The organism is Kribbella sp. NPDC056345 (assembly GCF_042262745.1).
In the GTDB taxonomy this organism is placed as follows: domain Bacteria; phylum Actinomycetota; class Actinomycetes; order Propionibacteriales; family Kribbellaceae; genus Kribbella.
In genome coordinates this window covers 1-57,671 of sequence record NZ_JBHJQQ010000023.1, presented here as the reverse complement: position 1 = coordinate 57,671, position 57,671 = coordinate 1, and the positions used below count along the sequence as shown (strand labels likewise).

General features: G+C 68.1%; 46 protein-coding genes (1 of these 46 running past the window's edge). 24 read left to right on the top strand and 22 right to left on the bottom strand.

Annotated features, from left to right (window positions below; all coding sequences use genetic code 11):
* The 6 genes from ACFCV3_RS40775 to ACFCV3_RS40750 all read left to right on the top strand — a co-directional run.
* A protein-coding gene (locus tag ACFCV3_RS40775; protein WP_376040371.1) for a M14 family zinc carboxypeptidase crosses the window boundary here: on the top strand, window positions 1-733 show its final stretch. Its footprint begins 854 nt before the window's first position; 733 of the gene's 1,587 nt are visible here — the last part of the coding sequence; its start codon lies beyond the left edge, outside the window; its stop codon occupies window positions 731-733.
* A gap of 210 nt (window positions 734-943) precedes the next feature.
* The gene (locus ACFCV3_RS40770) at window positions 944-5,461 is read left to right on the top strand and encodes a DUF6603 domain-containing protein (RefSeq protein WP_376040369.1); all 4,518 of its coding nucleotides are present in this window, start codon (window positions 944-946) and stop codon (window positions 5,459-5,461) included.
* 34 nt (window positions 5,462-5,495) lie between these two features.
* The gene (locus ACFCV3_RS40765) at window positions 5,496-6,659 is read left to right on the top strand and encodes a Kelch repeat-containing protein (RefSeq protein WP_376040366.1); all 1,164 of its coding nucleotides are present in this window, start codon (window positions 5,496-5,498) and stop codon (window positions 6,657-6,659) included.
* Window positions 6,656-9,889 carry a hypothetical protein gene (locus ACFCV3_RS40760; RefSeq protein ID WP_376040363.1) on the top strand — a complete coding sequence of 1,078 codons (3,234 nt, stop codon included), beginning with the start codon at window positions 6,656-6,658 and terminating at the stop codon, window positions 9,887-9,889. Before ACFCV3_RS40765 ends, ACFCV3_RS40760 begins: the two co-directional genes overlap by 4 nt.
* Window positions 9,882-15,029, top strand: a complete 5,148-nt coding sequence (locus ACFCV3_RS40755) for a hypothetical protein (protein ID WP_376040362.1) — start codon at window positions 9,882-9,884, stop codon at window positions 15,027-15,029. Before ACFCV3_RS40760 ends, ACFCV3_RS40755 begins: the two co-directional genes overlap by 8 nt.
* Window positions 15,022-16,869 carry a hypothetical protein gene (locus tag ACFCV3_RS40750; protein WP_376040359.1) on the top strand — a complete coding sequence of 616 codons (1,848 nt, stop codon included), beginning with the start codon at window positions 15,022-15,024 and terminating at the stop codon, window positions 16,867-16,869. Before ACFCV3_RS40755 ends, ACFCV3_RS40750 begins: the two co-directional genes overlap by 8 nt.
* Here ACFCV3_RS40750 and ACFCV3_RS40745 read toward each other — a convergent pair.
* The 3 genes from ACFCV3_RS40745 to ACFCV3_RS40735 are packed head-to-tail and all read right to left on the bottom strand — an operon-like array spanning window position 16,866 to window position 20,332.
* Complete coding sequence (locus ACFCV3_RS40745) at window positions 16,866-18,014, bottom strand: N-acetylglucosamine-6-phosphate deacetylase (RefSeq protein ID WP_376040356.1); 1,149 nt, start codon at window positions 18,012-18,014, stop codon at window positions 16,866-16,868. The genes ACFCV3_RS40750 and ACFCV3_RS40745 overlap by 4 nt on opposite strands.
* Window positions 18,011-18,760: a 6-phosphogluconolactonase gene (locus ACFCV3_RS40740; RefSeq protein WP_376040353.1), complete on the bottom strand. Its 750-nt coding sequence runs from the start codon at window positions 18,758-18,760 to the stop codon at window positions 18,011-18,013. The genes ACFCV3_RS40745 and ACFCV3_RS40740 overlap by 4 nt, the downstream gene beginning before the upstream one ends.
* 27 nt (window positions 18,761-18,787) lie before the next feature.
* The gene (locus tag ACFCV3_RS40735; protein ID WP_376040351.1) at window positions 18,788-20,332 is read right to left on the bottom strand and encodes a glycoside hydrolase family 3 N-terminal domain-containing protein; all 1,545 of its coding nucleotides are present in this window, start codon (window positions 20,330-20,332) and stop codon (window positions 18,788-18,790) included.
* 152 nt (window positions 20,333-20,484) lie between these two features.
* Here ACFCV3_RS40735 and ACFCV3_RS40730 point away from each other — a divergent pair, with 152 nt between their 5' ends.
* From ACFCV3_RS40730 to ACFCV3_RS40690, 9 genes are read left to right on the top strand one after another with little or no spacing between them, the layout of a single operon-like run.
* Complete coding sequence (locus ACFCV3_RS40730; RefSeq protein WP_376040349.1) at window positions 20,485-21,771, top strand: ABC transporter substrate-binding protein; 1,287 nt, start codon at window positions 20,485-20,487, stop codon at window positions 21,769-21,771.
* Complete coding sequence (locus tag ACFCV3_RS40725; RefSeq protein WP_376040346.1) at window positions 21,768-22,643, top strand: carbohydrate ABC transporter permease; 876 nt, start codon at window positions 21,768-21,770, stop codon at window positions 22,641-22,643. The genes ACFCV3_RS40730 and ACFCV3_RS40725 overlap by 4 nt, the downstream gene beginning before the upstream one ends.
* Entirely contained in the window at window positions 22,640-23,455 is an 816-nt protein-coding gene (locus ACFCV3_RS40720) for a carbohydrate ABC transporter permease (RefSeq protein ID WP_376040343.1), read from the top strand. Before ACFCV3_RS40725 ends, ACFCV3_RS40720 begins: the two co-directional genes overlap by 4 nt.
* Window positions 23,452-24,498: a Gfo/Idh/MocA family protein gene (locus tag ACFCV3_RS40715; protein ID WP_376040340.1), complete on the top strand. Its 1,047-nt coding sequence runs from the start codon at window positions 23,452-23,454 to the stop codon at window positions 24,496-24,498. Before ACFCV3_RS40720 ends, ACFCV3_RS40715 begins: the two co-directional genes overlap by 4 nt.
* Window positions 24,495-25,520: a LacI family DNA-binding transcriptional regulator gene (locus ACFCV3_RS40710; RefSeq protein WP_376040337.1), complete on the top strand. Its 1,026-nt coding sequence runs from the start codon at window positions 24,495-24,497 to the stop codon at window positions 25,518-25,520. Before ACFCV3_RS40715 ends, ACFCV3_RS40710 begins: the two co-directional genes overlap by 4 nt.
* A gap of 22 nt (window positions 25,521-25,542) precedes the next feature.
* Window positions 25,543-26,364 (top strand): LamG-like jellyroll fold domain-containing protein, encoded by an 822-nt coding sequence (locus ACFCV3_RS40705; protein ID WP_376040334.1) that lies wholly within the window; start codon window positions 25,543-25,545, stop codon window positions 26,362-26,364.
* Between the two features lie 39 nt (window positions 26,365-26,403).
* Window positions 26,404-27,054 carry a DedA family protein gene (locus tag ACFCV3_RS40700; RefSeq protein ID WP_376040331.1) on the top strand — a complete coding sequence of 217 codons (651 nt, stop codon included), beginning with the start codon at window positions 26,404-26,406 and terminating at the stop codon, window positions 27,052-27,054.
* Window positions 27,055-27,112: 58 nt separating this feature from the next.
* Window positions 27,113-27,727 (top strand): NADPH-dependent FMN reductase, encoded by a 615-nt coding sequence (locus tag ACFCV3_RS40695; RefSeq protein WP_132410364.1) that lies wholly within the window; start codon window positions 27,113-27,115, stop codon window positions 27,725-27,727.
* Window positions 27,728-27,766: 39 nt separating this feature from the next.
* Complete coding sequence (locus ACFCV3_RS40690; protein ID WP_376040328.1) at window positions 27,767-28,552, top strand: class I SAM-dependent methyltransferase; 786 nt, start codon at window positions 27,767-27,769, stop codon at window positions 28,550-28,552.
* Between the two features lie 16 nt (window positions 28,553-28,568).
* Here ACFCV3_RS40690 and ACFCV3_RS40685 read toward each other — a convergent pair whose 3' ends face one another.
* From ACFCV3_RS40685 to ACFCV3_RS40630, 12 genes are all read right to left on the bottom strand, one after another.
* Window positions 28,569-29,429 carry a hypothetical protein gene (locus ACFCV3_RS40685; protein ID WP_376040325.1) on the bottom strand — a complete coding sequence of 287 codons (861 nt, stop codon included), beginning with the start codon at window positions 29,427-29,429 and terminating at the stop codon, window positions 28,569-28,571.
* A gap of 129 nt (window positions 29,430-29,558) precedes the next feature.
* Window positions 29,559-32,042: an FtsX-like permease family protein gene (locus ACFCV3_RS40680; protein WP_376040322.1), complete on the bottom strand. Its 2,484-nt coding sequence runs from the start codon at window positions 32,040-32,042 to the stop codon at window positions 29,559-29,561.
* Window positions 32,039-32,821: an ABC transporter ATP-binding protein gene (locus ACFCV3_RS40675; RefSeq protein ID WP_376040319.1), complete on the bottom strand. Its 783-nt coding sequence runs from the start codon at window positions 32,819-32,821 to the stop codon at window positions 32,039-32,041. Before ACFCV3_RS40675 ends, ACFCV3_RS40680 begins: the two co-directional genes overlap by 4 nt.
* A 74-nt stretch (window positions 32,822-32,895) precedes the next feature.
* On the bottom strand, window positions 32,896-34,026 hold the full coding sequence (locus ACFCV3_RS40670; RefSeq protein WP_376040316.1) for a condensation domain-containing protein: 1,131 nt from the start codon (window positions 34,024-34,026) through the stop codon (window positions 32,896-32,898).
* The gene (locus ACFCV3_RS40665; RefSeq protein WP_376040314.1) at window positions 34,023-35,048 is read right to left on the bottom strand and encodes a hypothetical protein; all 1,026 of its coding nucleotides are present in this window, start codon (window positions 35,046-35,048) and stop codon (window positions 34,023-34,025) included. The genes ACFCV3_RS40670 and ACFCV3_RS40665 overlap by 4 nt, the downstream gene beginning before the upstream one ends.
* Complete coding sequence (locus ACFCV3_RS40660) at window positions 35,045-35,956, bottom strand: phosphotransferase family protein (RefSeq protein ID WP_376040311.1); 912 nt, start codon at window positions 35,954-35,956, stop codon at window positions 35,045-35,047. Before ACFCV3_RS40660 ends, ACFCV3_RS40665 begins: the two co-directional genes overlap by 4 nt.
* Window positions 35,953-36,924 carry a Gfo/Idh/MocA family protein gene (locus tag ACFCV3_RS40655; protein ID WP_376040309.1) on the bottom strand — a complete coding sequence of 324 codons (972 nt, stop codon included), beginning with the start codon at window positions 36,922-36,924 and terminating at the stop codon, window positions 35,953-35,955. The genes ACFCV3_RS40660 and ACFCV3_RS40655 overlap by 4 nt, the downstream gene beginning before the upstream one ends.
* A complete protein-coding gene (locus ACFCV3_RS40650) occupies window positions 36,914-38,098 on the bottom strand; it encodes a hypothetical protein (protein WP_376040307.1) in 1,185 nt (394 codons plus the stop codon). Before ACFCV3_RS40650 ends, ACFCV3_RS40655 begins: the two co-directional genes overlap by 11 nt.
* Window positions 38,095-38,349: an acyl carrier protein gene (locus ACFCV3_RS40645; protein ID WP_376040305.1), complete on the bottom strand. Its 255-nt coding sequence runs from the start codon at window positions 38,347-38,349 to the stop codon at window positions 38,095-38,097. Before ACFCV3_RS40645 ends, ACFCV3_RS40650 begins: the two co-directional genes overlap by 4 nt.
* A gap of 1 nt (window position 38,350) precedes the next feature.
* Window positions 38,351-39,526 (bottom strand): radical SAM protein, encoded by a 1,176-nt coding sequence (locus ACFCV3_RS40640; RefSeq protein ID WP_376040303.1) that lies wholly within the window; start codon window positions 39,524-39,526, stop codon window positions 38,351-38,353.
* Window positions 39,499-40,755 (bottom strand): MFS transporter, encoded by a 1,257-nt coding sequence (locus tag ACFCV3_RS40635; protein WP_376040300.1) that lies wholly within the window; start codon window positions 40,753-40,755, stop codon window positions 39,499-39,501. Before ACFCV3_RS40635 ends, ACFCV3_RS40640 begins: the two co-directional genes overlap by 28 nt.
* 175 nt (window positions 40,756-40,930) lie before the next feature.
* Window positions 40,931-41,527, bottom strand: coding sequence for a TetR/AcrR family transcriptional regulator (locus ACFCV3_RS40630; protein WP_376040299.1), 597 nt, complete (start codon window positions 41,525-41,527; stop codon window positions 40,931-40,933).
* Between the two features lie 109 nt (window positions 41,528-41,636).
* Here ACFCV3_RS40630 and ACFCV3_RS40625 point away from each other — a divergent pair, with 109 nt between their 5' ends.
* The 6 genes from ACFCV3_RS40625 to rfbB all read left to right on the top strand — a co-directional run bounded on the left by ACFCV3_RS40625 (window position 41,637) and on the right by rfbB (window position 48,062).
* A complete protein-coding gene (locus ACFCV3_RS40625) occupies window positions 41,637-42,632 on the top strand; it encodes a hypothetical protein (RefSeq protein WP_376040296.1) in 996 nt (331 codons plus the stop codon).
* Between the two features lie 182 nt (window positions 42,633-42,814).
* On the top strand, window positions 42,815-44,206 hold the full coding sequence (locus tag ACFCV3_RS40620) for an extracellular solute-binding protein (RefSeq protein ID WP_376040293.1): 1,392 nt from the start codon (window positions 42,815-42,817) through the stop codon (window positions 44,204-44,206).
* A 24-nt stretch (window positions 44,207-44,230) separates the two neighbouring features.
* The gene (locus tag ACFCV3_RS40615) at window positions 44,231-45,157 is read left to right on the top strand and encodes a carbohydrate ABC transporter permease (RefSeq protein WP_376040290.1); all 927 of its coding nucleotides are present in this window, start codon (window positions 44,231-44,233) and stop codon (window positions 45,155-45,157) included.
* On the top strand, window positions 45,154-45,981 hold the full coding sequence (locus tag ACFCV3_RS40610) for a carbohydrate ABC transporter permease (protein ID WP_376040287.1): 828 nt from the start codon (window positions 45,154-45,156) through the stop codon (window positions 45,979-45,981). Before ACFCV3_RS40615 ends, ACFCV3_RS40610 begins: the two co-directional genes overlap by 4 nt.
* Window positions 45,982-46,187: 206 nt before the next feature.
* Window positions 46,188-47,072 (top strand): glucose-1-phosphate thymidylyltransferase RfbA, encoded by an 885-nt coding sequence (gene rfbA / locus ACFCV3_RS40605; protein ID WP_376040284.1) that lies wholly within the window; start codon window positions 46,188-46,190, stop codon window positions 47,070-47,072.
* Entirely contained in the window at window positions 47,073-48,062 is a 990-nt protein-coding gene (gene rfbB / locus ACFCV3_RS40600; RefSeq protein WP_376040281.1) for a dTDP-glucose 4,6-dehydratase, read from the top strand.
* Window positions 48,063-48,203: 141 nt separating this feature from the next.
* Here the strand turns inward: rfbB and ACFCV3_RS40595 are convergent, their stop codons facing one another.
* The 4 genes from ACFCV3_RS40595 to ACFCV3_RS40580 form a co-directional block, all read right to left on the bottom strand.
* The gene (locus tag ACFCV3_RS40595; protein WP_376040279.1) at window positions 48,204-48,896 is read right to left on the bottom strand and encodes a hypothetical protein; all 693 of its coding nucleotides are present in this window, start codon (window positions 48,894-48,896) and stop codon (window positions 48,204-48,206) included.
* A 4-nt stretch (window positions 48,897-48,900) separates the two neighbouring features.
* On the bottom strand, window positions 48,901-50,124 hold the full coding sequence (locus ACFCV3_RS40590) for an MFS transporter (protein ID WP_376040276.1): 1,224 nt from the start codon (window positions 50,122-50,124) through the stop codon (window positions 48,901-48,903).
* Window positions 50,125-50,203: 79 nt separating this feature from the next.
* Window positions 50,204-50,848 (bottom strand): LuxR C-terminal-related transcriptional regulator, encoded by a 645-nt coding sequence (locus ACFCV3_RS40585; protein ID WP_376040273.1) that lies wholly within the window; start codon window positions 50,846-50,848, stop codon window positions 50,204-50,206.
* Window positions 50,836-52,668: a sensor histidine kinase gene (locus ACFCV3_RS40580; RefSeq protein ID WP_376040270.1), complete on the bottom strand. Its 1,833-nt coding sequence runs from the start codon at window positions 52,666-52,668 to the stop codon at window positions 50,836-50,838. Before ACFCV3_RS40580 ends, ACFCV3_RS40585 begins: the two co-directional genes overlap by 13 nt.
* A 132-nt stretch (window positions 52,669-52,800) precedes the next feature.
* On the opposite strand from ACFCV3_RS40580, the gene ACFCV3_RS40575 reads away from it, so the two are divergent.
* From ACFCV3_RS40575 to ACFCV3_RS40565, 3 genes are all read left to right on the top strand, one after another.
* Window positions 52,801-53,433: a DUF4386 family protein gene (locus ACFCV3_RS40575; RefSeq protein ID WP_376040267.1), complete on the top strand. Its 633-nt coding sequence runs from the start codon at window positions 52,801-52,803 to the stop codon at window positions 53,431-53,433.
* Window positions 53,434-53,554: 121 nt separating this feature from the next.
* The gene (locus ACFCV3_RS40570; protein WP_376040265.1) at window positions 53,555-53,980 is read left to right on the top strand and encodes a CBS domain-containing protein; all 426 of its coding nucleotides are present in this window, start codon (window positions 53,555-53,557) and stop codon (window positions 53,978-53,980) included.
* A 55-nt stretch (window positions 53,981-54,035) separates the two neighbouring features.
* Window positions 54,036-54,788, top strand: coding sequence for a DUF4190 domain-containing protein (locus tag ACFCV3_RS40565; RefSeq protein WP_376040263.1), 753 nt, complete (start codon window positions 54,036-54,038; stop codon window positions 54,786-54,788).
* Window position 54,789: 1 nt separating this feature from the next.
* On the opposite strand, the gene ACFCV3_RS40560 is transcribed toward ACFCV3_RS40565, so the two are convergent.
* The 3 genes from ACFCV3_RS40560 to ACFCV3_RS40550 form a co-directional block, all read right to left on the bottom strand.
* Window positions 54,790-55,128, bottom strand: coding sequence for a hypothetical protein (locus ACFCV3_RS40560; RefSeq protein ID WP_376040261.1), 339 nt, complete (start codon window positions 55,126-55,128; stop codon window positions 54,790-54,792).
* A 9-nt stretch (window positions 55,129-55,137) separates the two neighbouring features.
* The gene (locus tag ACFCV3_RS40555) at window positions 55,138-56,484 is read right to left on the bottom strand and encodes a M16 family metallopeptidase (protein ID WP_376040259.1); all 1,347 of its coding nucleotides are present in this window, start codon (window positions 56,482-56,484) and stop codon (window positions 55,138-55,140) included.
* Window positions 56,481-57,671, bottom strand: a 1,191-nt coding sequence (locus ACFCV3_RS40550) for a M16 family metallopeptidase (RefSeq protein WP_376040257.1), incomplete at its 5' end; no start/stop codon positions are given. The genes ACFCV3_RS40550 and ACFCV3_RS40555, both read right to left, overlap by 4 nt.

Here is a 57,671-nt window from a genome sequence, read left to right as displayed (position 1 = left end):
CAGGTACTACCAGATGGACCTGTACCTGGCGCGCTACGAAGAACCACCGTCCGACAAGACGCCCGGGGACGGTGCCGTGGGGGAGTTGTACCGCGGTTCCGCGCCGCTGTCCGAGATCGAGACCAGGAACGTCGCGACGCTGATGGAGAACTATCCGATCAGCTACTTCGTCGATGTCCACACCGCCGGCCGCGCCATCATGTGGTCCTGGGGGATGGAGGAGAACGGGACCGTCCCGGCGATGAACTACCGGAACCCGCAGTACGACGGGACCCGCGACGGCCTGATGGCCGACGACCCCAGCTTCCCGGTCGGCCGGGTGGACTACAAGGAGTACCTGCCGCCGCGGATCGCCGAGCGGAACGAGTTCATCAGCCGGCTGATGGGCGCGGCGATCCTGCGCTCGGCCAATCGCGGTGAGCTGCCGCCCTCGGGTGGCTTCGCCGAGTACCACACCCTGCACCTCATCAAGCAGGATGCCCGGCCGGCGGGGAAGTACAAGCGGCCACTGACCTCGACCAGCCAGAACTATGCGACCGCGCTGCAGTTCATCAGGCCTGACCGGCCGCCCACCTACGCGTGCGTGTTCGAGGCCGGGGACGACGAGGAAGGACTCTTCCATCCCGTCTACGCCGCCCACAATCCCCAGTTCCAGAAGCAGAACCGGGAGATTCAGGCCGCCCTGATCGCGCTCCTGCAGAGCGCGGCCAAGTTCGGTGTGCAGCCGGGATGAGTGCACTGCGCTCGCCTGATCGGGTGCGGGGCGTGCCTGAACGGGCACGGTTCGTCACGTCGTGTTGATGCCGGGCACGGGGACTACCAGGCTGGTCGGCGAGGACGCGGGTGAGCTGGGACTGGGGGCGATGGTGAGTCTGCTGCGCGTGGTGGCAAGTACTGAGGTTCGGAAACCCGGCCGCCCGGCGTTTGCGGTGGTGATGTCCTGATGGCCGGGTCGGTGGAGAAGCTGGCGATCGAGGTCGGGCGGTTCCTGGAACCGATCACCGGCTATCTCAAGGACAACCAGATCGCTGCCCTGTACGGCGAACTGGGACTGCCGGTAACGCCCGCTGTCGCGAACGACCCCGGGGTCGTCGCGTCGGCGAAGGCGGCGCTGAGCGCGCTGACCGCCGTACCACCGAAGGTCGAGGCTCTGCAGAAGACCGGTAGTGCCGAGGCGCTGGCTGATCTGCTCAGGGTGATCCCGCCGGCCTTCTGGGCCTGCAAGGTGATGTCCGAGACGGTGAAGTTCACGGTGAACGCGTCCGGGCCGTTGAGCGACCCGGTCAAGGCTGTGCTGGTCGATCTGCCCGATGCGCTGATCAACTACACCGCGACCACCTATCTGCTGTCCGAGCATCCCGGGTTCGCGAACACCGCGGTGCTGTTCGGGTTGATCGACAACGACGACATCGCCCGCGATGGCGACCGGCCGCCGTTCCTGCGCCGGCGACTGCGGTTCGACCGGCTCGGCACCTTCCTGCGCAGCCCGGCCGACGCGCTCAAGGAGCAGTACGGCTGGGGACGCGACGATCTCGACACCGAGAAGTTCCTCGAGGCGATCACCGAAGCCCTGCTGGGCTGGGACCTTCCGGCCGTGTTCATCAAGGACGACGACGGTGCCGAACTCGCGTCCTTCCTCTTCCGGGTCCGCCCGGTCCCCGATTCGGCACCTGACGCGTTGCGGATCCTGCTCGACGTCTTCGACTTCAGTGGGTTCGACCTCGCTCTGGATCTGTTCCCTGGCTGGAACACGAAGCTCAAGGGCACCGGCTCCCTCAACGTCGGCCCGACCCTCCGCCTCGAGCCACCCGCCGAGCTGGTGCCGGAGGCTCCCGGTGCCGGTCTGAACGGCAAGCTCGCGCTGGAGCTGGGCAAAGGGCCGATCCAGCTGCTCGGTACGCCGGAAGGCTCCGGCCTGAGCGTCCAGGAGATCAAGTTCTCCCTCGGTACGGCGTTCGGCGGCGAGGCGGCGGGTGTCGTCGCCGAGGCGGATCTCGTCGGCGGCAAACTGCTCGTCGACCTCTCGAAGGCCGACGGCTTTCTCTCTACCGTCCTCAAAGGCGCCGGCGCGAAACTCGAAGCCGATTTCGACCTCGGCATCACCATCGACAGCAACGGCCTGAGCTTCCGGGGCAACGGCGGCCTGGAGATCCAGATCCCGCTGCACCTCAAGGCCGGCCCGGTCGAGCTCACCACCCTGTACGTCGGCGTCGGCGTCCAGGGCGGCTCGATCCCGCTGGAGCTGTCCGCCGGTTTCAAGGCCGCCCTCGGCCCCATCCAGGCGAGCGTCGACCGGATGGGCCTGACCGCCGAGCTCTCCTTCCCGGCCGGCGGCGGCAACCTCGGCCCGGCCGAGCTGACCTTCGGCTTCAAGCCACCGACGGGGGTCGGGCTCAAGGTCGACATCGGCGTGATCACCGGCGGCGGCTACCTGTCCGCCGATCCGGACAAGGGCGAGTACGCCGGTGCCCTGGAACTGAAGTTCGCCGGCTTCCTGGAGCTCAAGGCGATCGGCCTGATCAGCACCCGGATGCCCGACGGCACCGACGGCTTCTCGCTGCTGATCATCATCACCGCCGAGTTCCCCGGCGGGCTGCAGCTCGGCTTCGGGTTCACCCTGCTCGCCGTCGGCGGTCTGGTCGGCATCAACCGCCGGATGAACCTCGACGCGCTGGCCAAGGGCGTGCGCTCGAACGCGATCGAGTCGGTGATGTTCCCCAAGGACGTGGTCGCCAACGCGCCCCGGATCATCAGCGACCTGCGCAGCTTCTTCCCCGCCGAGAAGGGCAAGTTCCTGATCGGCCCGATGGCGAAGATCGGCTGGGGGACGCCGACCCTGCTCAGCATCTCGATCGGCGTGATCATCGAGATCCCCGGCAACATCGCGATCGTCGGTGTGCTGCGCTGCATCCTGCCGGCCAAGGAACTGCCGCTGCTGGTGATCCAGGTCAACTTCATCGGTGCGATCGAGTTCGACAAACAGCGGCTCTGGTTCAACGCGGTGCTGTTCGAGTCGCGGATCCTGATGATGACCATCGAAGGCGGCATGGGGCTGCTGGTCGGCTGGGGTGACGACGCGGACCTGGTCGTCTCGGTCGGTGGTTTCCATCCGTCGTACAAGCCGCCGAACCTGCCGTTCGAGGTACCGCCGCGGCTGGCCGTCGACATCCTGAACCAGCCCGGCCGGCGGATCCGGGTCGAGGGCTACTTCGCGCTCACCAGCAACACCGTGCAGTTCGGCGCCAGGGCCGAGCTGGTGCTGGGCTTCGACGACTTCGGCATCCACGGGCACCTGGCCTTCGACGCGCTGTTCCGGTTCTCGCCGTTCTCGTTCGTGATCGCCATCTCGGCCTCGGTGTCGCTGAAGGCGTTCGGGGTCGGGCTGTTCGGGATCGACCTGTACTTCGAGCTGTCCGGCCCGTCGCCGTGGCGGGCACACGGGCGGGGCTCGATCTCGCTGCTCTTCTTCGAGATCTCCGCGGATTTCGACATCAGCTGGGGCGAGAGCAACGACACCACGTTGCCGCCGGTCGCGGTGCTGCCGATCCTGGCGGCCGAGTTCGCCAAGCTCGAAGGCTGGGAGACCCGGCTGCCGACCGGCGGTGTCGTCCCGCTGGTGACGTTGCGGAACCTGCCGGACAGCGATGAGCTGGTCCTGCATCCGCTCGGCACGTTGTTCGTCCGGCAGCGGGCGATTCCGCTGGACATCCGGATGGACCGGCTGGGGGCGCAGGAGCCCAGCGACGGCCGCCGGTTCAGCATCGAGCCGGCCCGAGGCAGCGGCCTGCAGCGCGTGACGTCGACCGGCGAGAAGTTCGCGATGGCCCAGTTCCAGACCATGGATGATGCGGCCAAGCTCTCGCGTCCGGCGTACGAGCAGCAGAACGCCGGAATCGAGCTCGCGGCCTCGACGGGCGCGCTGGCCACGACTCACGTCGTCCGGCGAAGCGCCCGGTACGAGCTGATCATCACCGACAACACTCCGCTGGAGGGTGGTACGACGGCGATGCGGGCCGCGACCGTGACCTCGCGGCCCGGGACGCGGAAGCGGTTCCACACCGTGAACCCGGTGCTGTTCGGCCAGTTCACCAACGGCAGTAGTGCCGCCCGGTCGCCCTTGTCGCAGCAGACCGCGCGGAACCAGCAGCCGTTCGCCGCCGCCGAGACCGTGCAGGTGACCGGCAAGCGATTCGTGGTCGCCTACGTCCGGAACAATCTGCAGGCCTTCCCACCGATCGACCCGGACGCCGACGGAACGTTCCGCAGCCAGTCGGCCGCGACCGAGGCCCTCGACCGCTGGATCGAGGTCGAGCCGAGCCTCGCCGGCACCCTGCACGTCATCGGCGAGGACGAGGCTGCGGGACCGCTCGCCGTACCGCAAAGCTGGGCTCAGGCCGGTACGACGCCCGCGGTGTCCGGTACGACGGCGGTGCGGCTGACCGGTGGCCGCGTGATGATTGCCGGCGGCACCGATGCCGAGGGCAAGGCTGTCAAGGACACCGCGATCTACGACCCGGTCGCCAACAACTGGCTGCCGGGCCCGGCGTTGGCGAAGGCGCGCTGCCGGCACACGGTCACCGGACTGACCGGCGGCAAGGTCCTCGTCGTCGGCGGTCTGTCGGACACCGGCGAACTCGTCGGGACCAGCGAACTGTTCGATCCGGTGAGCGGCAAGTGGACCGAGATCCCCACCGCCGCGCGGTTCGGTCACTCCGCGACAGTGCTTGCCGGAGGCAATGTCCTCGTGGCCGGCGGCAACGACGGCAGGACCACGGCGACCGCCGCGATCTTCGACGTCGCGAGCAACGAGTGGGTGGCGATCGCCTCGATGAACGAGGCTCGGGAGGACCACCAGGCAGTTGCACTGGCGGGTGACCTGGTCCTTGTCACCGGCGGCGCGACCGCGACCGGCCCCGGCGCTCGGGCGGCGATCAGCTACTGCGAGCTGTACGACGTCGCCCAGAAGAAGTGGACGCCGGTTGCCGGAATGAACGTGCCAAGGGTCGGCCACCAGGCAACAGCCATCAAGGACGGCACCGCAGTCCTGGTGACCGGTGGCGACGCTCCGGCATTCCTCATCAACGGCGAGTTCGATCCGCGGAGCCGGACCAGCGCGGAGGTCTTCCAGCTCGGCGACAAGTCATGGGAGACGGCTGCAGACCTTCCGGTCGGCCGCAGCCGCCACCAAGCGGTCGCGCTCCGGACAGGCGGCGTGCTGGTCGTCGGCGGAGCCTCCGGTCCGAGCTTCGACACCGGCTTCGACGGGGCGCTGCGCTACGACCCGGCTGCGGACACCTGGACCACAACAGGTGCCCTGGTCACCGGTCGCTGGGGACATACGGCGATCACGCTGGCCGACGGTCGTGTCCTCGTTGCCGGCGGCACAGCCCTGGCCGGTACGGCGACACCCGAGCCGGGCACCGACGTACAGAGCACGACGGCGGAGACGTACCTGCCATGACCAGACGAGTAACGAACGACGGAGGTCCGGACGCATGACGAGCTCGACTCTGGCGGCCACTGGCAAGTGGACTGCAACCGCCGCGACCTTGCCCGCCCCGCGCGCTTGGCTCGGCCAGTACGACGGTCCGGTCAAGGTCACCAAGGACGGCAAGGAACTGGTCCTGATCGTCGGCGGCTCGGATGCGAACGGGGCCGCCGTGGACGAGGTGCTTCTGGTCGATCCGGCAGCAACGACGTGGACGCCGGCTACCGAGAAGCTGGCGACCGCCAGGCGGCTGCACACCGTGACGGTCGTCGACGGAGGCAAGAAGGTGCTCGTGATCGGCGGCGCGACCGGTGCGTTCAGCCCGGATGCACCCGGCCTGGCGACCGCCGAGCTGTACGAGGTAGCCACTGGCAAGTGGACGCCGGTCGCCAGCAACATGAAGGACGGCCGTTGGGGGCATGCCGCAACTCTGCTGACCGGTGACAAGGTGCTGGTTACCGGCGGCAGCACCGGACGTTCCGGCCAGGGCGTGCGAACGTTGGCCACTGCCGAGATCCTCGACGTGGCCACCGGCAAGTGGACCGACGCACCGCCGATGTTGTCCGCGCGAACCGGGCACGGCGCGGTCGAGGTCGGCGGCAAGGTCCTGGTCGTCGGTGGCGCCACCTCGGTCGGCCCGGATCGCGAAGCCGGTCTGGCGTACTGCGAGTTGTACAACGGCACCACGTGGGAGCCGACCGGGAGCCTCGCGGCGGGCCGTCGCCTGCACTCGGTCGTCAAGCTTGCCGATGGCGGCGTCCTCGCGATCGGCGGCGCCGCACCGGGGAGTCCGACCGGTGCGACCTTCGATCCGTTCAGCCAGGCCACGGTCGAGCGATACTCCGGTGGCAGCTGGTCAGCGGCCAAGTCTCTCCCGTACGGGCGGGCCGCGCATCGCGCCATCGAGGTCAAGGCCAATCAGGTCCTGACGATCGGCGGCACGGGTGGTGACGCCGGCTATCAGAACTCGTTCCTGCTGACCAGCGACTGGGCCGCCACACCCGCGCCACTCGAGGGCCGCTGGGGATTCGGTGCTGTCGCGTTGCCGAACGATCGCGTACTGGTCGTGGGCGGCGTGGTGAAGTCCGGTGCGGCCACCGCGCAGCCAGGAGTCAACGTGCTCACCAAGAACGCCGAGATCTACAGCCTGAACGCCGCGGTGGCGCCGTGACGAACGAGATCATCACCGACCCCGACGCCACCTACGACGCGGTCAAGGACTCGGTCTACACGTTCCTGCCCTGGCTGCGGACGGGGATCGCGACCAAGATCAAGGCGGACCCGCCGCCCGGCCCCGGCGTACCGATCCAGCCGCGGGCCAAGATCCCGATCGAGCTCGAGATCGTCGGCGAGGGCCTGAACGGCGAACGGATCACCAAGCCGGTCACCGAGAACGTCGAGATCTACGGACCCGGCGACGTGGTGGGGGTGGACCCGCGCGCGATCGTCCGGACCGAACCGCGGCCGTGGATCACCAACGTCGAGCCGAACTACCTGGCCCACATCGAGTTCTACGACGAGGACTTCTGCTGGCGGTACAGCCCGGCGTCGTCCGACGCCGAGTCCGGTCGGCTGGCACCCTGGCTGGCCCTGGTGGTGCTTGCCGGAGGCAAGGATCCGCAGTCGGTCGACGACCACGGCCCGGCGACCGGTGAGTTCAAGGAAGGCGTCCGGCCGGATCGCCCGCTGCCGTTCATCGACGTGGTCGACCCCAAGCTGTTGCCGAACCCGGCGGAGCTCGGCGCGTGGGCGCACGTCCATGTCAACGGCGCGCTCGACACCGCGGTCCGGGCCGACGACCCTGGGAACGGGCTGGCCGCCCTGCAGCGGGTGCTCGCGGCGAATGCGGACAATGCCAGCTCTCGGCTGATCTGCCCACGGCACCTGCAGCCGAACACGTCGTACCACGCGTTCCTGGTGCCGGCCTTCGAGGCGGGCCGGTTGGCCGGGCTCGGGGGCAACCCGGCGGAGGCGCGCACGACGTACGCCTGGGGTGCCGACATCGTCTATCCCGAGGGCACTCGGCTGCCGTACTACCACCGCTGGTACTTCAGCACCGGCAACACCGGCGACTTCGAGGCACTGGTGCGGCTGCTCAAGCCGGTTCGGCTCGGTCCCGACGTCGGCCGGCGCGACCTGGACGTACAGGATCCGAAGCACCCGCTGGTTCCTGGGATCACCACGCCGACCGGGCTGAACGGCGTACTGAAGCTGGGCGGGGCGCTCAAGTCGCCGGCGCAGCCCGACGACGATGTCTACGAGAGGTGGGACGAGTGGCCCGGCGAGCCGGTGCCGCATCCGTTTCAGGTGGCGCTCGCGAAGTTCGTCAACCTGGCCGACGACTACGTGCCGCCACCCGGTACGCCGACCGGCCTGGCCGCCGGCGAGGACCCGGTCATCACCCCGCCGCTGTACGGGCGCTGGCCGGCGTTGACCAGCCGGCTCAGCACCGAGCGACCGGCAGACCGGCCGTGGAACTGGATCCACAAGCTGAACCTCGATCCGCGCTACCGGGTGGCGGCGAACTTCGGCACCCAGGTGATCCAGGAGCAGCAGGAAGAACTGATGGCGAAGGCCTGGGAACAGGTCGGCGACGTCGTCGCCGCGAACGAGCGGATCCGGGCCGCCCAACTCGCCGTACGGGTCGGGCTCGCCTTGCAGGAGAAGCATCTCGAGCCCAAGCCGGTCACGCCTGGGCTGCGGGCGGCGCCGCTGCGGACCGGGCGGACGCTGGCGCTGACGGCGCCTGCCAACTCTCGCGTGACGACCGGGTCGCCTGCTCTCGATGCATCGGGTGAGCGGCTCGCGGTCGGTTTCCGGGTGGCCGAGAGCGTGGTCGCGACCGCGCCGCTGTCGGCCGAGATGCGCCGGATCATGCGGCCGGGTGCACGGCTGGTCCGGAGTCTGAAGTTCTCCGACGAGGCACCGCCGACGGCGTTGGTGCCGTTGATGGACAAGGCCGAGCCGGACAGCCCGGTGGCGGCCGAGCCGAAGGCGACACCGGCCGCGGTCGTCACCCCGAAGAAGCTCGAGGACGCCCTGCCGGCCTGGCCGAGCCTCGCCGGCGGTGGATTCGACGGCGAGCTGCCGTTCAGCCAGTTCTTCGAGATCTCCGAACCCGGTGCGGGCAAGGTCTTCGACCGCGGCGACGAGCTGACCGACAGCACTCAGGCCGAACGGTTCAAGCTCGCAATCGGCCAGTTCAAGGCGAACCGGGACGTCGCTCGGGTGGCGGGTGAAGTAAAGGCCCGCGAGCCGCTCGGCGCCGACGCGACCGGTACGGCGCTGCTCGCGGAACTGAGCCCCGAAAGGACGATCCCGAAGGCCCTCGGCAAGGTGGTCGACCGGCCGGACCGGTTCCGCACCGAGGCCGGTGAGCTGGTGGAGGCGATGGCCTATCCGACCTTCGACACCCCGATGTACGAAGCGCTGCTCCAGCAGGGCGACGAACACTTCGTCCCGGGGATCAACAAGGTGCCGCCGAACAGCGTGACCCTGCTCAAAGTCAACCAGCCTTTCATCGAGTCCTACCTGGTCGGTCTGAATCACGAACTGGCCCGCGAGTTGCTCTGGCGGGAGTTCCCGACCGACCAGCGCGGTACGCCGTTCCGTCAGTTCTGGGACGTGAAGTCGCAGCTACCGCTGCCAGGTGAGACCGCGGCCCAGCGGCGGGAGCGGCTCTACGACATCGAACCGCTGCACCACTGGACGCCGGACAGTGAACTCGGCATGCACGACAACCGCGATCGCAACACCAAGCAGGAGGACGAGGTCGTCCTGGTGATCCGGGGCGAACTGCTCCGGAAGTACCCGAACGCGGTCGTCTACGCCCACAAAGCCGCGTGGTACCGCGATCCGAAGACGAACCAGGAGATGCCGCAGCAGGAACGGGACCTGGTCGACTTCGTGGACCCGGCGCGGCCTGGGCCTCAGGAGGTCCAGATGCCGATCTACGAGGCGCTGGTGGCACCAGACGTCTACCTGCTCGGGTTCGACCTGACCGAGGAGGACGTGAAGGGCGCGAAGTATCTCGGCGATGCCGGCTGGTTCTTCGTGATCAAGGAGCGTCCGGGTGATCCGCGCTTCGGGATCGACGACGACCCGGTGGACGGGCCGGTCGAGGTCGAGGTGTGGAACGACCTGACCTGGAACTCCGTCGACCCCGGCCGCACGGGCTTCGTCCCGGCCGGTGAGCAGACGCCGACGATCCCGCTCGACCCGCTGGAGGTCGACCCGACCGGCGTCGGCCCGGACCAGGAGAAGCTGGACCAACGGGCCGAGGACCAGCAGCTGGGCAGCTGGGGACCGAAGCTGAGTTCGGCCGAGATCGCGTACATGTTGTTCCAGGCGCCGGTCCTGATGGCCGTGCACGCACAGGAGATGTTGCCGAAAGATGACTGACGCGCCGATCTATCCCGTGCTGCTCGGACCGATCCGGATCGAGACCAGGTGGACCAAGGACCACCTGCTGGTCCGGTTCTTCCCGGACGAGTGGTCGATCGACAAGTTCGAGGACAAGCCGGCCGCGGCGGAGCTGTCCGCGGTCGACGCCTACTGGACCGCGATCTGGCGGGCCGCCGGCAACGCGGCCGCCGAGCAGGCGGCGTGGCACGAGCTGACCAGCCGGATCGCGATCGGCCGGGCCGGCTGGCTGGTCTCGGACTACCCACCGGCCAACCCGGGCGATCGGCCGACCGCGCCGGCCGGTACCGCGGTGCTGGTGGTGACGAGTGCGACCGCGCTCCCGGCCGCCGACCGGCAGCCGACCGTCAACTACTGGACTGCGATCTGGCAGGCCAAGGGCGACCAGCAGAAGATCCTCGCGGCCGACCTTGCGCTGTTCACGGCCGTCGGGGCCCGCGCGGACGCGATCCGCGAACGCCGGCCACTCGGCCTCGACAGCATCACCGACGACACCGCCGTACTGGTCGCGTTCCTGGTGTTCCCGGTGCGGCCCGCCGTCCTGGCGAAGGCGTCGTGGACGAAGAAGGCTCAGGCCCGGCTGCTCCCGGACAAGTTCCTGGTGCTCGGCTGGGAGAACGGCGAGGAGGTCATCAACAAGGCCGGTGAGCCGATCACCGGCGACCTCGCGGTGAGCCCGGACCCGGAGCTGCCGAGGGACGAGCAGCTCGAGATCGACAAGACGTCCGGCGCGCTGCGAGTGCCGGCGGACCTGCAGTGGCTGACCGATTTCGAGGTTGCGGTCCGCAAGGGCATGGGCGTCCGGATCGACCGGACGCCGAAGGTGACCAAGGGTGTCAGCCGCCTGATCGTGATCGGGCTGCGGACGAAGAACGGGCCGGAGGGATCCGCGCAGGAGCTGGCAGATCTGATCAGCCGGCAACACCGCAGTACGGACGGCTTCGCGCTCCTTCCGCAAGGTACGCCGACCAACAACACCGAGCAGGCACCGGCCGGCCAGGCCAAGCGCGAGGCTGCGGAGACGAGTCTCCGGACGGCGTTCGGGCTGCCGGAGGCGGTGGGCGACTGGAGGACGAAGACCGACGGCGAGTGGTTCACCGAGCTGCTCGGGATCGATCCGGCCGGGCTCACCGGCGTACCCAACTTCGACGGCAAGGACCAGGCCGAGGCGCGGGCCGCGAATCTCGCCCTCTGGCCGGCCACCTGGGGTTCCTACCTGCAGACGACGCTGGCCGACGCCGTACCGGCGACTGTTGTCGAGGACACCCGGACCTTCTTCACCCGCTACGTCAGCGGGCGCGGCACGATCCCGGCCTTCAAGGTCGGGAGACAGCCGTACGGCGTCCTGCCGACGACTGTGTTCAGCAAGCTGGCCTGGCAGGCGAACCCGCACCGCAGCGGTCTGCACGCCATGCTGCAGACGATGGCCGGCGACTGGAGAGACGCCGCCACGGCCAACGTGAAGACGGTCAACTCGCCAGGTGACCGTCACCAGGTGCTGCTGGACATCCTGGCTTTGCATCCGGCCTCTGCCGAGTTCCACCAGCGTTACGCCAACAGTGTTGACGACCTGTTCAACCGGCGGAACCTCGGCAACCAAGGTCAGCTCGTGGTCGACAGGCTGCGGGACACCGTCCTGCTCGAGCCGCCGATCCGGGCGTTGTTCGAACGGCTCGGCCACGCCGGGCTGAACCCGGACATTCTGCGGCGCCTGTTCGTCGGCGAGCAGTTCCCGTTGCTCGGCCCGCTCGTGACCGAGGGACCGCTGTCGGAGAAGGACCCGATCGGACCGGAGAACTACCTGGCCTGGCTCGCGGCCAACGGACGAAGCGATCTGGATCGCATCCGCCGTGAGGACGGACTGGTCAAGAAGCCGGCCGCCTTGCTCTACCTGCTGCTCCGCCACGCGGTGCTGCTCGGCTGGGAAGAGGCCGCTCGACTCCTGTATGCCGCCACCGGGCGCGAGGCGTTGCCGACCGCCGACCCGGCGTTCGTCCACGTCGATCAGAGCCTGGCCAGTGCCAGCCGCTTCCGGCTGCTCTACTCGAAGGATGCCGCGATCACGTCGGACCCGAACCGGTTCGTGGTCGACTACATCCCGACTGCGCTGACGGAAGGCAATCCGGCGACGGCCCGGCTGGCCGAGCAGGCGGCCGCGCTCGACGTACTGGCCGGCCTGCCGACCGCGAGACTCGAGCGACTGCTGGCAGAGCACCTGGACACGGCGACGTACCGGCTGGACGCGTGGCGGCTCGGGCTGGTGAACGAGCGGCTGGAGGAGTTGCGGGCCACCGACGCACGCGGCGTACATCTTGGTGCCTATGGGTGGCTGGACGAGGTCCGGCCGCGCAAGGAGGCGCCGGCGGAGAAGACCGACCTGACCGGCAAGCTGAAGGAGATCTTCCAGCCGCCGGGTTCGACGCCGTTGCTGCTGGAGAACGGCAACGGCGGCTACATCCATGCGCCGTCGCCGAGCCACGCCACCACGGCCGCCGTGTTGCGCGCGGGCTACCTGGCCAACGCTGCGGAGGAGTCACCAACGGTTTTCGCGGTGAACCTGAGCTCCGAACGCGTCCGGGTTGCGCTGAGTGTGCTCGACGGACTGCGGCAAGGACAGTCGCCAGGGGCGTTGCTGGGGTATCGGTTCGAGCGCGCCTTGCACGACCGGTACGACGGGGAACCCCGGGTGGAGCTGGACAAGTACATCGACCCGTTGCGCAGCTGGTTCCCGCTGCGGTCCGGCAAGATCGACGAGACCAGTCCGGTGCCCGGCACCGCGGTCGAGGTGGTCGAGGCCCGCAATGTCATCGACGGGCTCAAGCTGATCCAGCACGTGGCCCGGCCCGGGGCGGATCCGCTGCGGTATCCGTTCGATCTGCCCGGCCTGCCGCCCGCAGGTCCGGACGAGACGCAGGCGATCGCCGAGGCGATCGACGACCTGTTCGACGTCCACGACGCGATCGGGGACCTGATCGTTGCCGAGGGCACGCATCAGACGCTGCTGGGGAACCCCGAACGTGCTGCCGCGACGCTCGATGCCGTCTCGAAGGAGGGGTTCCCGCCAGAGCCGGCCGTTGTCCGGTCGCCGCGCAGTGGGGTGTCGCTCACGCATCGGCTGGGGGTCCGGCTGACGTCGGGGCTGAGCCCGAATCACGGTTCGACGCTGTTCCGCGGCAACGGTCCGCGGGCCAAGGCCGAGCCGGCGGTGAACGCGTGGGTGGCGAAGATGCTGCCGGGCCAGCACGACGTAGTGGTCGTGGTGAGTTGGCAGGAACACGGTCGCCCCGAACCGGTCAAGCGCACCATCACGCAGTACGACCTGGAACTGCAACCGATCGACCTGTTCTGGGCACTGCGTCCCGAGGACGAGGCAGCGATGACCGATCTCGACGACCGGATCGCCGGTGTGGTGGCCAAGCTGTACCGGCCGCGACCCGACTCCGAGCTGAAGATCGAGTACACCACCCGGGTCGCGGACAAGGTGACGTTCTTCGAGCTCTCGCCACTCGTCGACGCGTTGCGGACGCTCCTGACCACGGCCCGCCCGTTGCGCACCACCGACCTGGTGCCAGGCGCGGGATCGTCGGCGATCGACCGTACGGCGGACCTGGTCGTCTCCTTGGACAAGGACCGGCCGCTCGCCGTACAGGACGCGATGGCGGAGTTCCTGGACGAGGTGAAGGACCTGCTCGGCGATCTCGGCTCGCTGTTCCCCGCGGAACCGGCCGAACCGCTGTGGGCCGAGATCCTGGCGGAAGCCGACGCGTTACTTGCCAAGCATGCGGATCTGATCGTCACGGCGGGCGGCTTCGGCATGGTGCGCAGCGGCTGGGGTGAGCTGACGGCTTGGCGGCGGGGGATCTTCGCCGATCTGCTCGCGGCGACCGACGTCGCCGCGGATCGGCTGGGTGCAACCCTCGGCGTCGCAGACCAGTTGTTGCACGACTACGACCAACTGCCGAGCGGTACGCCGGCCGAGGACCGGTTCCGGCTGCTGCAGCAGATCGAGAACCTGCTGGTCACCGAGCCGACGACGGAACGACCCCGGACGCCGCAGCTCTACCGGCTCCAGCTCACCATCAAGCGCGACGAGTTCAACGACAAGGTCGAGGAGCTGGAGGGGATCGCCGACAGCCGCGAGACGACGGTCAGCGGCCTGTACGCCGAGATCGCGGCGATCGACCTGACCGACATCGATCCGGTGGGGCTGGATCTGACGCCGTACGGCGATCGGGTGGTCGCCTTCGTCGCGGATCTGGCTGAGCGGACGCGGAAGCTGCGGGACGACCTCGAGCTTCGGCTCAAGAACGCCGGCCTGGCGCTGACGGCGTACGACGCCGCTGTGCTCGCGCCGGATCGCGTGGAGGCCGGGATCGACGCGCTGAAGGCGTTGCTCGGCGAGGACGTGCTCGTGGTGCCGGAATTCACGCCGCCGCCGGCGCTCGCCGACGAATGGCGCCGGGCACGCAACGACAGCAACCGGCTGGTGTCGCATCTGGCCCGGGACTACCCGGTCGAGGACTGGCTGCACGGGATGGCCCGGGTGCGGGAGAAGCCGCGCCTGTGGGAGCAGGTCATCACGTTGAGCGACGTACTGCGCAAGCCGAAGCTGACCGATCTGATCCTCCCGGAGGAACGGCCACTGATCCCGGTGCAGTTCCCTTACCGGCGAGACGATCCGTGGCTGGCACTGGAGTTCCCGCCGGACTTCGAGATCGACGAGGACCGGCTGCTGTTCACCGCGCACTACGACGACGATCCGCTGCTCGGACGGGCCTCGCAGTGCGGGCTGTTGCTGGACGAGTGGACCGAGGTCCTGCCGGCCACCGAGGAGACGACCGGGCTGGCGTTCCACTACGACCGGCCGGATTCCGAACCACCACAGGCGATGCTGCTCGTCGTACCACCTGCTCAGGAAGCTCTGAGCGTCGCGGATCTGGTGGCCGCGATCAACGACACCTACGATCTCGCGAAGTCCCGGGCGGTCGAGCCGGTCCATCTGGACGGTACGGCGTACGCGCATCTGCTGCCGGCAACCGTCGTGTCCGCGGCCGATCCGGCGGCGACGATCGGTACCGACCTGGGGACGAACAACGTGCGGTGGAGGACCGATGGTTGAGCCAGTCGAGGAGTTCGCGGCGAGCCTGGATGCGCGCACCGTCCCTGCGATCGGGGTCTGGAACCGGGTGGAGGGCCGGCCGCGGACGACCGAGTTCGGGGCCGCGTTGCGCGCCGAAGTCCGGGATCCGTTGTGGATGCTGACCCGCCAATGGCAGCTGGGAGAGTTCCTCGGAAGTGACGCGGGGACGCCGGTGACGGCGCAGTTCAGTGTCGCGACGACGACACCGACCCGGTACCGGCCCGGCGGTGGTGGGGTGGAACCGATCTCGGGAACCGCGCCGTTGGAAGCTGTGGCGGAGCGGCGGGTGCTGCCGTTCGACTTCGGCAGTGATCCGGTGTCCTTCGATCTGCGGCTGGCGATGGGGCGGCGGTGGCTCAAGTACCTGCGCAACCACCAGAACCTGCTGGTGCGTGGATTCCGGAACGAGTACATCAAGAAGTACCCGATCGCGCTGCCGGATCCCGGCAAGGCCGCGGAGGCGGCGCGGGTGGCCCATCCCGAGGTGTGGGCCCAGATGCAGGCGGTCGCCGGACGCGCTGTTGACGGTTACAAGCTGTACCGCTTCCTCAAGGGCGGCGGTAAGGCGTGGCAGAACATCGACGGCGTCACCTTCTTGACCAGACCGGCGCTGGAGACACTCGGGAACGCCCTGATGGCGTGGTTCGACGAGATCTTCGAGCAGCCGGTCGGCGTCGATGCAGCTCATCCGAACGGTAATAGCGCTTGGGATGCGGGGCGGCTGGAGCACAACTTCTCGATCGCGGCCCGGGTCGGTGGGACCGGCGAGAAGGTGCTGACGGCACAGGAGTATCCGGGCGGGACCCTGGATTGGCACGCCTTCTCGGTCGACACCCGCGCGCCACTGGGCGGGACGGTCGAGCAGGCCGGTCGCCGGATCCGGACCACGTTCCCGGCGCCGGTGCGGTTCTCCGGTATGCCGCTGCCGCGCTGGTGGGCGGTCGAGGACGGGAGGACGAACTTCGCCGCCGTCAAGCCGGACAGCACCGATCTGGCCCGGCTGATCTTCCTGGAGTACGCGCTGGTCTACAGCAACGACTGGTTCCAGGTGCCGTGCGAGTTACCGGTCGGGACCATTGCCGAGGTCGAAGGGCTGGTGGTGACCGATGTCTTCGGCACCCGCCAGTGGATCAGTGCCGCCGGCACCGGACGCGAGGAGAACTGGCAGCGCTGGTCGATGTACGGCATGGACACGATCGGCACGGCAGACGTTGCCGCCGACACGAGTCTGTTCCTGCCGGCGAGCGTTCCGAAGATCGCCGAAGGCCCGCCGCTCGAAGACGTCCTGCTGATCCGCGACGAAATGGCCAACCTGGTCTGGGGAATCGAGCAGACGATTCCGCTCGCCACCGGTCAGAGCCGCCGGGGATCCGAGGTGGTGGCCGAAGAGGTCGCCTTCCGCCAGAGCCTGCCTTCGACCACTCCGCCCGGCGTGGTCCGGAAGGCCGCGGAGTACTACGAGGTGATGTCCAGCGTCCCGGAGAACTGGATCCCGTTCATCGCCGTCCGGGAGCCGGGGTCCGAACGGAGGATCCGCCTGCAACGCGCGAGCATGCCGAGCGTCGTCGACGGGACAGCGGTCAGGCCCCGCACCGACTTGCTGCGGGAGAACCTGGACAGTGCCGGTCCGAAGACCTACTTCATCGCCGAGGAGGAGGTCCCGGCGTCCGGCACCAGACTCACCGTCGCCTACAACCGCACCCGCTGGCGTAACGGCCGAGCCGTGACGTGGCTCAGCGCGAAACGCACCAGCGGCCGCGGCGAGGGCTCCAGCGGCTTGGCCTTCGACCACCTGGTCGACACACCACCCGCACCCTAGACGCGGTGAGTCCAGAGGCCGGCTCGCATCGTGGCGCGGACCGTCAGATCGGGTGCCAGGACGGCCAGGTCGGCGTCGTAAGTGGGCGCTAGGCGGCCTTTGCGGTGGGCGAGGTTGAGGACTCGGGCGGGGCGGGTGCTGGTGGCGGCTACGGCTTCGGGGAGGGGCCAGTTGAGGTCTCGGTGGAGGTGCGCGAGCATGCCGTCGAGGGGGGTGGTGCTGCCGCCGAACGCGTCCGCGCCGACGACCATGCCGACACCGGAGGCGACCTCGCAGTCGATGATGCCGAGGCGGTAGCGGTAGCCCTCGGGCATACCGGCGCCGGCGGTGGCGTCGGAGACGGCGACCAGGCGGTCGCCCAGGCAGCGGCGGGCGATCTCGATCAGGGTGGGCGGGAGATGGTGGCCGTCGGCAATGATTTCGCCGATCAGGTGGGTCGAGGCGAGGGACTCCTCGAGCAGGCCGGGGAGCCGCCACGGGCCCTGCCGGATGAGGGTGGATTGGCAGCTCCACAGGTGGGTCAGGTGGGTGAGGCCGCTGTCGACTGCTGCTGTGAGTTCGGGGGCGCGGGCTTCGCTGTGGCCGGCGGCAACTATCACGCCGGCGGAGGTGAGACGGCGGGTGAACTCGGGGACGCCGCGGAGCTCGGGAGCGACGGTGACCATCGTGATGAGGCCGTTGCGCGCTAGCAGGCGGTCGGCTTCGTCCGCGGTGGGTGGGCGGAGGGCAGCTGGGTCGTGGGCCCCGCACTGGGAGACGGCCAAGTACGGTCCCTCGAGATGTACGCCGTACAGGGCCTCGTCGGTGCAGAGTGCGAGTGCGTCGAGTTGGCGCTCGAGGTCGGCTGGGTGGGCGGAGACGAGGGAGGCCTGCAGGGTGGTGACGCCGTGCCGGGCGTGGAAGTCGAGCACCTGCTGGTGAGCGGCTGGGTCGGGGGCGTCGAAGGAATGTCCGCCGCCGCCGTGGACGTGCAGGTCGATCAGACCGGGCACGATCGTGTACCCGGTCAGGTCGTGTACGTCGGCAGTCGCCGGTACGTCGATCGCCGCGACGACCGCTTCGATCCGGCCCTCGCGGATGACCAGCGCTTTGTCCTCGGCGAGGGTGTCGTCGAGGAGGAGGGTTGCTCCGGATAACGCGATCAACGGGGGTCCGACTCCACGTCGAGGAAGAGGCGGACTCGGGGGTGGGTGCGGAGCGCCGTACCGGGGTGGTCGGGGCCGATCGGGCGGGTGAGGGTGTCCTGGACGGCTTGGCGTTTGGGGGCGCCGGGGACGGAGGCGATCACGTCGCGGGTGTTCAGCAGGCGGGGGATGGTGACGGTGACGGCGTGCGTCGGTACGTCGGACAGCCGGGGGAAGTTGCCCTCGTCGACCTGCTGGAGGCGGCTGATCTCGTCGAGGGCGACGACCTTGGCTGCTCGCGGGTCGTGGAGGTCGGCGGGTGGGTCGTTGAATGCGAGGTGGCCGTTGACACCGAGACCGAGCAGTACGACGTCGAACGGGGCGTCGCCCATCAGCTGCTCGTAGCGCCGGGCGGCGGATTCGGGGTCGGTGCCCGGCGCGACGGGATGGAAGGTTGCCTGGGGCACCTTGTTGAGGAAGGTGTGGTGCAGCCAGGTGCCGAACGCTTGGGGTGCTTCGGGCGCGAGGCCGATGTACTCGTCCATGTGGAAGAACTCGACGCGGCTCCAGTCGAGGTCGGGCTCCGCGGCGAGGGCGATCAGGGTCTCGGCCTGGCTCGGGGCGGCGGCCAGCATGACGCGTGCGCCGGAGGTCCACTCGATCGCCTGCCGGATCCGCTCAGCCGCCCAGGCCGCCGCCGCCCGCCCGAGGGCCGACCGGGTCGGGTGCGTGCTGATCTGCGGGGCATGGTCGATGCGGACGGTCATGCAGGGGTCTCCTTTGGGCTCGCGGGGTTAGAACAGTACGTCGAGGGTGGCGTGTACGGCGGCGTCCGTGACGATGTCGAACGCGTCCATCGCCGGGACGCTGATCACGCGGTCGGCGACGTCGCCGAAGGTGTGGGCGGGGAGAGTGGAGTTCACGATCACGGCTGGGCAGGGGTGGGGGGCGTCTGCTGTTACGGCCGCGACGTCCTTCCACTGCTGGGCTGCGGGGATCGGGCCGGGACCGAAGACCGGGATCAGGTGTGCGCCGGGGTGACGGGGTGCGACTCGGTTCAGTACGCCGGGGGTGAGCGGCTCGGGTTCCAGCAGGAGGGAAAGCCCTCGGCGTACGCCGAGCTCCACGACCCTGCGCGCCAGCTCCGAATCACCAACCACTACAAACCCATCCACGGGAGACAACGCCGTACCGTCACCCGCATGCAGGTCGACGGTGGCCGGGCGTTGGGGGTCGGTCCAGGTGGCCGGGGTGTCGGCGAGCGGCGTGCGTGGCTCGGCCGGAGCGTGGAGGCCGACCAAAGTGCGGGCGCCGAGGAGGCGGCGGACGTTGTTGTCGAGGTCGGCCTCGGACAGGGTGCCGTTGTCGAGTGCGGCCAGCAGATACTTGATGATTGGCGCGATTTCTTCTGGGGTGCATTTGACGTTGGCTACGTCGGCGCCGGCTTGGAGGGCCAGGAGGGCTGCGGTGGTGGGGGTGTGGTGGCGGGCGATGGCGTCCATGTGGAGGGCGTCGGTGATGATGAGGCCGTTGAAGCCGAGGTCGTGGCGGAGCCAGGTTCGGTTGACGGTGGGGGAGAGGCTGGCGGGGACGTCGATGCCCAGGATGGGGTAGGCGATGTGGGCGACCATGATGGTGGCTACGCCGGCGGCGACGGCGTCGGCGAAGGGTGGGCGGTGGATGGACTCGTGGTCGGCCGGGGTGCGGTGGACGACGGGTTGGGCGAGGTGGCTGTCGATGCTGCTGTCGCCGTGACCGGGGAAGTGTTTGGCGGTGGCCAGTACGCCGTTGTCCTGGTAGCCGCGGATCTGAGCGGCACCCAATGAGCCGGTCAGCGGCGCCGGGACGCCGTACGCGCGGACACCGAGGATCGGATCGTCGGGGACGCTGACGACGTCGATGCAGGGGCTGAAGGTCCAGTGGTAGCCGACGGCGCGGGCTTCGGCTGCGGTGGCGGCGGCGACGCGGTAGGCGAGGTCGGGGTCGCCGGCGTTGCCGAGGCCGCGGGGGTAGGGGAAATGGGTGCCGCTGTGGCGCAGCGAGTACATGATTCCGGCTTCGAGGTTGCCGCTGATCAGCGCCGGCGGTAGCCCGGCCTCGGCGCAGATCTCAGCGACTCGCCCGTGATAGGCGGTCGCCGTGGATGCCGGGAGGTCGCGGACGCTGTGCAGGGTGCCGACACCGAGCTCGAGTGCGTGCCGGGTCGCGGCATCCGGGAGGCCGTCGGGGCCGACAGTGGGCAGCACGAGCAGGCAGTGCGCGATCTTCTGGGCGGGGGTCAGCCGGCCCAGCCAGTCGTCGACCCAGCGCTCGGCAGCGGGACTCAGCGGTGCGGGCATTCAGGTCACCTCGTGTCAAAGGTTTGCACAGAACGGCGATCACGGAAGGAATTCATGGGCAGCTATCCGTTGACCACTGGAGATCCCGAGCCTACTGTACGACTACGGTTTGTCAAAGGTTTGCACAGACCGGACATCCGAGAGGGGTTCCCATGGCAAAGACCTGGTTCGCAGCGGCCGGTACGGCGCTGCTGCTCACCGGCTGCGGTCTCGGCGGATCCACCCCGCCCGAGGCCGACACTTCGGGTGAGGTGAAGGGGGCGATCACCTTCCAGACCATCCAGTTGTCGCCGACCTTCGACGACTACCTGCACGGCCTGATCGCCGCCTTCGAGAAGGCACACCCGGGCACCAAGGTCGAGTGGACCGACATCCCGAGTGATGCCGCCGCACGCAAGGTCAGCGCCGACTCGGTCACCGGCAAACTGCCGGACGTGATGGACCTCGACACCGCCACACTGGCGCCCCTCGGCCGCCGGGAACTGGTCGTCGACATGGCCGCGGCGGCGAAGGACGTCAAGGACACCTACGTCCCCTCGGCCTGGAACTCCTTCGCCTACACGGGAAACTCCATCGCCGCGCTCCCGTGGTACCTCAACACTCCGGTCCTGATCTCCAACCAGGGCGTCCTGAAGAAGGCGGGCCTGGCCGGACAACCGGCCCCGGTGAACTACGACGAGCTGATCGATCGCTCGAAGCAGATCGCGGCCAAGGCCAAGGTCGCCGGGTTCCAGCCGACCGAGACCGGATTCCCCAGTTCGCTGCTGACGATCGGCGTACCGCTGGTCAACGAGGACTCGACCGAAGCGAAGGTGAACACGCCCGAGGCGCAGAAGTTCGTGGCCGCGCTGGCTGAGCTGTACCAGGCCGGCGGCATCCCGCAGGACAGCGTCAGCGCGAAGGAGCGCAGCGAGATCGAGACCTTCTCCGACGGCAGAACGGCGTACCTGGAGGCGGGCGGTTCGCGCCTGAAGATCGTCAAGCAGAACTCACCGGCCGTGTACGGCGAAGTTGCTGTCGGCAAACCACTCGGTGATGCGGCCGAACGCACCTGGGTGGTCGCGCACGGGCTCGCCGTACCGAAGAAGTCCGCGAATCCGGCCACGGCGCTGGCCTTCGCGAAGTTCGTCACCTCGGCGGAGAATCAGCTTGCCCTGGGCAAGCAGTCGAGTGTCGTCCCGAGCACGCTGACCTCGTTGAACGACGCGTACTTCACTTCCGGTGACGACACGGATCTGACGGTCGCGGCCCGGAAGATCGCGGCGGCCAGCCTGCACGACGGCAAGACGATCGTGAAGCCGGCGGCGGTCGACGCGGAGTACGCGAAGACCCTGTGGTCCGCGGTGCAGCCGGCGATCATCGGCAAGGCCGAGCCCGCCGCGGCGCTGGCCGAGGCCGAGACCAAGCTGACGAAGATCCTCAAGGACCGCCGCCAGTGAGATCCCGCAAGTACCGCTGGTACGTGCCGCTGTTCTTCGTCGGTCCCGCGCTCGTCCTGCAGGTCACCTTCCTGTTCGTGCCGCTGGCCAACACGTTCGTGCTGGCGTTCACCAACGCGAGCACGATCGGCGGCGGCACGTTCACCGGGCTCGCGAACTTCTCCGACCTGCTGGCGGACGGGGAGTTCTGGAACGCGGTCGGCCGCACCTTCGTGTACATGGTGATCGCGGTCCCGGCGTTGACGATCATGTCGACCTGCCTCGCGGTCCTGGTCAACACGCGCCTGCGCGGCTCGGGCGTCGTACGGTCACTGCTGTTCTCGCCGATGGTGCTGCCGCTGGCCGTGATCGCGGTCGTGTTCCAGTACCTGCTGAACTCCGACGGCCTGGTGAACGAGGTCCTCCAGGGCCTGCACATCGTCAGCGCGCCGGTGCCGTTCCTCAATGATCCGACACTGGCGCTGCTCAGCCTGACCTTGGTCACGGTCTGGAAGGGCTGCGCGCTCTACACCCTCATCACCGTCGCCGCGCTGCAGAACGTCTCGCCCGAGCTGGACGAGGCCGGTCAGCTCGACGGCGCCGGCTGGTTGCGGCGGACGGCCAGCGTGACGCTGCCGCAGATCCGCGGTACGACGATCATGATCACGATCCTGGCGTCGATCGCGACCCTGCGCGTCTTCACCGAGCCCTTCGTCATCACCGGCGGCGGTCCGGGTGACTCGACCGAGACGATCGTCGTCTACCTGTTCCAGAAGGGCATCGCGCCCGGCACCGACGCGGGCTACGCCTCGGCGATCAGTCTGATGCTGTTCGCCTTCGTGCTCTCGGTCTCCGGCATCAGCTGGCTCATCTCGCGAAAGGCCCGTGCATGAGGGAGAAACTGATCCGCTGGCCGCTGATGATCCTTGCCGCAGGCACCGTCCTGGCGCCGCTGCTGTGGCAGGTCACGATGTCGCTGAAGAGTTCCGGCGAATCGGCGGTCGGATTCCCCGGCACGTTGTTGCCCAAGCACCCTACCCTCGACAACTTCGCGACCGCCTTCACCGAGATCCCCCTGCTCCGGTACGTCGGCAACTCGCTGCAGATCGCGGCGTTCGGGATGATCACCAACCTGGTGCTCGCCACGTTGACCGGCTACGCGCTGGCCCGGATCCCGTTCCGTGGCCGGGCGCTGTACACAACGGTGCTGCTGGCAACGGCTGTGCTGCCGTTCGAGGTCATCCTGGTGTCGACCCTGCTGGTGTCGCGCGGGCTGCACCTGAACGACACGTTGATCGGCGTCGTGCTGCCGCAGGCGGTGTCGATCGTGTCGATCTTCGTGATGCGCCAAGCGTTCATCCGGATCCCCGGTGAGCTCGCCGAGGCTGCTGACATGGACGGTGCCGGGCCGTTGCAGGTGTTCTGGCACATCATGCTGCCATCGGTCCGCGGTTCGATCGCAGTCATCGCCGTACTCGGGTTCCTCGATGCGTGGGATCACTTCATCTGGCCGCTGGTGTCGTTGAGCGATCCGTCGAAGTATCCGGTGAATGTCGGTGTCCAGTACCTGTCCGGGACGTTCTCGGCCGACCAGCGGGTGATCTCGGCCGCGGCGATCGTGGTCATGCTGCCGCCGCTGCTCGTCTACTTCGTCATGCAGAAGCAGGTCTTCCGTGGGCTGGCCGAAGGAGCGCTGAAGGGATGAGCGTCCCCTCGGTCGCCCTCGTCGGTACGTCGGGTTACGGGCGACGGCACTTGGAGCAGCTGCTCGCTTGGCAGGGTGAGGGGCTGCTCCGGCTGGCCGCGCTGGTCGATCTGACCTTCGATGCCGAGACGCGACGACTTGTCGACAAAGCCGACCTGCAGTTGTTGCCGACGCTAGACGGGCTGGCTGTTGATCTGACGGTCGTGGCGACGCCGCCGCACACGCACTTCGCGCTTGCTGAGCAGGTGCTGCGATCCGGTAGCGCGTTGTACTTGGAGAAGCCCCCGGTACCGCTGCTGTCCCAGCTGGACGCGCTCCGGGCGATCGAACCGCGGCGCCGGGCCGAGGTCGGCTTCCAGCAGGCGCGCGCTGTTGTCGAACGGGTGGAGTCGTTGCTGCCCGAGGTCGGCGAGGTCGAACGGATCACCGGGCACGGCTGCTTGTCGCGACCCGACTCGTACTACACACGGAGTCCGTGGGCCGGGGCGTGGTACGTCGATGGTGAGGCGGTCTTCGACGGTGTGCTGTTCAATCCGCTCGCTCATGTCGTGCACACCGCCTTGACGTTGGCCCGCCGGATCGACGCGAGTTGGAGGCCGGAAAGCGTGGAGGCCGATCTCTACTCCGTGCACGACATCACCGGCGACGACACCGGCGTACTGCGGATCCGTTCGTCTCATGGACCGGTGGTTGTCGCAGTAGGGACGACTGCTGCCGACGTTGTCAGACCACCGGCGATCACCGTGCACGGGACCCGCGGCCGGATCACCGTTCCACACCAGGGCGACGCGCATCCGTTGCTTGAGGCACTCAAGAACGTCGACGGTACGCCGGATCCCCTGATCGACCTGGACGCCGTACGGCCGTTCGTCTCGGTGGTCAATCAGGCGGTCGCGGCCGGCGAACCGGTCCGTATCCACAGGACCACTGGTATCTCGGACCTCGTCGAACGCGTCGTCGACACTGGTAACCTCTTCGCCGAGCTGGGGTCCGGCTGGGCCCGTCGGCCGGCCCGGCGTGTGGACCGGGAGGCGACCAAGTGACACCAAGGACCAAGCCCGCAACTCTCAAAGACGTTGCAGAGGCAGCAGGAGTCTCGATCTCGACCGTCTCCAGGGTGTTCTCCAGTCCCGGCCGCATCTCGCCCGAGACGTCCGATCGGGTCCGGGAGGTCGCCCGCCGGCTGCGGTTCACGCCGAACGTGATGGCCCGCTCCCTCATCACCGGTACGTCGCCCAATATCGGGCTGGTCGTCCCGGACATCTCGAACCCGTACATGACCACCCTGCTGAAGGCCGCGCAGAAGGTGTCGCGCGGTCACCAGACCGGCATCTTCGTCGCGGACACCGACGACAACGCGGATATCGAGCGCGAGGTCTGTGAGCAGTTCGCGCAGCAGAGTCGCGGGGTGATCCTGTGCGCGCCGCGGATGACCGCCTCACACATCCGCGAGATCAGCGGGATCGTGCCGCTGGTCCTGGTGAACCGGATCGTCGAAGGCATCCCGAGCGTGTACACGGACTCCCGGTCGGCGCTTCGCGAGTTGCTGGACGAGTTGGTCGAGCAAGGGCATCGCCGGGTCGGGTACCTGCCAGGGCCGGCAGGTTCGTGGTCGAACAAGCAGCGTGCCCGCACGATCGCCGACCGGGCGCGGGCGCTCGAGATCGAGCTGGTGCGGCTCGATCCGACCGACGGTACGCACGCGGACGGCGTACTGGCTGCGGACCAGGTGCTCGAGCTGGGGATCACCGCGGTGATGGCGTTCGACGACGTACTGGCTGCCGGGCTGGTCGAGGGACTACGTCGGCGCGGCAAGTCCGTGCCTGAGGACGTCAGCGTGACGGGGCACGACGACATCCTCTCCGAGCTCGTGCACCCCGGGCTCACCACTGTCACCGGGCAGAGCGCCCGGGTCGGCCAGCTGGCGATCTCGCGGCTGCTCGACAGTTCGGGACCGGTCGCGGGGCCGGGCCCGGAGGTGGGCGTGCAGGAGGAGTCCGTGGGCGTCAAAGCCACGGTCGTCCGCCGGCACTCGACGGCCGCGCCGCGGTCGCGTTCCGACTGAACAGCGCTTTGGGAGGGGAACCATGTACCGACTCGCGGTTGCTGTGATTGCCATGATTGTCACTGCGTCGCTGCTTTCAACAGGCACCGCCGGGGCGTGCGTCAGCGCCTATGACTCCGCGGTCCTGGTGGACAGTCCGGTCGCCTTCTGGCGGTTGGCTCAGCCGGGGTCGAGCACGGAAGCCTCGGTCGCGGGTGGGCCTGCCTTGACCGGCGCGTACGGCGGGACTCGGTCGGCCACCACCTTGCCGAACGGCGACGCCGCGACCGCGTTCGACGGTGCCACGGGGTACTTCCAGGTTGCGGACAACGCGAAGCTGAGCCCGGCGACGACTGGGGCGTTCACGCTGGAGGCGTGGATGCGGCCGGACACACTCGAGTTCCCGCACGTGCAGGGCAGCGGCTACGTGCACTGGATGGGCAAGGGCGAGGCAGGGCAGCACGAGTACGTGTCGCGGATGTACTCGCTGACCAACACCGAGAACCGGCCGAACCGGATCTCCGGCTACTTGTTCAACAACACCGGTGGACTGGGCGCGGGCTCCTACTTCCAGGACGCGATCACCGCGGGGACCTGGATCCACTATGTGCTGGTGATCAACGCGAACGCGAAGAGTACGACGTACCCGAATGGGTACACGAAGATCTACCGGGACGGCGTACTGCGCGACACCGATGACCTGAGCATCTCCGGCACGGTCATCGTGCCGAGCGACGGTACGGCGCCGTTCCGCGTTGGCACGCGTGATTTCCTGTCCTACTTCCAGGGCGCGGTGGGCAAAGTGGCCGTGTACAACAAAGAGCTGTCCGCAACCCGGATCACTGCACATCACAACGCGATGTAGGGGCGACTCAGGGTTGTCCCTGATGGGTACTTTGGCGGCATGATTGCTCTCCAAGCGGCTGAGGAACCGACGGGCATCGCCGGCTGGGCCATCGATCTGATGGAGAAGCTGGGCGCGCCTGGCGCGGGCCTGGCCGTCGCCTTGGAGAACCTGTTTCCACCACTGCCCAGTGAAGTGATCCTGCCGCTGGCCGGGTTCGCGGCCAGCCGGGGCGACCTCGGTCTGGCCGCCGCGATCCTCTTCACCACGCTCGGCTCGGTCGTCGGCGCGCTCGCCCTGTACGGCGTGGGTGCGGTCCTGGGCCGGCACCGGACTCGCGCGCTGGCGGGGAAGATCCCGCTGGTGAAGGTCGAGGACATCGACAAGGCCGAGGAGTGGTTCATCCGGCACGGCCCGAAGGCGGTGCTGATCGGCCGGCTGGTGCCGATCGTCCGCAGCATGATCTCGGTGCCGGCCGGCGTCGAGCGGATGTCCGTGCCGCTGTTCCTGCTGCTGACCACGATCGGGAGCGGGATCTGGAACACATTGCTGATCGTGGCCGGGTACCAGCTGGGTGAGCGGTGGCACGTGGTGGAGTCGTCGGTCGGTGTCTTCCAGTGGGTCGTCCTGGGCGCTGCGGTCGCCGCGGTGGCCTGGTTCGTGATTGTCAAGCTGCGCGGCCGCAGTTCAGCATCTGAGAAAGTCGAGTAGCGGGCTGGACTTTGACTACGCTCGATCCATCACTGCCGATGGTCAGGAGCTGGGTCAGATGCCCTCAATCGCGTTCGAACCACAGGTCGTCGAGGACCCACCGGTCTGGCCCCAGTCCGTGGTCACCGTGGTCGGCAACCCCAAAGCCGGCTCCCGTACGGCGGCCGCCGCGGCCTCGGTCGCGGAACTCCTCGCCTCCGAGCTGGGAACGCCGTACCGGATCGACGAGCTGGTCGACCTGGTCACGATCGCCCCGGCGATCTTCCAGGGGGACGCGGCCAGTGAGGCGGATCGGACTGCGCTCGACAGCGCGATCGAGCTGGCCGCCTCGGCGTCGGTGATCGTGATCGCGACACCGGTCTACAAGGGCAGCTACACCGGGCTGCTGAAGAGCTTCCTGGATGTGCTCCCCGCTCGTGCGCTGGCCGGGGCGGTCGTCGTACCGGTCACTGTGTCGGCCGCGCCCAGTCACAAGCTGCTCGCTGATCAGCATCTGCGCCCGGTTCTGGCCGAGCTCGGTGCGAGTGTGCCGGTGCCTGGCGTGATTCTGGAGGAGCGCGATCTGGAGGATCTGCAGGTCGTTCTCGCCAGCTGGCTGCGCGCCAACGCCGGCATCATCCAGGCCACCACGATCGCCCTCCAGCCCGTCGCCGAGCCGACGCCTCTGCGTTAACCGGTCGCGGCCTGCGGTCGCGGGATCTAGCGTGGCCGTATGGATGAGCGCGTGGAGGGGAACCGGGCCGGCTGGGACCTGCGGGCCGAGGCGCACACGAGCGGCGCCGGCCTGTACGACGTGGACGGCTTCCGCGCCGGCGGGAGTTCGCTGCGCCCGTTTGAGCTGGAGGCGCTTGGTGACGTGCGGGGTAAGCGGCTCCTGCACCTGATGTGCCACTTCGGCCTCGACACGCTGTCCTGGGCTCGGCTCGGGGCTTCGGTGACCGGTCTGGACTTCTCGGGTTCGGCTGTCGAGGCGGCTCGGCGGTTGGCGGATGAGGTGGGCCTGGACGCGCGGTTCGTACAGGCGGACGTGTACGACGCGGCCGACGTACTGGGGGAGCAGTACGACATCGTGATCGCGACGTACGGCGTACTGGTGTGGTTGCCCGACCTGACCGAATGGGCGCGCGTCGTGGCGCGGCTGCTGCGACCGGGCGGGATGCTGTTCGTCGGCGAGTTCCACCCCCAACAGGCTCAGGTCGACGACGACCTCCGCATCACCTCGTCGTACTTCCGCACCCAGCCCCGCCAATCCCAGGTCACTTCCAGCTACACCGGCCAGGACCTCCCCACCCACACCCAAACCACCTGGCCCTGGACCATCAGCGGCTTACTCAACGCCCTCATCACCGCCGGCCTCCACATCACCCGCGTCGACGAACTCCCAGTAGACCTCCGCCAACGCCGCCCCACCATGCGCCCAACCCCCGAAGGCCTCTGGCACCTCCCCGGCAACCCCATCCCCCTCCTCCTAACCTGCCAAGCCACCAAACCCCTCTAGCCGGGCTGGGGTTGCGTTATCCGATGGATTTTGGGGACTCGATGACGAAAATCCATCGGTTAGCGGACTGGGCAGGTGGGGCTGCAGGGGCGGTGGTGATGTCGAGCCAGCTGTAGCGGAGGGTGGTTTCGGCGCGGAGGGTGGCTCTGTTGTCTCGGTCGAGGTCTCGCCAGCGCTGGTGCGGGATGTGGTGGAGGCGGCCGTCGAGTTCTACGTCCAGTCCGAAGCCGTCGTAGTACACGTCGGTGAACTCTCGGTCGATGGCTCGTTGGCGGTGGCCGGTGGGGAGGCCGTGGCGGCGTTCGACGTCTCGGATGTAGCGGAGTTCGAGGAGGGAGTGGGAGCCGGCGGCGACATCGGCGAGGATCGGCCGGAGTGAACGGCCGTGGCGGAGTCGGCCTCGGGTGGTCAGGGCCGCGGCGATGGTGGTGGGGTGTACTCGGCCGGATTGGCACGCTTCGGCGATGACTGCTGCTGCTTCGTCGAGGGTTCGGGTGATTCCGACGATGTCGAGGACCGCGTGGGCGGCGGTACGGCGGGGCGGGGTGGCGCGCGCGAGTCGGTCGGCCCAGTGGATGTCGCGGTGGATGACGAGGCCGGGGCGTCGGATGAGGGAGCGGTGGTCGGGGATGGTCACGTGGACCGGGCGATCGGGGGAGGGCTTCAGAAGGCCGAGTTGTTCGGCTGCGGTGTAGTGGCTCCAGGCGGCGGTGGGGCCGGCGTGCAGGAGGCCGGCGATCAGGCGTTCGTCGTACCCGATGGGGCCGCTGTGGGTCGCATAGACGCCGGGGTGGATGGTTTGCCAGCGGCGGTTGCGGATCCGCTGCCTGATGCGGTCGCTCGTCCAGCCTGCTGAGAGCAGTTGGACGCGCGACACGATCTGGTGCTGGCTACGGATGAGTTCCTGGATTCCATCGTCGGCTAGTTGTCGGTGCCACCACCATTCCATTCGCCCCAGCATGAGCCAATCGGTGTGACCCTGCAGAGCGCCCTGTGGATAACCCTGTTAGTCGGCGTGGGTGGGTTGGGTGGGGGGTTGGCGGAGGGAGGCGACGGCGGGGACGAGGGTGGAGGTGAAGGTCAGGAGGGTGGCGGCTCCGATGATCAGGAGGTAGATCCAGAAGGGGCCGGTGGGGAGGGAGTTGGCGACCTTGGCGGAGAAGGGGATGAGGGCGGCCAGGGCTACCAGGGTGCCCAGGGTGATGCCGGAGAGGGTGATGAGGGCGCCTTCGGCGGTGAGCATGCGGAGGACTTGGGCGCGGGTTGAGCCGGTGAGGCGTTGGAGGGCGAACTCGCGGCGGCGGCGCAGGGTGGTGGAGACGAGGGTGTTGACCACCGAGACTGCGGTGTAGGCGATGAGCATGCCGACGAGCATGTAGTTGACCCACGCTTGGGTTTTCTGGTCCTCGGCGTTGGCGGAGACGAGGGCTTCGCGGTCGGCGACCTGTACGCCGGGATGGGTGGCAGCGAGTTTGGTCAGTGCCGGGCCGGGGTCACCACCAGGGGTGGTGCGGACGAGGATCTGGCGGATCAGGCCGTCGGTGGTGTGGGCGGTGACGAGGGCTGTGGGGAGGACGATGCTTTCGTAACCGCGTTCGGCGGCGAAGATCGCGACCACGCTGAGCTTCACGGACGTGCCGTCGCCCAAGGTCACGGTGATGGTCGAGCCGACGCCGCGGTTGATCTTCTGCGCCACGTACTCGGGCAGCGCGACGGTCGAGCCGGTCAGGCCGGCAAGAGATCCGTCGGTGACTCGGACCGGGGCCGGGCCGTTCGCGTCCTGGGCGTCGACGCCGATGAGTGGGGCGCCGTCGTCGTCGAAGGGTGCGTTGCGGGGTTCGTCGATGACGCCGGTGCTGCGGACGTACGCCGACGCACCGCTGACACCTGGTACGGCGCGGATCTGCTGCACGAGTTGCGGGGACATGCCGGTCGCCGAGGTGAGGACGACGTCCGCGTTGAGGTCGCGGGTGAAGGCCTTGGAGGCGGCGTCGACCTGGGTGGTCTGCATGTAGAGGTTGGCGGTGGAGATGCCGACGGCAAGCATCACCGGCATCACAGCGGCCGACATCGCCACCGAGCGGACCGAGACGTTGCGAATCGCCAGTCGGCCGTTGACCCGGCTGAGTGCTTGCACCGGCCAACGCCACAGCAGCAGAGCGGCCTTGGTCCAGAAGGGGCCGAGCAGCGCGACACCGATCGCCCAGCACAGGACGGACGGGCCGGCGGTGGCACCGGCGAGCGGGCCGACCATCACGGTTGCCGTCACGATCATCAGCGCCATACCACCGCCGAGGAACAGCAGGCCGGCGATCAACCGCACCCAGCTGAACCACTTACGCTGCAGCGAGGCCTCCATCAGCGCCTGAACGGGCTTGATCTTGGCCGACTTGCGAGCCGCGATCAGGGCCGCACCGATCACCGCGAGGACCGCAGCACCGGCACCGGCCGCGAACGGAATCAGGCCTTGGTAGAACGAGATCACCGGCGACGCGACACCGTGTTCGGCGAGCTGGTCGAACAGGAACCGCCCGAGCAGCATCCCCGGCATGATGCCGAAGGCAACGGCCGGCAGGGCGACGAGCAGGCCTTCGCCGAGAATCATCCGCCGTACCTGACCAGGTGTGGTGCCGATCCCGCGCAGCAGGGCGAACTCGCGCTCCCGGTGCTGCGCCGACAGCGCCAGCGTGGACGCGACGACGAACATCATCGTCATCACCGCGATCCCGCCGAACGAACCGGCGATCGCGATCAGCGCCTCCCGCTGTCCGCCGGTGCCCGGGTGCTCGGCCAGGCCACGGTCGATTCCGGACAGTGCGGTCACGTTCCCGAGTGCCTCGATCCGGTCCTTGACCGCGTCGACGTCGGTGCCAGGGGCAACCAGTACGCCGACGTCGGCGTACCGGTCGGGCATCCGGCTGAGCCGCGCGGCATCAGGCTCACTGAAGAAGGTGTGACCAGCCGGAGCCGCGGCGATGCCACTGACCGTGAAGCTCTGGGGCACCCCGTTGGCCAGCACACGCACCCGGTCGCCCAGCTTGCCGCTGGTGCTGACGATCTCGCCGACGCCGGGTGCCCGACCGCTCACCAGCTTGTACGGCGCCAGCGCAGCGCTCGCCCAATTGTGGCCTTCGGCAACCACTGACCCGGATGGTGTGACCAGCGGAGCCGTGAAGCTGCGGTCGCCGATCACTCCCGTGACCCCTTCGACCGCGCGGATCCTGGTGACCAACTCAGCCGGTACCCCGACTCGCTCGGTCAGTGGGAAGGCGTCGGTGTCCTCGTCGGCGCCCGGTGGTTTGTGCGACTGCTGGCCGGTGACCACGATCGGGGCCGCGGCCAGTCGCTGGGGTTCGACGTTCGAGCGGATACCGGTCTCCATCAGACCGCCGCAGGCCATCACGATCGCCGTACCGAAGACGACCGCGACGAAGGTCGCGATGAACCCGCCCTTGCGGAAGCGCAGGGTGCGGATGGCGAGGCGCATCATCCGGTCACCGCGAGCTTCCCGCGCGCACCGAGGTGCGTCAGCCGGTCGGCGACCTGCTCGGCGGTCGGGGCGATCAAACTTCCGGCGAGACGTCCGTCGGCGAGGAAGACGACCTGGTCCGCGTACGACGCGGCGACCGGGTCGTGGGTGACCATCACCACGGTCTGACCCTGGGTGCGGACCGGTTCGCGGAGCAGTTCGAGGACGTCGGCCGCGGTCTGGGTGTCGAGGGCGCCGGTCGGCTCGTCGGCGAAGATCACCGCCGGGCGGGCGACCAGCGCGCGGGCGATCGCGACGCGCTGCTGCTGACCACCGGACAGTTCGCCCGGGCGGTTCCGCTGCTTGTCGCCGAGGCCCACCCGCTCGAGCACCTCACGGACCGCCGCCTTGTTCGGCCGCCGACCGTCGAGCTCCTGCGGCAGTACGACGTTCTGCCAGACCGTCAGCGCGGGCAGCAGGTTGAACGACTGGAACACGAACCCGATCCGCTCACGACGCAGCTCGGTGAGCTGTCGCTCGTTCATCCCGGCCAACGGCAGCCCGTCAATCAGAACCGAACCCGACGTAGGCCGATCCAAACCCGCCGCACAATGCAGGAAGGTGCTCTTACCGGAACCCGACGGCCCCATCACCGCGGTGAACGTACCGCGCCCGAATCCGATGCTCACCCCGTCGAGTGCGATGACGCTGTTGCCACCCCGGCCGTAGACCCGCCGTACATCCTGAAGTACCACTGAATGCTCGCTGCGGACCGCGGCGTCCTGCCGCCTCTTCGTCATACCCAGGACGCTACGGATCCTCCACCCTCCACCCCAGGGTGCTGAGACGTGGTCGATGGTGGTGCAAACACCACCTAGGACACCAGGTGGTTGCGCATACCTGCGCAGACCTGGGAGACCAGGGGCTCGGTCCAGTCGGTGCCGTCGCCGCTGAAGTGGCCGGTTAGGGCGTTGGTGGTTGTGGGGCGGAGGCGGATGCCGAGGATGTCGGCCAGGCCGGTGTCCTTGGGGCCGGCTACGGCTGTGATTGAGGCTTGGACTGGGCCGAAGTGGTAGCCGGGGGGCCACTGCTGGGGGACGTATTCGAAGAAGGGGGAGCGGGGTGGGACGTCGGCTTCCAGGACGGGGAAGCGGGCGTGGCGGCTGCAGCCGACTACTGCTTCGCGGACTGTGGCGATGTCGGCGTCGCGGGGGATGGCCAGGACGGACGGGACGATGCAGGGGCCGAGTACGCGTTGCCACTGGGGGCGGTCGCGTTTGCTGAACAGGGTGGCGAAGACCAGGGTGTCACCGGCTCCGACGTACGGCGTCATGCCGGCGGCTAGTGCGGCGAGCAGGGTGACTAGCGGCGTACTGCGTTGGTGCAGGGTTCGCTGGTTGACCGCGGTCAGCTCGGAGGGGGTGAGTAGCTGGTCGCGGTAGGCGAAGGGCTTGGCTGGCTGGGCGGGTGGTTGGGGGCAGGGCTTGGCGTCGGTGAGTCGGGCCTGCCACCAGTCGCTGGCCGGACCGCGTTGGCGTTCGACCAGTGCGGCTTCGTTGAGGGTGTAGTCGGCGTACTGCGCAGCAGGGGGCGGTACGGCGGCACCTGTCAGCTGGGCGGAGTAGAGGGCGGCCAGCTCGTCCAGGGTGGTCCAGAGTGTCACCGGGTCGGCGACCATGTGGTGCAGGTGGAGGGCGAGGCGGTTGCCGGCCAGCCGCAGCCGGACTGGGGCTGCGAGCGGTACTTCGGCGTGTGTCTCAACCGCGTCTACCAGCTCTAGCTCGGCTGTCGGCGCAGGGTGGATCAGCTGGGACTGGTCAACGATCTCGGTGCGCAGTACGTCGTGGCGTCGCTGCAGCTCGTGGAATGCTGCTGCGAGCGCGCTGGGGTTCAGTGCGCCGTCCAGCTCGAGTACGGCGTTCATCGTGAACCACGGTCCGCGTGCGAACCCTGGTCGGTTCGCGTCCAGGTGTAAGGCGAACGTCTGCCATAAGGAGGTCTTCACAGCAGCGCCTCCGAGTAGTCAGGCACCTCCGCTTTGAGCAGGGCCTCGTGCAGGTCTTGCAGTACGTCGACTGCGAAGTCCTTGGTGGCCCAGTCCGCGAAGGAGATGCCGTAGCCGAGTGAGATCCACAGGTCGGCGTTGCGTTGCTCGTGAGCGCCGAATGGTTCGAGTAGGACGAGTGGGGTTGCGGACCACAGTGAGTCGAGCAGTGTGCCGCCGCCGGGCTTGCTGACGGTGGCCAGGGCCTGCCGACACAGGTCGAATGAGCCATGGTGACCGGTGCGCTGTTCGAACGCCTCCCCGGCGAGTCCGAACGGCGGATAGCCGTCGTCCAGCCAGGGATGCCAGTCCGGGTCGATCATGAAGTAGCGGACGCCGTCTGAGGTCAGGTCCTGCTTCTCGTAGGCGACCACGTCCAGTGCGAACCCCACGGTGCCGAGCTCGGCGGCGTACTCGCGGTACGTGCCCATGCCCCAGCCGCCGCCGTGTACGAGCAGGCGGTGGTCGCGGTCGGTCCAGGCGATCGGTGCGTCGCGGCTGACCGGGATGCTGCAGGGGATCGTGCCGGCGTCCGCGTCGGCGAGCTTGACGTGCCGGACCGGGTACGGCGGGGTGCCGACCTTCTGGAATGAGGGGGAGATGACCGAGTCCACGTGGCAGATGTCTACGTCGACCGGTCCGTGGTGTTCGAGGTAGTCGGTGAGCAGGGTGAGCCAGAAGCCGGAGAAGACGATGAAGCGGGTCACTCCGCGGGATTGCCAGTCTTTGAAGAGCTGGTCGACAGCTGCCGGGTCTGCGGCGCGGGAGGCGTTGCCGGCGAGCTTCTGGCCGGCCATGGCGACTCGGAAGTCGCGGTGGAAGGCTACCTTGGACTGGGCGGTGGTTTCGAGGGTCTTGGCCGGCATGAGCCGTTCCAGGACTGAGACGGAGACCTGGCCGCCTTGTTCGCGGATGCGGTCGGCTAGTAGGAGACCGGGGACGTGGACGCCCAGCGCGACGCCTGAGGTGAGGATCTCGATCACAGTGCTGCCAGTTCTTTGGCGAGGTGTCGCGCGACCAGCTTGACCAGACCGGCGTGGTCGGGGCCGGTGTAGCCGCGTGGGGTGCCTTCGATGAGCATGATCAGGTAGAGGTAGACGCGGTAGAGGGACAGGCGTTCGCGGTCGATGTCAGCGCCGTACCCGGCGATGAGGTCGGGGTCGACGTCGCTGAAGAGAGTGAGTGAGACGAACTCCGCTACCGGGTCGCCCCAGAATGCGCGCTCGCCGTCGATGAGGCCGGTCACTCGGCCGTCCTCGACCAGGATGTTGCCGTCCCAGAGGTCGAAGTGGATCAGGCGGGGGGTGCTGACCGAGTCGAGTAGGGCGGTGCGGTCGGTGACGAGTTGGCGGGTCACCTTGGCCGGGAGGGCGACGTCGTACCGGTCGGCGTCGGTCAGGAGGTCGTCGAACATGGCTAGGAAGGCCTTGCTCCACGAGTCTTTGAAGCCGCGTTGTGGATAGCCGAAGCCGTCGGTGCCGGTGACTTCGTGCAGGCTGGAGACGATCGCTCCGAGCTCACGCCGGTACTGCGCTCGTTCGGTGGAGACGCTGTGGAGTGTGACGCCGGGGAGTGCGGTCATCAGGAGGAAGTCGGGGCCGGAGTCGACGACCTCGGGGACCGGAGCTTTACCGAGCGCCGCTTGGTAGAACGTCGCTTCCGTCTGGATGAGGTCTTGTTCATACGTGAGCCCGGGACCGGTCGGGGCCACCTTCAGTACCAGGTCACCGTCGGCATGTGTGAGCAGGTGCACGGTGTTGTAGGTGCCGTCGGCAAGCTCCGTGACTGTGGAAAGTGCCGCAGGATCTCGACCTGCCCGAGTGAGCAAGGAGGCGAGATGCGCGGGGTCCAGGGGGCGGGGCTGGGGGCGGCGACCCGAGTCATGGCTCATGCTGTGCCCCTCCGACGGGCGTCGGCGTAGATGGCGTCCATCAGTTCTATGCGGGGGATGGCTTCGGTCAGGTCTGAGGTGCCGTTGACGAAGTTGGTCAGTTGGCGTTCGTAGTAGGCGACGGGGGCGAAGGTGATGACTTCGCGGTTGCCGGTGGTGGGGGTGATGATCAGGTTGAGGGGGACGGGGCCTAGGACCGGGCGGAGGAAGTTGCGGAGTTTGACGGTGGCCTGGTCGAAGGTGAAGACGTGTTCAGAGAGGTGGGTCGGGCCTGTGTCGCAGTCCAGGGTGGCGGTTGCGCCGTCTGGCCAGTGGAGGGTGGCTACGAAGGATCGGTCTACTCCGTTGGGGCCGTCGAACGCGGATTCGCCGGTGACCTCGACGGCGTCGGTTTCGGTGGTGAGGCCGACTGTGGCCTGGATTGCTTGGAGCCAGTAGCTGGCGCAGTCGTAGAAGATGCCGCCGCCCAGTTCGGGCTGGTCGCGGTAGCCGCCGGGTTTCGGTTCGGCGAAGGTCATGCGAGTGCGGACGGACCGCAGTACGCCGTAGCGGCCGTCGTCGATGAAGGAGCGGACCACCTGCTGCCACTCGTGGTTGGCCGTCGCCACGGCCTCGGTCACCTGGACGGTGCCGTTGGCGGCGAACTCCAGTTCGGCGACCTGCTCGGCGGTGAGGCACAAGGGTTTCTCGACGATCACATGCTTCCCGGCGACGGCCGCGCGGACCGCCCAGCGGTGGTGGGCCGAGTTGTGCAGCGAGATGTAGACGGCTTCGACCGAAGGGTCGGCGAGCAGGGCTGCGTAGTTCTCGTGCACCACCTCGATCCCGTGCTGGTTGGCGAACTCCTTGGCTCGTACGGCGTCACTGGCGGCGACCGCCCGGACGTGGGCGTTCGCGGTGGTGGCCGGTGCCAGCATGGTGCGGGCAGCGATCCCGGTGGCTCCGATCAGCCCGATCTCAAGCGGCATCGGTCATCCCTCGTGGTGTCAGGCCGGCGGCGTCGACCGCGGTCACCAAGCGGCGTTGCCACTGGCCGAGGTCGTCCGGGCGGCAGAAGATTGCCAGGTACACCCGGCCGCCGGGCGCGGCGAGGGTGCTGCCGTTCAGCACCAGTACGCCGGGCTCGTCGCCGGTGGTGAGCAGGCCGTCGAAGGCGGTCAGCACATCGGTAATTCCCTTGCCTGGGGCAACGTTCAGTTCGAGCTGCCACAGGTGGGCGGTCAGGTCGGTCCGCTGATCCAGGTGCAGGGTGAGTAGGCCGAGGGATTGGCGGGCATTGATCTCGAGGACCGGTACGACGGTTCCGTCGGCGAGCAGCATGGCGTCGACGCCGACCGGTCCCCAGTACCCGGCCTTGGCGAGCGCGTCGGTGACACCTGCCAGCGATTCGGCGTACCAGCCTTCGTCGACCAAGGCGGTCGGTGGTCGGTGGGAGCCGAGATGACGGAAGCCTTTGTTGGTCATCTGCTGCAGGCCGAGGAAGTCCGCCGTACCGTCGCGGTGCACGATGAAGTGGCCGGAGAAGTCATGCAGCTTGGGCAGCTTCTCCTGGACGAGCAGCTCGACCCGGCGGTCCTGTTTGCGCAGCACGCGCTCGACCGCGCGCAGGACGCCGGGGGTGGAGATTTCGAGCAGAGCGCGACCGGAGACGCCGTACGGATCCTTCACCAGGGCTCGGAAGTCGAGCTCGGTGACGACGGTGACCAGCTCCTCCGGTGAGCGGACGACTCGGCCCGCGCCGGGGAGGCCGAGCTCGATCACCAGTTCGTTCGACCAGGTCTTGGAGTTGACCCGGGCAACGACCTCGCTCGATGGCAGGCTCGCGCCGACCAATTGAGAGGTGTCCGGCAGGACGGCGTACGGCGCGACGTCCGCACCCTGCACCAGATCCGGATCGATGAACCGCTCGACCGGACCAGGCCCCGGATCGCCGACCGAAACGTGGCGAACCGAATGACCTGCCAGGACGTCCGGATGGATCGGATACCGGGTGATGAGCAGGTCGTCCGGTGCGCAGAAACCCAGCAGCAGCTCGTCCATCGCATCGACAGCCGGATCGCGGCCGCCGACCGATGGCAGCTCGGCCAGGTCGGCCGGCCGCCACCACGTCTCCGCGTCGAACGTCCCGAAGCGGACCGTCATTGCACTGGAGTGGCCAGCCGCTCCACGAAGGCGCTGAACTGCCGCACCGATCGCAGATCGTCCAGCTGGAGGTTGGGATAGTCGAGCTCGAGGTCGAACTCGTCCTCGATCGCCAGCAGGAACGTGATCGTCTGCAGCGAGTCCAGACCGTACTCCTCGACCAGGTCGGCGCCGGAGCCGATCTCCTCGGCGGTCGTGCCGTTGTCGAGCACCTTGGCCAGCACGAGCTTCACGCGGTCTTCGATGGTCACCTCAGACTCCGTTCAGGTAGAGAAGGATGCACTTCGAGCAGACCGGCATCATTCCGTTCTCGGACATGATCCGGCGCACCTCACGGAACGACTGGCTCTGCCACAGGTCGCTGACCGACTGCTCGTAGAGGTTGCCGACCACGAACTCCGGGAAGAACTTGCAGGAGCTGACCGCACCGTCGGCGTGCACCTCCATCCGGTTGGAGACCGCGAGGCACTTGCTGCGGTGCTGCGCGGGGCGCGACGTACCGAGGATGAAGTCGGTGACCTCGTCGTCCTCGAGCTGCGGCTGGTAGCGCAGCCGCACGTTCCAGGCACGGGACGCCAGCCGGGCCATCGACTCCCGCAGCGCGGGGAGCTCTTCCTCGGGCAGCTGGTAGGTGTACGAGTGCCAGGTGGGCTTCTTGGTGTCGGTGTTCGGCTCCAGCCAGGCGAACGACTGCTCGTAGAGCCGGTCCATCGCCTCCGCGACCGACGGGCTGATGTACCAGGGGAACTGGAAGTAGACGGTGTTGACGCCCAGCTCCTCGGCCCACTCCATGAACTCGTACATCTTGTGCACGGTGACGTGGGAGACCATGCAGGACAGCGAAAGCTCGCCGTCCCACTTCCCTTCGCGTTTGAGGTCCAGCATCATCTGGATGTTCTCCATGGTCCGCTTGAACGTGCCGCGGCCACGCAGTGCCTCGTGGTCCTCGCCCAGACCGTCCAGGCTGACCAGGAGGTTGAGGTTCTCGCCGATCCGGAGCAGGTCGTCGACCTTGCGCTTGAACAGCAGGCCGTTGGTGCACATGTTGACGGTCCGCGGGTACTTCTCCAGTAGCTTCGCGACTTCGTCGAACTTCGTGTGCATCAACGGTTCGCCGCCCCAGAGGAACATCTTGGAGCGGACCTCGGCGGTCGTCCTCAGCACGTCCTCGATGACGGACAGGTCCAGCTCGGTGCGCTGGCGTTCGGAGCTGAAGTCGCGGAAGAAGCCCTGCTCGTTCCACTGGTAGCAGTGGGTACAGCGCAGGTTGCAGCGGTAGGTCAGTTGCAGACTGACCTCCTGCGGTAGCGGAGCGGCGTACTCGGGGTCGGTCAGCAGGTTCTTGCGGGCCTTGGACCGGATCGAGACGGTGTGCAGGATGTCGGCGAACTCTTTGGTGTTCAGGGTGCGGGTCGTGGTGGGGCGCATCGGACCTCCCGTGGAGTGGCGAGTAGGGCACTGCTTCCGGCGATCACACCTCCCGTCGCGAGTACCAGGACGAGACCGGTCGCGGCCCCGAGATGAGTGCTCAGTACGCCGCCGGCGAAGCCGCCGGTGAGTGCGCCGAGCGGAACGGTGGACGAGGTGAGCGTGCGGGCAGTTGCGTGCACTGTGCTCTGCAGCGCAGCCGGTGTGACCTGCTGACGGACACTGGTGGTCACGACGTTCCACACCGGCAGCCAGCCGCCCGCGAGGACTCGGATCAGCACCAGCGTGACCGCAGGTGCTGTGACGAGGCAGAGCGGAATCGCCAACCAGCACAGGGCTTCCACGCTCGTCAGCAGCAGCACCCTGCGGGTACCCAGCTTGCTGGCGAGGCGGTTGGCGACGAAAGCGCCGAGCAGGCCGCCGACTGAACCTGCGGCGATCAGCAGGCCGCCGGCGAGGCTGGAGAGCCCGAGAACGCGGTACGCGAACAGGAGCAGTACGGCGTCGACCATGCCGGAGCCGAAGCTGCGAACTGCGGCCGCTCCGACCTGTCTGCGCAGTACCGGGTGGTGTCGCACGAACGCGAAGCCGGTCCGGATCCTTTGCAGGAAGGGCTCCTGGGCCGGCTCTGCGGGTGGTTCGATCGTCGTGATGCGAGTGCGGCCGTAGGCCGAGGCCAGGAAGGGCAGGGCACTCAGGAACAGGCCGACGGTCGAGCCGGTGGTACGGAGCAGCAGACCGGCCAGTGCTGGACCGACCAGCTTGGAGGCACTGTCCGAGCTCTGCAGCTTGGCGTTGGCACCGACCAATCCGCCAGGGGAGACCAGTGCGGGCAGGTAGGACTGGCTCGCGACATCCACGAACACCATCGCGACACCGGCGACCGCAACCACCACGAACAGCTGGCCCATCCCGGCACCGCCGAGGAGCGCAGCCAGCGGGATCGTCGCGAAGACAGCGAAACGGACGGTCTCGCCGGCGATCATCACGCGGCGGCGGGGGACATGGGAGAGCGCGGCTCCGGCCACCAGCCCGAACGCGGGGTAGGCGAACCAGCCCAGCGCGGACAGTACGCCGACCTCGGCGCTGGACGCGTCCAGCGTCAGAATCGCGATACTGGGAACGGCAAAACCGGTCAGCCGGTCACCGACGAAACTCGCCGTCTGACTGCTCCAGTACCACGACAGATCGGCCGCCGGCCGTGTTCGTGTGATCGTTCGTCCGCGCACCCGTCGCCCCCAGCGTCGTTGGCTGAACCCCGGCCTTTCTTCAAGTCCTGAATGAAGTGCTCGGACAACTTAACCGGGTAGGTCGCGCTACTCAAGCCCTGCTTCATGAATTCGTGGCTGACGGGGACAAGTGGTACGGACTCTCATTTTTGGGAGGTCTGATGACTTGAGCAGCTCAGCTCTTGAACAGCGCGCGCAGTCCGGCGGTGTAGGACTCGGGGGTGACGTCGCCGATGATCAGGCGCTGCAGGATGAAACCGGGCACGAAACCGAACAGGACCTGGGCGACATGCTCGGGGTCGACGCCGGCGTCGATGGTGCCGTCGGCCTGGGCGCGGCGGGCGACTTCGGCGAAGCGGGTGCGCAGCATCCGGTACTTGCCGCCGGCAATCTCCATCACGGCAGGGTTGCGCAGCGCCTCGGACCACGCCTGCACCCCGATCCGGGTGACGTCGCCGCCGGGGCGCTCGGCGATCGTGATGATGTGGTTCAGGACGCGCTCCATCACCATCACCGGATGCACCGGCTCGTCGGTGACCAGGACGGTCTCGAACAGCTCGTCGACGTTACTGAGCGCTTCCTCGGCGATCGCCGCGACGATCTCCTCCTTGCTCTTGAAGTAGCCGTAAACGGCACCGGCGGACAGGCCGGAGGCCGCGATCACGTCGGCCATCGTCGCCTTGTGGAAACCCTGCTCGAGTACGCAGGAGCGCGCGGCCGCAACGATCTGGGCGCGGCGGGCCACGCGATGTTCCTCGGTCACCTTCGGCATACCGCGAACTTAAAACGAATGTCCGTTCTTGACAAGCGAGCCACCCTGCGGCACGCTCGGAATCAATAAAGAACGGTCATTCGGTTTAGTTCGAGAAGGAGTCCCCCTCATGACTGCTGAGGCGCAGGCCGAGCACCGCCAGCCGCCCCTGGTTGCCGTCGTTCTGCTGCTCACCGCCGTGCTCACCGTGCTGCTGATCGCGTTCGCCTGGCCGGCCGCCCGGTCCGCGCCCCGCGACGTACCGATCGCTGTCGCCGGTCCGAGCCAGGCGGTCGGCCAGGTCCAGGCCGGGCTGGAGCAAGCGATGCCGGGCGGCTTCGAGATCACGCAGGTGACCGACAGGGCCGCCGCCGCGCAGAAGATCGAGGATCGCGAGGTGTACGGCGCGATCGTGCTCGACCCGGCGCAGCCCGAGGTGCTGACTGCTTCGGCTGGTGGGCCCGTGGTTGCTCAGTTGCTGGCTCAGCTGGCCACCCGGTTGTCGCCGGAGCGTCCGGCCAAGGTGACCGACATCGTGCCGCTGCCCGCGGATGACCCGCGAGGTGCTGGTCTGGCTGCCGGTGCGCTTCCGCTGGTACTCGGCGGCATCATGACCGCGGCTGTGCTGACCATGCGCATCTCGTCCGGCAGCCGGCGGATGATCGGCGCGGTCGGCCTGGCCATCACGGGCGGGCTCGCACTGACCGCCGTACTGCAGTTCTGGCTCGGGTCCTTCGAAGGCAACTACTTCGCGAACTCCGGCGTGATCGCGCTGTCGATCGCGGCGATCAGCCTGACGCTGCTCGGACTGGAGTGGCTGTTCGGATTGGCCGGGCTCGGCGTCGGGGCCGCGTTGATGATGCTGCTCGGCAACCCGCTGTCGGGGCTGACGAGTGCGCCGGAGATGCTGCCGAGCGGGTGGGGCGCGTTCGGTCAGCTGCTACCGCCAGGAGCCGCTGGTACGGCGTTGCGCTCGGTGAGTTTCTTCGACGGGGCCGGGTCCGGTACGGCGTTCGTCGTACTCGGCGCGTGGCTTGCCGTCGGGCTGTTCCTCTGTGGCTTGGGCGCGATGCGGTCGCAACGTGTCGTCCATGGCCGTCACGAGGCTTCGCCCGTTACGGTCTGAACGATGTTTCGGCGCGGTGACCTGATTGTTATGACAAGGTCACCGCGTTGCTGCCTGCCAGCGAGGACAACGTTGTCTGTCACCCATTGACTTCACGGCCGTCAGCCTCCTAAGTTCGCCAAAAGCCTGCTCTGTTTGGGTCGTGGTACCGGGATGACAACGATTGCCCGAAGGTGGACCTGATGGTGACAAGAAAGCGTTTCAAGGCGGTGGGCGCGCTGGCCGCGTCCGCGCTGCTGCTGGCGGTCTCGGCCTGTAGTCAGGGGTCGAGCACCAAGCAGCCGGAATCCGGTGGTCAGAGCAGTGGCCCGGCGAACATCAAGATCGCCTACCAGCAATGGGGCCCGGGCACGACCATGAAGACCTTCCTCGGCGGCGTGAAGGCCGAGTACGAGGCGGCCAACCCCGGATCGACGGTCGAGATCCTGCCGATCGTGGCGAGTGAGAACGACTACTACACCAAGCTGCAGCTGATGATGCGGTCGCCGAACACCGCACCGGACGTGGTCTACGAAGACACCTTCCTGATCAACTCCGACATCACCGCGGGCTACCTGCGGCCGCTCGACGAGTACATCTCGAAGTGGGACCAGTGGAGCCAGTTCGAGGACACCGCCAAGGGCGCGGCCAAGGCGCTGGACGGTAAGACGTACGGCGTACCGGACGGCACGGACACCCGGGCACTTTGGTACAACAAGCAGATCTTCGCCAAGGCCGGACTACCGACCGACTGGCAGCCGAAGACGTGGGACGACGTCCTGAGCGCGGCCCGGACCATCAAGGCCAAGGTCCCCGGCGTCACCCCGTTCAACATGTACTCCGGCAAGCCGATGGGTGAGGCCTCGGCCATGCAGGGCTTCGAGATGCTGCTGTACGGCACGAAGGACACGCTCTACAACAGCGAGCAGCAGAAGTGGGTCGTCGGCAGCCAGGGCTTCAAGGACTCGCTGAACTTCGTCAAGACCGTCTTCTCCGAGGGCATCGGCCCGTCCCCGAAGCAGGCCCTGGACCCGAACATGGGCTCCAAGGTCGGCACCGAACTGCTCCCCGAGGGCAAGCTCGGCATCGCGCTGGACGGCTCCTGGATCTACGGCAACTGGCAGAAGACCGGCGCCAAGCCGTGGCCGCAGTGGACCGAGGTGATGGGCCAGACCGCGATGCCGACCCAGGACGGCGGCGGTAAGGGCAAGGTCAGCCTCTCCGGTGGCTGGACCTGGGCGATCCCGGCCAAGTCGAAGAACCCCGACGCGGCCTGGAACCTGATCAAGACCCTGCAGACCCAGAAGAACGCGGCCAAGTACGCGACCGACGGCGCGCAGATCGCCGTCCGGAAGGATGTCGCCGCCGACGAGGGCTACAAGAGCTCGTCGAAGAGCACGCAGTTCTTCACCGACCTGGTCTCGGTGACCGTGTACCGGCCGGCCTACGCGGAGTACCCGAAGGTCTCGAACGAGATCATCACCGCGATGGAGGCGGTGATGACCGGACAGTCCTCGGTGGACGAGGCCGCGAAGAACTACGACGAAGCCGTCGAAGGCATTGTCGGTAAGGACAAGACGACCTCAGGCCAGTAGTCCCTTCGCGAAGGAACCCTCCCTGTGACGACGACTGTCGCTCCGGCTCCCGTTGCGTCCAAGCCCGGACGCAACGGGAAGCCGCGGACCGCGAACCTGTTCAAGATGCTGCCGCTCACCCCGGCCATCGGACTCATGCTGGTCTTCCTGGCCGGCCCGATCCTGTACTGCATATACGCCGCCTTCACGAACATGGCGCTCACCGGTACCGGTGCGGCGAACGTGACGTTCGTCGGCCTGGACAACTTCCGCAAGGCCTTCGGCAGCGGTGCGTTCAGCAACGCGATCTGGCTGACCCTGGTGTTCACGCTGGTCTCCGCGATCATCGGCCAGAACACCCTCGGGCTCGGGCTGGCGCTGCTGATGCGCAAGTCCACCAAGGTGGTCCGCAACTTCGTCGGTACGGCGGTCATCGGTGCGTGGGTGCTGCCCGAGGTGGTGGCGGCCTACCTGCTCTCGGCGTTCTTCAACGAGGAGGGCACGCTGAACGTGATGCTGCACTGGGTCGGCCTGCCCGGTCAGGACTGGTTGTACGCGGCACCGATCATCGCGGTCTCGCTGGCCAACATCTGGCGCGGTACGGCGTTCTCGATGCTGGTGTACTCGGCGGCGCTGAGCGAGGTGCCGAAGGAGATCGAGGAGTCGGCCGAGATGGACGGCGCCGGCGGCTGGCGGCGGCTCGTGTTCGTGACGCTGCCGATGATCAGCCGCGCGATCATGACCAACCTGATGCTGATCACGCTGCAGACGCTGAGCGTGTTCGGTCTGATCTACGCAATGACCCGCGGTGGTCCCGGGACCAAGTCCCAGACGCTGCCGCTGTACATGTACGAGCAGGCGTTCAGCTTCTCCCAGATCGGCTACGGGACCGCGATCGCCCTGGTGATGCTGGCGATCGGCGCCGTCTTCTCGCTGATCTACCTGCGTGGACTCAACTCGGAGGCAGCGTGATTGCCCGCGACCGTCTGAGCAAGCTGGCCTCGAACCTGATCCTGCTTGCCATCGGCATCTTGTTCGTGCTCCCGTTGCTGTGGGTGCTGTTCGCGTCGATCAACCGGACGGCGGGACTGCGGGTCGAGTTCCCGACGAGCCCGACGCTCGGGAACTTCAAGGCCGTGCTGAACACCGACACGACGTACCGGCCGGTGCTCAACGGCATCGTGCTGTGCGGCGGGGCGGCGTTGCTCACCATGGTGTGCGCGGTCTTGGCGGCGTACCCGCTGTCGCGGTTCAAGTCCCGCTTCAACCGGCCGTTCCTGCTGACGGTGCTGTTCTGTACGGGGTTGCCGATCACCGCGGTCATGGTTCCCGTGTACGGGTTGTTCGTTCAGCTGAATCTGGTGGACACGCTGGGCGGCACGATCATGTTCATGGCCACGAGCTCGTTGCCGTTCGCGATCTGGCTGACCAAGACCTTCATGGACGGCGTACCGATCTCGCTGGAAGAGGCGGCGTGGGTCGACGGTGCCAGCAACATGCGGGCCCTGAAAAGCATCGTGCTCCCACTGATGTGGCCCGGGATCGCGGTGGTGCTGATCTTCACCTTCATCGGCATGTGGGGAAACTTCTTCGTCCCCTTCATGCTCCTGCTCTCTCCGGAGCGACTCCCCGCCTCCGTCAGCATCTTCACCTTCTTCGGCCAGTACGGAGAACCCAACTACGGCCAGCTGGCCGCCTACTCCCTGATCTACACCATGCCCGTCCTGCTGCTGTACCTGCTCCTCAGCAAGAAACTAGGCGGCGCCTTCGCCCTCGGCGGCGCCATCAAAGGCTAGGCAACCGCCGCGCAACGGCCACCGCTGCGCGGCGAGTGCACGAGCGACAGGAGGTGTGGGGCCGTCGGGCGGTTTGTGGTGGGAGGCGGAGCGTGTCGAAGGCCTCGGGCCGGGAGTACCTCCTGTCCTTCGTGCTGCGTTAGGCGACTCGCCGGGGTGGTTGTGGGGGGCAAGTAGTCGACTTAGGGTGCGGGGGAGGAGGCTTGATGAAAGGGATCGTGCTGGCTGGTGGGTCGGGGACGCGGTTGTACCCGATGGCTCGGGGGATCTCGAAGCACCTGATGCCGATCTACGACAAGCCGATGATCTACTACCCGCTGGCCACGTTGATGAGTGCGGGGATCAACGACATCCTGATCATCACGACTCCGGAGGACAGCGCGAGTTTCGGGCGGTTGCTGGGGGACGGAGCACAGTTCGGGTGCACGTTCAGTTATGCGGTGCAGGCTCGGCCGAACGGGATTGCCGAGGCGTTCCTGGTGGCGGAGGAGTTCATCGGCGACGGTGCGGTGGCGCTGATCCTGGGGGACAACCTGTTCTACGGGGACGGGTTCTCCGATGAGCTGAAGGTCCGGGCGGATCCGGACGGTGGCGTGGTTTTCGCTTATACCGTGGCGGATCCGCGGCGGTACGGCGTGGTGGAGTTCGATGCGGATCGGCGGGCGATCGGGATCGAGGAGAAGCCGAGTGAGCCACGGTCGAACTTTGCCGTGGTCGGTCTGTACTTCTACGACAACGACGTGCTGGAGATCGCGCGATCGCTGCAGCCGAGTGCACGCGGCGAGCTCGAGATCACCGATGTGAACCAGGAGTACCTGCGCCGCGGCAAACTGCAGGTCCAGCAGCTGGATCGTGGATCGGTCTGGCTCGACACTGGGACGATCGAGTCGTTGGCGGATGCTTCCGACTTCGTGCGGGTGCTGGAGAATCGCACCGGGCTCAAGGTCGGTTGTGTCGAGGAGGCCGCGTGGCGGCAGGGGTTCATCAGTGACGACGACCTCCGGCTGCTCGCCGAGCCACTGCGCAATTCCGGGTACGGCGAATATCTGCTGGCGTTGCTGAAACAGCCGCGCACCAACGTGGTGGTGTAGATGGACCGGATCCTGGTGACCGGCGGAGCCGGATTCATCGGCGCCAACTTCGTGCAGAGCGCCATATCGGCGTACGGCCGGATCACTGTGCTGGATGCCCTCACGTACGCCGGTGATGTCCGCAACCTGGCGCCGGTGGCGGACGACATCGAGTTCGTCGAAGGCGATATCGCCGACACGGCGCTGGTCGATCGGCTGGTCGGGCAGACGGATGTCGTCGTCCATTTCGCCGCCGAGTCGCATGTCGACAACTCGCTCGGCGATCCGGCGCCGTTCATCCGGACCAACGTGGTCGGCACGTTCAACATCCTCGAGGCAGTACGCCGGTACGACGTCCGCCTGCACCACATCTCGACCGACGAGGTGTTCGGTGCGCTGTCGCTCGACACCGGCACGCGGTTCACCGAGGAAACGCGGTACGACCCGTCGTCGCCGTACTCGGCCAGCAAGGCGAGCTCCGACCACCTGGTCCGGGCGTGGACCCGCTCGTACGGGATCGCCGCCACGATCTCCAACTGCGCCAACAACTACGGCCCGTACCAGCATGTCGAGAAGCTCATCCCGCGCCACATCACCAGCGTGCTCACGGGAAGCCGTCCCAAGGTGTACGGCGCCGGCGCCAACGTCCGCGAGTGGACCCACGTCGACGACCACAACGCCGCCGTACAGAAAATCCTGCGCGACGGCCGGCTCGGCGACACCTACCTGATCGGCTCCGGCCAGGAACGCTCCAACAAACAGGTCACCGAAACGATCCTCCGCCTCCTGGACCAGCCGCCCGACGCCTACGACCTGGTCCCCGACCGCCCCGGCCACGACCTCCGCTACGCCACCGACTCCACCAAACTCCGCACCGAACTCGGCTGGACCCCGCAACACCCCGACTTCGAATCCGGCCTGGCCGACACCATCACCTGGTACCGCGACCACGAACCCTGGTGGCGAGCTGCGAAAGCCACCACCGAAGCCCGCTACGCCGACACCCCCTGACCCTCGCGCACAAGCACGGATATCCGTCCTTGTTGCCCGTTCTCGGCTCGTCTACGGGGAGGAGAACGGGCAACACCAGGGGTTATCCGTCCGCGTGATCGGGGCCGGCCGGCGGAGGATCGCCCGCTGTCGGTACGGCGGTCAGGCGAGGTCTTCGTAGGTTTCTTGCCAGAACTCGAGTTTTTCGGCGAAGGTTTCGTCGACCTGGGGGTCGGGGGTGCCTTCGGCGAAGGCTTCGAGGGCGGTGGGGATGAGGGGGGCCGCTTCGGGGGCTTGGGTGAGGATGACGGCGAGGCGGACGGTGAAGGTGACCAGCCGGGTGAGTTTGGCGTGGTCGATCGGGATTTCGCGGGCCAGCGGGTCCGGGTGGCGTTCTTGGGACTTGAGCTGGTCGCGGATCGCCTTGATGGTGCGGGCGGCTTCCTTGTGCTCGGAGCGGCCGGGGGTGGCGGTGACGGCGTCGGTGGGGAGACCTAGCAGCTCGGCGAGGTCGGTGGACGGTGGCTCGGTCGGAGTGCTCTTGCCGAACAGGCCCGGCTTGATCGACTGGAGGTGGGTGTCGATCTGGTCGACGAGCTCGGTGAGGCCCTTGAGCAGGGCGGGGACGAAGCTGTCGGCCGTTTTGCGGCGGTTGGTGGTGAGAGCGGTCGTGCGCTCGTAGTCTGCCTCGACCGTGGAGCGCAGCGCGTCCGGCCACTCGTCGAGGCCGCTCAGGCCGGAGTGCTGGGGAGCCGTCGGGTTCAGATCGCCCGCAGACAGCGGCTTGGCGCCGGAACGAGCGGCGTCGATGTCTTGCTCGAACTTCTGCTGCGGTCCCGGCACGATTGAGCTCACCGGGTCAGCCTACTGGTGCGTGGTCCAGTCGGCGCAGGTTCCAGATCGACGGGACGACGAGGGTGCCGATGATGATCAGCACGTAGAGGGTCGCGCCGTACAGCTCGACGGCCTTGACCGAGAGGGCGGCGGCGACGTACCCGACGGTGAGTTGGCCGACGGGGTTCGCGATGAACGAGCCGAGCATGTCGTACGACGACACCCGGGACAGCTTGTCGAGGGGGACGTGCTGACCGAGCGCGGTCTCCCAGCCGATCCCGAAGATCTCGAACCCGAGGCCCATCACGAATGCGGCCACGGCCACCGCGATCGCCTGCGGGAACAGGGCCAGGCAGAACATGATCGGCGCCCCGAGCAACATCCCCGCCATCCCGGCGCGGAGCGGGTAGCGCGGTTTGAGGCGGAGCATGAGCAGGCCGCCGATCACCAGGCCGGCGCCGAAACACGCGCTCACCGCACCCCAGCCGGCGCGGCCGAAGGTGCGGTCGGCGATCACCGGGCCGAGGGTTTGGTAGCAGGCGGTGAACAGGACGTTGAGCAGACCGAACCCGAGGACGACGACCCAGACCCACTGCCGGGAGGCGAATTCGCTCCAGCCTTCCCGGAGGTCCGTGATCATCGAGGAGGCCTCGCGGACGACGGGTGGCAGTTTCAGCCGGGAGATCAGGGCAGCGGCGAGCAGGAAGGTCACGGCATCGACGGCCAGCCCGATCCCGGGACCGGTCAGCCCGACGATGACACCGGCCACGGCGCCGCCGCCGATCATGGCGGCCGACCGGGCGAAGCCGGAGATCGCCGTCGCCTGCGGCAGGTCGGCCTTGTCGACGATCGACGGGAGTACGCCGGTCATCGCCGGCATCACGAACGCGGCGGCGGCACCGTTGACCGCCTCGATCACGGCCAGTTGCCAGATCGTCGCGTGCCCGGACAGCACGAGCGCGGCGGCGAGCGCCTGGGTGAGGCCGCTGATCGTGTTCGCCACCAGTACCACGAGGTGGCGGGGCAGGCGGTCGGAGATCACGCCGCCGATCAGCAGGAAGACGATGTTCGGGATGCTGCGTGCGGCGAGTACCGTGCCGACCGCGCTCGCCGAGGGCGACACATCCAGTACGGCGAACACCAGCGCGACCGGGGCGATCGTCGAGCCGAGGATCGACACGAACCGGGACGTGATGAACAACCGGACATCCCGGTGCCGCAGTACGGCGAGATCCTGCCGCCAGCTCATCCATCCCCCTCGCTCGTCCCGGACCCGGTGATCCTACGGGCGGATCGATCCACGGGTCTCCGGAATCAGCGGTCCGCGTCTAGGGGTTGAGGAAGGCGAGGACGGCGAGGACGCGGCGGTGGTCGTCGGACTGGGGTGGGAGATCCAGCTTGGTGAGGATGCTGGTGATGTGGCTCTCGATGGTTTTCGGGGTCAGGGTCAGTTGGCGGCAGATGGCTTGGTTGGAACGTCCCTGGGCCATCAGCGCGAGGACCTGGCGTTCGCGTTCGGACAGGACGGCGAGCCGGTTGCGGGTGGTCTGGCGGCCGAGGAGGTGGCTGACGACATCGGGGTCGAGGACGGTACCGCCGGTGGCGACCCGGGTGATGGTGTCGACGAGGGTGGCGACGTCGACCACTCGATCCTTGAGCAGGTATCCGAATCCGCGCGGCGACCGCCGGGCCAGATCGGCGGCGTACTGGCTCTCCAGCGACTGGGAGAGCAGGAGGATGCCGAGGCGGGGATCGCGGTCGCGCAGGCGGGTGGCGGCGCGGGCGCCTTCGTGTGTGTACGTCGGGGGCATCCGGATATCGATCACGGCGACATCGGGGGCGTGGTCGGTGACGGCCTGTTCGAGAGTTTCGGCGTCGCCGGTCAGTGCGCAGACCTCGATACCGGCCTCGGCAAGGAGGCGCGCCAGGCCCTCCCGAAGCAGGACGGAGTCGTCGGCGATCACGACTCGCATGGCAGCTCCCCGGCCACGCGCGTCCCGCCGCCGGGGCGCGCGGAGACGGTGAGCGAGCCACCAGCGGCCTCGGCGCGATCCGCGATACCGCGCAGGCCGGTGCCGTTCGGGTCCGCGCCACCGCGTCCGTCGTCCTCGATCTGTACGACGACGCTGTCGCCGGAGAGCGCGACCGATACCGCGAGCCGGCTGGCGTCGGAGTGCTTGACCGCGTTGGTCAGCGCTTCGCAGATGATGAACCAGGCGGTCGCCTCCACGGCGGGCCCGAACCGCCGATCGGTGATATTGGTTGCTACTGGCAACGGTAGGCGGCCGGTGAGTTCGTCGACGGCCGGGGCGAGGCCGGCGTCGCCGACCGGGTAGAGGCCGTTCGCGAGGGCACGCAGTTCGGCGACGGCGCCTTGGAGCTCGGCGATCGCGCCGTCGACGGCGGCCGGGAGGGCGGTGCCGTTGAGCTGGGCCGCTCGGAGGTTGAGCGCCAGGGCGAGCAGGCGCTGCTGGGCGCCGTCGTGCAGGTCGCGCTCGATCCGGCGGCGCTCGGTGAGCTGGGCGGTCGCGATCCGCGCCCGGGACTCGCGAACCTCGACCAGTTGCAGGCTGATCGCAGCCCGCAGTCCGGCGTTCTCCAACTCGGGCAAAGCCTCACTGGCGGCAGCCCGAGCAATATCGGGGTCGGTGCCCGGGGAGATGGAGATCCGAGCAACGTCCCGATCGAAGCGCCGAACCACGACCGCGCCGGGCGTGGGGGTGGCGGGGAGGGGCTGGCCGGTGGGGGTTACCCATTGGGAGCGGTCGGGGATCCAGTAGGCGGTGGTGAGGTGTGGGTCGTGGAGTGCCTCGCGGAGGACGGCTTCGACTGATTGGGTGCCGGGCTCGCGGATGTACGCGCGGACGATGGCGAGGGCGTCGAAGCGGCGGCGGTTGAAGCGGCGGTCGACGGCTTCCTGGAAGGCTCGGTAGAGCGGGCCGGCCAGTACGACGGCCGCCAGGGTCCCCGCGATGGCGGGAATCGACGAGGTGCTGCGGCTGCCGGCCAGGCGGCCGGCGGTGAAGGCGACAGCGGCGAAGGTGAATCCGAGTACGCCCGAGACGAGCAGGTAGGTGACCGCGCGGCTGAGGATGCGCTCGACGTCGTACAGGTGGTACTGCGCAATCGCCAGTCCGGCCGCGATCGGGATCAGCACGATGAATCCGCTGGTTGCGATCGACAGCAGCACGGGGTGGTCCGGCGAGGCGTAGAACGCGATCGCCACGAAGGCGGGCAGCGGTACGACGGCCACGGCCAGCCAGAGCAGTTGCCGCCGTACGACGCGATCGGCGCGGCGGAAGCGCACGAGCAGTGAGAGTCCCGCCACTACCAGCCCGACACCGGTCAGTACGCCAGCCACCGTGCGCAGCGGTTGCAGATCGACCAGCGCCGTGACGAACCAGACAGCACCGACGCCGATCGTCGCAGGGAGTACCCATCGCCACAGTGGTTGCCCGGTTGGCGTCAGGTGCAGGATCGACGCCAGCAGGACGAACCACGTGATGAACGTGACCTCAGTCAGCGGATGCGCGGACGCCTCGAGCAGCCCGGTCAGGGCGAAGCTGCCGCTGAGCGCGAGGAACAGCCAGCCGACCGGATGCTCCGGGCGATGGAACGCCAGTACGGCGCCGACCGCCGCGGCACTGCCCAGCGCGACCAGGAACGGCAGATCGTCCAGCCCGAACAGCCTCGACGCAGGCAGCCGCTGGTCGACCACGACCGCAGCCGCGACCACCGCAGCCACGAGCGCGCAGCTGGCGGTCGCGAGCAGGCGACTCCGGAGTACCCCCACAAAGCCGATGGTGACACCGAAACCAGCTCAGGTCTTCGGGGCAGACCCTGAGCCGAAGTCCGGGGACCGCTCCGAAGCGCCAGACCGCCGTACGGCGAGAGAGTCGAGACACCAACTCAGGGGGAGGATCCCATGAAGCTCTTCGTCACCTTGCTCAGTGCACCGCTCGTCGCCGTGATCGCACGGGCGCTGATGACACCGCAGTACCAGGACCAGTCCGACCAGCTCGACACCACGCGCTACCTGGCCGCGCTCGGGGAGGCCAGTGCGCGCAACGACCTCGGTGCGCTGCTCGCAGCCGCCAGCGCGATCCTGTACGTCGCTACTGCGCTGGGACTGGCCAGAATTGCGCGGAACCGCCTCGGAATGGCGGGTGCCGCTCTGAGTGTCGTCGGCGCGTTCGGCATGTTCGCGGTGGCGGTGTTCGCCCTGGTGGCCGGTCGGTTGGCCCAGGAGCCGGATCGGGCAGCGGCCGCGGCCCTGCTCGAGCGGCTCAACACTGCGCCCGTGTTCGTGTCCTTCGTGCTCGCGTTGCTGATCGGCGCGATCGGCGCGGTGCTGCTGGCGATCGGGCTGTTCCGCAGCCGCCGGGTCCCGCGGGCGGCCGCACTCGTCACGGGGATCGGTGGCGCCGGACTGATGCTGACCGCGCCCGGACCGGTGCTGTCCTTCGTTGTCGGCGGTGCGATTCTCGCGATGATCGGGCTGCTGTGGGTCGTGCTCGGGGCGCAAACCAGGGAGTCCGTTGCCGTCGGCACCTTGTGAAGACCTTCACAACGCGGGGTGACATCGTCGTCACCCCGCGTTTCTGAGATGAGACCTGCCGCGTCAGTGGTCTTTTCGCTACCTTGGGGTATTGGTCCCCCCTCGATCTGCAGGAGGCTCCGTGAAGATCAACGACGTACTGCGCGGCAAGGGTCACGAGGTGGTCACCATCTCGCCGCAGGCCACCGTCACCGAACTCCTTGCCCTGCTGGCCGAACACAACATCGGTGCGGTGGTGGTGAGTGCCGACGGGACATCGGTGGCCGGCATCGTCTCCGAGCGCGACGTGGTCCGGCTCTGGAACGGTACGCCGGAGGCCGGCGAGGTCCGGGTGAGCGCGATCATGACCGCCGAGGTCCGCACCTGTACGCCGGACGACCTGATCGACAACCTGATGCGGCTGATGACCGAGCACCGGATCCGGCACGTCCCGGTCGTCGTGGACGGTGCCCTGACCGGCCTGGTCAGCATCGGTGACGTGGTCAAGTCCCGGATCGGGGAGCTGGAGTTCGAGAAGGAGCAGCTGTCCAACTACATCTCCAGTTAATACCGGTCCGGCCATAATTCCGGACAGGTCCGGCCCGTGGGCTTACAGTCCGACCATGAGTCAGACTCCACCCCCGGCCGGGCCTCCCGGTCCGCCCCCGGGCGGCCAGCCGCCGTACCCCGGTCAGCCCGGACCACCGCAGTACGGGGGCCAGCCGCCGTACGGGCAGCAGCCGCCGCCGTACGGCATGCCGCCGATGTCGCCGATCCAGGGCAACCCGTATCAGCAGGGGCCGCCCCAAGGCACCAACGGGCTCGCGATCGCGTCGTTGATCCTCGGCATCCTCAGCATGGTGCTGTTCAGCGTCATCCTGGGCGTCATCGCGCTGCGCCAGGTCAAGCAGCGCAACCAGAACGGCCGGGGTCTGGCAATCGCCGGTATCGCGATCTCAGGTGTCTGGGTGCTGCTGATCGGGGTCGGGATCGTGGTCGCGCTGGCGACTGCCGACGAGCCGGACCGGGACGCCTCGGGGCAGGTGACCACCACGACGAACGTGAAGCCGACCAAGCTGAAGGTGGGCGACTGCGTCGCGAGTGTCCAGGAGGACGAGGAGATCCGGGGCATGAAGCTGGTGCCCTGCAGCGGGCCGAACGGCGGCGAGGTGTACGCCGTGTTCCAGCTGCCGGCCGGGAAGTGGCCGGGGCTGGCCGCTGTGCAGGCCACCGTCGAGAAGGAGTGCAGCGCTCGGTGGGCTGCGTTGAAGCGGAAGACGGACAAGCCGTCCGACATCTTCCTGCTGGCCCCGGTCGAGAGCAGCTGGAGCCTCGGCGACCGGGGCGCGAGTTGCTTGGTCGTCCCGACCAAGTAGCTCAGATGGCCACGAACGTGGTCAGCATGAGGACGAAGAAGAGCAGGCCGGCGGCCATCAGCGCCGTACCGACGATGCCGAGGATGCGGCCGGCCTGCGCCATGCCGCGGTTGTTGTAGACGCCGGGCGCCGCGTCGATCTCGGCCAGCGACTGCGAACCGAGCCACCACGCGACCGGTGACAGGAAGAGCAGGCCGGTGCAGATGGCGATCGCTCCCAGGACGACCGCGACGGTCGCCTGGGAGTTGTCCTGAAGGATGCCGTACGCCGGCTGGTGCGGGGAGCCGGGCTGGACCGGGTAGAACGTGTGCGTCCGGTCGGTGGCGTCGGTGTACGACATCCGTTCTCCTCAGGTCAGTTCGATCAGTTCCCCCAGCCCGAGCTCGGTGAGCTGCGGCCTGACGTCCTTGGCTTCCCCTACGACGACAACGAGTAGCCCGTTGGTTCCCACGTACTCCCGGTAGGCCGCAGTGGCCTGCTCGGCGGTGGTGGCGGCGATCCGCTGCATGTAGGTGTCGGCGAAGTCGATGGGTACGCCGTTCGCGATGTTGCTGGCCACCTGCTGGATGATCGAGTCCGCCTGCTCGTAGCGCAGCGGTGCGGTCAGCGTGAGGCTGTCCTTGGCCTCCTGGACCTCCTGCTCGGTCAGCCCGTCACGGGCCTCGCGGAGGATCCGCAGTGCGTCACCGATCGCCGCACCGGTCACCTCGGTGCGGACTGCGCCACCCAGCGTGAACGTGCCGCCCTTGCGGGGTGCTGCGAAGCTGCTGCGCGTGCCGTACGTGTAGCCCTTCTCCTCGCGCAGCACGGTGTCCACGCGGGAGGTGATGGTGCCACCGACCACGTGGTTCGCCACGGCGGCTGGGCCCCAGGCGGCGCTGCGACGGTCCGGACCGGCGCAGCCGATCACCAGCTGGCTCTGCACCGAGCCTGGCCGGTCCACCAGCACCACGCGGTCACCCGACAGGTACAGCGGCTCCGGAGTCTCCAGCGCGGGACCGACCTCGGCCCGCCAGTCTCCGAAGGCGTCGTCGACGATCGCGGCCACGTCCACACCGGTGGCGTCACCCGCGAACAGGATCTGAGCACGCGCCGGACCGATGTTCTTCCGGTAGAACTCGGCCACCTGCACGTTGGTCAGCGGACGGATGGTGTCCGGCGTCCCTGCGGTCGGGCGGGAGCGTCGGGTCGAGGCGTCGAACAGGTAGGCGGCGAAGGCCTCGCGAGCGCGGTAGCCGGCGTTCGCCTTCTCCTGGTTGATCTCACCGAGCCGGATCGTCACGTGCCGCCCGACATCGGCGACGTTGAACGCGGGCCGCGTGACCGCCTCGGCCAGCAGCTTCACGGCCGGGGCCAGATGCGACACCGGGACCGAGATCTCCACGTGCAGCGCGTCCGAGCTGACATCCACGCCGTACGCCGCGCCGTGCCGCTCGAGAGCCGCTGCGAAGTCGTTGGCCGAGTGCAACTCAGTGCCCTCGTCGAGGGTGCGGGACATGATCGTCGCGACCCCCTCGAGCTCCCGTGGCTCCGCGAACAGGGGCATCGCGACGGTGACCCGGACCGTGGCGACGTACTGGCCCGGGCGGTCGAAGATGTGCACCGGCGTACCGGCGCTGGTGGTCGTGGTGGTCGACTCCGGGAACTTCCAGGGACCAGGCGGGCTGACCGGCGGCGGGGTGGTCATCTGGCTCATACTTCTTCCTCCGTACGGCGGTACGTCACCTGGGCGCGACCGGAAGCCCGGATCCACTCCCGGGCCGCGGCCTGGACCTGCTCGGCCGTGACGGCGCGGACCTGGTCGATCCGGGTGTTGATCCGGTTCGGGTCGCCGAACAGGAGCGCGTGGTGCGAAATCTCGTCGGCACGGCCTGCACAGGTCGACAGCTGCTCCAGCCAGTCCCGCTCGGCCTGTGCCTGGACGGTGGCCAGCTCGTCGGCGGTGATACCGCTCTCGGCCAGCTTCTCGACCTCTTCGAGCAGTGCGTCCTCCACCTTCTGCAGGTCGATGCCGTCCGAGGCGATCCCGGTCAGGGTGCCGAAGGAGACGCCACCGATCAGCGGGAGCGCGCCACCGGAGACGGACTGGGCGATCTGCTCATCGCGGACCAGACGGCGGTTCAGCCGGCCGCTCTGACCGGCAGCCAGTACGTCGAGCGCCAGCCCGGCCGCATCCAGCTCCGGAGTCCCGTCCGGCGGCAGGCGGAACATCATCGTGATCAGGTCGGACGGTACGTCGTCCTTCACATCGTCGCGCAGCACCTCGGTGAGCGGCCCGATCGTGCCGTCCGGAGCGGGCGGCGGGGTCGGGATCGCCGGGAGGTGACCGAAGTACCGCTTGGCCGCGTCGAAGGCGTCCTCGACCGACACGTCACCGACGATCGTCAGGACGGCGTTGTTCGGGCCGTAGTAGGTGCGGAAGAACGCGTGCACGTCCTCCAGCGAGGCCGCATCGAGGTCGGCCATCGAGCCGATCGTCATGTGCGCGTACGGGTGGTTCTCGGGGAAGAGGAGCCGGACCAGTCGCTCGTACGAGTCGCCGTACGGGCGGTTGTCGTAGCTCTGCCGCTTCTCCTCCTTCACCACGTCGCGCTGGTTGTCCAGGTTCTCCTGGTTGAGGGCGTCGAGCAGATAACCCATCCGGTCGGCCTCCAGCCACAGGGCCAGATCCAGACCGCCGCTCGGCAGCGACTCGAAGTAGTTCGTGCGGTCGAAGAACGTGCTCGCGTTCAGACTGGCACCCACGGTCTCCAGCAGGCTGAAGTGCTGGCCGGACTGCACGTTGCGCGACCCCTGGAACATCAGGTGCTCGAACAGGTGCGCAAAACCGGTCAGACCGGGTGGCTCGTGACGCGAACCCACGTCGTACCAGAGGTTGACGGC

What these genes read in the sequence shown, in the direction of transcription:
- ACFCV3_RS40770 (WP_376040369.1), top strand. Translation starts at nt 944, where the DNA reads ATGGCCGGGTCGGTGGAGAAGCTGGCGATCGAGGTCGGGCGGTTCCTG.
- ACFCV3_RS40765 (WP_376040366.1), top strand. Translation starts at nt 5,496, where the DNA reads ATGACGAGCTCGACTCTGGCGGCCACTGGCAAGTGGACTGCAACCGCC.
- ACFCV3_RS40755 (WP_376040362.1), top strand. Translation starts at nt 9,882, where the DNA reads ATGACTGACGCGCCGATCTATCCCGTGCTGCTCGGACCGATCCGGATC.
- ACFCV3_RS40750 (WP_376040359.1), top strand. Translation starts at nt 15,022, where the DNA reads ATGGTTGAGCCAGTCGAGGAGTTCGCGGCGAGCCTGGATGCGCGCACC.
- ACFCV3_RS40740 (WP_376040353.1), bottom strand. Translation starts at nt 18,760, where the DNA reads ATGACCGTCCGCATCGACCATGCCCCGCAGATCAGCACGCACCCGACC.
- ACFCV3_RS40735 (WP_376040351.1), bottom strand. Translation starts at nt 20,332, where the DNA reads ATGCCCGCACCGCTGAGTCCCGCTGCCGAGCGCTGGGTCGACGACTGG.
- ACFCV3_RS40730 (WP_376040349.1), top strand. Translation starts at nt 20,485, where the DNA reads ATGGCAAAGACCTGGTTCGCAGCGGCCGGTACGGCGCTGCTGCTCACC.
- ACFCV3_RS40720 (WP_376040343.1), top strand. Translation starts at nt 22,640, where the DNA reads ATGAGGGAGAAACTGATCCGCTGGCCGCTGATGATCCTTGCCGCAGGC.
- ACFCV3_RS40715 (WP_376040340.1), top strand. Translation starts at nt 23,452, where the DNA reads ATGAGCGTCCCCTCGGTCGCCCTCGTCGGTACGTCGGGTTACGGGCGA.
- ACFCV3_RS40705 (WP_376040334.1), top strand. Translation starts at nt 25,543, where the DNA reads ATGTACCGACTCGCGGTTGCTGTGATTGCCATGATTGTCACTGCGTCG.
- ACFCV3_RS40700 (WP_376040331.1), top strand. Translation starts at nt 26,404, where the DNA reads ATGATTGCTCTCCAAGCGGCTGAGGAACCGACGGGCATCGCCGGCTGG.
- ACFCV3_RS40695 (WP_132410364.1), top strand. Translation starts at nt 27,113, where the DNA reads ATGCCCTCAATCGCGTTCGAACCACAGGTCGTCGAGGACCCACCGGTC.
- ACFCV3_RS40690 (WP_376040328.1), top strand. Translation starts at nt 27,767, where the DNA reads ATGGATGAGCGCGTGGAGGGGAACCGGGCCGGCTGGGACCTGCGGGCC.
- ACFCV3_RS40680 (WP_376040322.1), bottom strand. Translation starts at nt 32,042, where the DNA reads ATGATGCGCCTCGCCATCCGCACCCTGCGCTTCCGCAAGGGCGGGTTC.
- ACFCV3_RS40675 (WP_376040319.1), bottom strand. Translation starts at nt 32,821, where the DNA reads ATGACGAAGAGGCGGCAGGACGCCGCGGTCCGCAGCGAGCATTCAGTG.
- ACFCV3_RS40660 (WP_376040311.1), bottom strand. Translation starts at nt 35,956, where the DNA reads ATGAGCCATGACTCGGGTCGCCGCCCCCAGCCCCGCCCCCTGGACCCC.
- ACFCV3_RS40655 (WP_376040309.1), bottom strand. Translation starts at nt 36,924, where the DNA reads ATGCCGCTTGAGATCGGGCTGATCGGAGCCACCGGGATCGCTGCCCGC.
- ACFCV3_RS40650 (WP_376040307.1), bottom strand. Translation starts at nt 38,098, where the DNA reads ATGACGGTCCGCTTCGGGACGTTCGACGCGGAGACGTGGTGGCGGCCG.
- ACFCV3_RS40640 (WP_376040303.1), bottom strand. Translation starts at nt 39,526, where the DNA reads ATGCGCCCCACCACGACCCGCACCCTGAACACCAAAGAGTTCGCCGAC.
- ACFCV3_RS40630 (WP_376040299.1), bottom strand. Translation starts at nt 41,527, where the DNA reads ATGCCGAAGGTGACCGAGGAACATCGCGTGGCCCGCCGCGCCCAGATC.
- ACFCV3_RS40625 (WP_376040296.1), top strand. Translation starts at nt 41,637, where the DNA reads ATGACTGCTGAGGCGCAGGCCGAGCACCGCCAGCCGCCCCTGGTTGCC.
- ACFCV3_RS40620 (WP_376040293.1), top strand. Translation starts at nt 42,815, where the DNA reads ATGGTGACAAGAAAGCGTTTCAAGGCGGTGGGCGCGCTGGCCGCGTCC.
- rfbA (WP_376040284.1), top strand. Translation starts at nt 46,188, where the DNA reads ATGAAAGGGATCGTGCTGGCTGGTGGGTCGGGGACGCGGTTGTACCCG.
- rfbB (WP_376040281.1), top strand. Translation starts at nt 47,073, where the DNA reads ATGGACCGGATCCTGGTGACCGGCGGAGCCGGATTCATCGGCGCCAAC.
- ACFCV3_RS40590 (WP_376040276.1), bottom strand. Translation starts at nt 50,124, where the DNA reads ATGAGCTGGCGGCAGGATCTCGCCGTACTGCGGCACCGGGATGTCCGG.
- ACFCV3_RS40585 (WP_376040273.1), bottom strand. Translation starts at nt 50,848, where the DNA reads ATGCGAGTCGTGATCGCCGACGACTCCGTCCTGCTTCGGGAGGGCCTG.
- ACFCV3_RS40575 (WP_376040267.1), top strand. Translation starts at nt 52,801, where the DNA reads ATGAAGCTCTTCGTCACCTTGCTCAGTGCACCGCTCGTCGCCGTGATC.
- ACFCV3_RS40565 (WP_376040263.1), top strand. Translation starts at nt 54,036, where the DNA reads ATGAGTCAGACTCCACCCCCGGCCGGGCCTCCCGGTCCGCCCCCGGGC.
- ACFCV3_RS40560 (WP_376040261.1), bottom strand. Translation starts at nt 55,128, where the DNA reads ATGTCGTACACCGACGCCACCGACCGGACGCACACGTTCTACCCGGTC.
- ACFCV3_RS40555 (WP_376040259.1), bottom strand. Translation starts at nt 56,484, where the DNA reads ATGAGCCAGATGACCACCCCGCCGCCGGTCAGCCCGCCTGGTCCCTGG.